Below are 57,671 nucleotides of genomic sequence, written 5' to 3' on the forward strand. Positions count from 1 at the left end.
CGGCACTAATGGAGATACGTTCATTAATACAACTACTGGTGAAACCTATGTTTATAATGGTACTACTTGGGTGTCTAACGGCAATATCCGCGGTCCGCAGGGTGCTCAGGGCATTCAAGGTGTTCAGGGTGTAGCTGGTACTGCAGGAACTAATGGTACCAATGGTACCAACGGTGTTGATGGTAAATCGGTAACCAGTGGTACAACTTTGCCAGCTACCGGCACTAATGGAGATACGTTCATTAATACAACTACTGGTGAAACCTATGTTTATAATGGTACTACTTGGGTGTCTAACGGCAATATCCGCGGTCCACAAGGAGCAGCAGGTACCAACGGAACCAATGGCACGAACGGTACCAACGGTACTTCCGTAACTAGCGGTACAACTTTGCCAGCTACTGGCACTAATGGAGATACGTTCATTAATACAACTACAGGTGAGACTTATATTTATAATGGTACTACTTGGGTATCTAACGGCAATATTCGCGGTCCACAAGGAACAGCAGGTACCAACGGTACGAATGGTACTTCTGTAACCAGCGGTGCTGGTGCTCCAACAGGTACGGGTGGCAATGGCGATACCTATATCGATACAACCACAGGTGATGTATATACTTATAATGGAACCAGTTGGATGGTTGCAGGTAATATCCGTGGCCCTCAGGGTACTCAAGGTGTTCAGGGTGTAGCTGGTCCTGCAGGAACTAATGGTACCAACGGTACCAATGGGGTTGATGGTAAATCGGTAACCAGCGGTACAACTTTGCCAGCTACCGGCACTAATGGAGATACGTTCATTAATACGACTACAGGTGAGACTTATGTTTATAATGGTACCACTTGGGTATCTAACGGCAATATCCGTGGTCCACAAGGAGCAGCAGGAACTAATGGTACCAATGGGGCTGATGGTAAATCGGTAACCAGCGGTACAACTTTGCCAGCTACGGGTACTAATGGAGATACGTTCATTAATACAACTACAGGTGAGACTTATGTTTATAATGGCACTACTTGGGTGTCTAGCGGCAATATCCGCGGTCCGCAAGGAGCAGCAGGCACGAATGGTACCAACGGTGTTGATGGAAAATCGGTAAGCAGCGGTACAACTTTGCCAGCTACTGGCACTAATGGAGATACGTTCATTAATACAACTACAGGTGAGATTTATGTTTATAATGGTACTACTTGGGTATCTAACGGCAATATCCGTGGTCCGCAAGGAGCAGCAGGTACCAACGGTATCAATGGAACAAATGGTAAATCGATGCTAAGTGGAACGACAGTTCCTGGAGCTGGGACAGGTGTTGATGGCGATACGTATGTAGATACGACAACCGGTTTAACCTATACCAAAACAGGTGGTACCTGGGCTTTAGACGGTGGAACATTAAAAGGTCCAGCAGGAGCTACTGGTCCTCAGGGTCCTGCTGGAACTACAGCAACCGTAACTGCGGATAATGGTTTAACTAAAACTGCAGATAATATCCAGTTAGGTGGAGGCTTAATTAAAGCAACTGATATAGTAACAGATGCTACTAATACTTTAGCTGTTAAAGGCCTACAAACTGGTTCAAATAGCGATAATCTTGTTGTTACAGATCCAGTTACAGGTGTATTAAGATCAATTTCTCCATCATCTTTTGTCAATATATACAATGCAAATGGTTCGCTAACAAATAGCAGAGTAGTAAATTTAGCGGGAAATAGCCTTAGGTTTACTGCACCAGAAAGAGATATTTTTTTTGACAATAATGGTCGTATTGGCATTGTAGCAAAAGATACTAATGAAGCAGATATGTATTTGAGTTCAGGCTCAGGACCTACTTATAATCGTTTTGATATCCAGTCTTTTCCAATTGGTCAGATTAATTTAACAGCTGCCGGGGCGGGAGTTCAGCAACTGTTGATAACTACCCACTTGACAACAGATCCAGCACCGATAGTATTTTCAACAAGTGCAGGTGGCAATACTTCGGGAGCCGAAAGAATGCGTATTACAGGTGAGGGTTTAGTGGGTATAGCTACCGCCTTCGATGCTCCTTCAGAACAATTTGATGTTGGATCTGGAAATGTTCGAATTAGAGATATTAACGGCCTGGCAGGAAATACCGCAACAGACAAGGTAGTGGTAGCTGATGCAGACGGCGTTTTAAAAACAGTTAGCCCAAGCTATAGCCAAGTATTAGTGGGAGGAGACGGCATAGATGCCATTACAACAACTCCAGTTACAATTTCCACCAATGGTGCTGGTACTACATCAACGGTTATGGCAACAAAAACATTCACCATCACCAGAAAATCTGCTGTCACCTTTTCTTATAACCTTGGTGTTGGTTCTATTTCTAGTAGCAATGGAAATCCAATAACTGATGGATTGCCTAAAAATATTCGTGCTCAATTAGTATGGCAAGCACTTCCAAGTGGAACCCCTTTTACAGTGGGCGGCCTAATTCAATCAAACTCATTCCCCTTTACGGCCACTGCTTCAGGCGGAGCAAATGGGTATTATACTAATGGCAGCTCTAGAACAATAGTTTTAAATCCAGGTACTTATGGGGTTAATTTGGTGGCACAGCTTTTTGCTAATGATGCAAATGGTGTTAGTGCTACTTTCGGAGGATATGTAGCTGATCAATTCGATATTGTTGCTATTCCTGTTGAGTAACTAAGTTTGTAGAAAAATAATAAATAGTGCTTATATCACTGAAAACGAACGGAGCTAGAAAATGAAAAACTATAGATACCAAATTATCCTTTTTTTTAGCCTGCTATTTGGCATACAATTTCAGGTAGCTGCTCAAAACGGATCTGGAAGTATGACTGTTGATAATTCAATTGTTACAGTTTCTGCCGGAACAGCGGAACAGCGTTTTAGTGAGGGTACTTATTTTGGTCCTAACGCAGTTTGGCAAATTGATGGTACATTAGAAATTTACAGTAAGTATATCTGGATTGCACCGGGGGCTACTTTTAAGGGCTCCGGTAAAATTGTGATTTACAATCCAGGCGACAATCCATTTTATACTTCAATGGCGTCGGGCCCAAGTCATATTGATGGAAACAATGCTGACTTTATTAATCTTTTGCTTGAACATCGTAATCCTGATAATATCATGCTGAATGATGTTAGTGACCCAGGTTTTGGAACTGCTAATCCGGGTGGGCCTCTTTCGGCTGCCTTAAATATCGGGGCAACTTTGGATCTTACGGTAAATGGTGCCGATGTAATTTTAAATGGTCAGAATTTAGCTTTCAACAATAGCGGGAAGATTACCGGTTACAGTAAGGATCGTATGGTGGTAACCGGCAATAGTATTGTTGGCCACATGATTAAAGAATATGATGGTAAAGATCCTTTTGTTTTTCCAGTAGGTATTTCCGAAGGCGATTATACACCAGCAACATTGACCCCTCAAAAAGCAAGTAAGCTATATGTAAGTGTGCAGGATTATGCGCATGCAGGTAAAGCAATTAAAAATCTGTCAACAGGTATGGATCGCGTATGGCACATTTACGGTTTACCTGCAACAACAGTAGCTATGACCTTGCAACACAATAGTATTACCAATGGCAATCTTTTTAAGGACCAAAATGCAGCGATTTCCCGCTATGTTACCGGAGAGAAATGGGAACTTTTAAAGGGTTTAAATCCCTCTCAGGGGCTGCATACCCGAAATGATATAGAGATTTCTACTGATGTTGCAGCTAATGGAAGTTTCTTTACCAAGCTGTCTGCTTCAGGCGGATCATTATTTGTTCCAAACCTTTTCACACCTAATGGCGATGGGAACAACGATACTTTTGAAATACGGGGGTTAGAACTGTTTACCCAGAACGATCTGATTATTGTAAATCGTTGGGGCAACCAGGTTTATAAATCTGATAATTATCGAAATGATTGGATCGGAGAAGGATTGAACGAGGGTACCTACTATTACGTCCTTCGTGTGAAAGAAGGTACCGGAAGTGACTGGCAGACATTTAAAGGGTATATCACCTTAATCAGGGCGTTTAAAAATTAGTTTCAAGCGGGTGAAAAACATGAAAAGAATACTACAGATAATTACCGGGCTACTTTTATTCTCCAATTTGGTTAAAGGGCAGCAGGACGCGCAGTTCAGCCAGTATATGTTCAATGGAATTTATATTAACCCAGCTTATGCCGGATACAGAGAGCAATTAAATGTTCATGCATTTTATCGAAATCAATGGACGGGTATTACAGGTGCTCCTAAAACCATGTCGTTAGCGGTTGATGCTATTGCTAATGATGGAAATGTCGGACTAGCACTACAGATTTCAAGCGACCATTTAGGTGCTCAGCGCAATGAATCTGTGTTTGGCAATTACGCCTATAGAATACGCATGAATGATGATGGCTCTGCAAGATTAGCGTTCGGTCTTGGTTTCGGCGCTATTCAACTGGGGATTGATGGAGCCAGGTTAAATCCCAACGATCCTGAAGTGTATCAGCCAGTAGGGGTTCAAAGTACAATTCTGCCCGACGCAAGAGCAGGTGTTTATTTTTCGAATGATCGTTTTTATGCGGGTCTTTCAGCAGATAATCTGATCTCTCAATATATTGATATTGATCGTTATGCATTTATCCCACAGCCAAAGCCACATTATTATTTAACTGCGGGTGTACTGTTGCCCTTAAACGAGGGTGTACTGTTAAAACCATCCTTTCTGCTTAAGGATGACAGGGGAGGCCCAACCAGTTTGGATTTAAATGCATTTGTGATTTTAGAAAGTAAGTTTTGGCTCGGAGGTTCCTATCGTACCGGCGTGAAGTTGTACAATAAAGATTACCTGCAAAAGAGCTTGAGTCAGCTGAATTCAGTAGTCGCAGCGGTACAATTTTTACCAACGGAAAACTTTAGAATAGGTTATGCATATGATTTTTCTATTGGTCCACTTCAAGGTTATAGTGCAGGTACTCATGAAATCTCTATAAGCTATTTCTTCAATAAAAGATATACAAGAATGCGTACGCCGAGATATTTTTAGTTTCTGCTTAGCGCTAAATGTAATTTAAATCCCTGAGGAGGAAAAAATATGAAAAAAAATATTTACAGATTAATTCTTGTTATTACCGTATTGTTCGCTTATCAAACTACGGTACTAGCTCAATATGCAAGGCTTGAGGCTGATAAACAGTATGAGCTTTTTAATTTCAATAAAGCGATTGATTTGTATGAGCTGGCTTATAAAAAGAAACCGACCTTACACGCAGCCGAACGTCTGGCTCAGGCTTATAGCTATCAGAACAATTACAGACAAGCTGAAAGCTGGTATGTAATCGCTGCGGGAATGTCGAACACCAATCCGGAAAATGTTCTCCATTACGCCAAAGCGTTACAACAAAATTCGAAATATGCTGAAGCAAAAGTGCAATATCAGAAGTATGCTGAATTAAACAAGGATGTTGATCCAAAAGAACAAAATCTTTGGCTGTTGAGCTGCGATTCGGCTGGGTTTTGGATGAAAAACCCTACAGCAATGGCCATCACCAATGAAAAGGCACTCAATACGTCTCAGTCAGACTGGGGGGCTACAGTGTATGGCAATAGTATTGTTTTTTCTTCAGATCGTGGAAATACATCAGCTGATAACTTATCGGGGAATAGACCGTTCTTAAAGTTCGATGGAGCTAAAAGGCCCGACCGAACTGTTTATGGGTGGACAGGAAATCATTATTTAAAGCTGTATAGAAAAGATGAAAATCAGGACGACATTTTTAGTTTCAATTTAAATGCAAATACAGATTATCATGTTGGACCGGCAAGTTTCAATAAAGATGGGAATGAGGTTTTTTTTACCGTAAGTAAGGTGCCTAAAAAGCCGGTTTATGTTAAAGGGAAATTGGCTACCGTTAATTTAGAGATTTATTCGAGTACAAAAAATGCAGATGGAAAATGGACAAATCCTCTTCCTTTTAAATATAATAAGGTAGATGATTACTCGGTTGGGGATCCATTTATTACTTCAGATGGAAATCGTCTTTATTTCGTATCCAACATGCCAAACGGACTTGGGGGAACAGATATTTACATGTGTCAGCGCACTGATGCCGGGGACTGGGGATTGCCTGTAAATTTAAGGGAAATTAACACCAAAGGCAATGAACGCACGCCCATATTGGATAATGAGAATAACCTATATTTTAGCACTGATGGTCGGATAGGAATGGGAGGACTGGATGTATTTAAGGCTAAGTTATTAACTGGAAGAATTGCCGGGCCGAAAAACCTGGGTTATCCAACAAATTCTCCACAAGATGATTTTTCGTATTTAAAAACTTCGCCCTTAACTGGATATTTTACCTCAAATAGAACAGGTGGGGTTGGCAGCGATGATATTTATAGTTTTACGGAGCATCAAAACTTTGCCCTCAAATTGATCGGTAGCGTGTTTGACAGGGCGAATAACCAGCCATTAGTAAATGCTATAGTTACCCTTTATAAAATCAATGGTCAAACGCTGAAAGTACAAACTGATCAAACCGGTAATTTTAGTTTTAATCTGGATAAGGAATCTAATTACAATTTGATTGGAGAAAAAAGCAATTATAGGGCTGATGTTGCATCACTTACAACAATAAATTTAACGGCTTCTGCTGAGATTAAGAAAGATCTTTATTTAGAGAAAATTGAATTGGAAAAAGCAATTAAGATAGAGAATATTTACTATGATTTTGATAAATCGAATATTCGGCCAGATGCAGCGGTTGAACTGGATAAACTTGTAAAGATTATGAAAGACAATCCAACAATCTGGATTGAACTTGGATCGCATACTGACAGTAGGGGGAATGATCAATATAATCATTGGCTGTCTCAGCGGAGGGCAAACTCAGCAGTTCAATACATCATTGATCGTGGAATTGAGAAAAACAGAATCACTGCAAAAGGCTATGGCGAAAGCGAGCTGTTGAATAACTGCTCTAATGGAGTGAAATGTTCGGAGTCTGCTCATCAGTTGAATAGAAGGACAGCGTTTAAAATAGTTAAACAATAGAAAAACAATAGGATGGCATTTTAGACAGGTTTCATCACAATGCTATGTTTTAACTGGAAGGTTAAAGTAAGTTCAAGTAATCATTTTTGTAATTTTTTAACAACGGACTTTCGGCGGGTAATTCAGTAATGAGATAATTAATATGATTCGGATCGCAGATCCTAATTCGCTGTGCAGTATTCAATTTTTCCGAAATGCTTAGTACAGCGGTTCTTTTTGAAGCTCTGATAATCGCTTTTTTCACCTGTACAATATCCCAATCCATATCTGTAAGTCCTTCTTCCGCCGAAAATGCATTTGCGCCTAATAAACACAGGTCTACCTTAATATCTACCAGCTGGTTAATTACACTTGCTCCGATATGCAGGTTTGCGTTTTTGTTGAGTTTGCCGCCAATAGTAATCACCTCCAGGTTGTGATGGTCGGATAAAGTGATGGCTACTTGTGGACTTATCGTAAAAAAAGTTACCTTCAAACTTTCAGGAATCATTTTAGCAAATTCAAGTATCGTGGTGCCGCCCTCGGTAAGAATGACCATATCATTCTTTATAATTTTTAATGTTTTTTCTGCAATTGCCCTTTTTTCATTTATTGCATACACTTCATTTAACGTATTGAAGGGAGCTACAAAGGATTTACTTGCGGCACCTCCATGAACTTTCAATAATTTTCCACCCTCTGCAAGTTCTTTCAGGTCCCGTCTAACCGTATCATCTGAGATATTCAATAATGCGCTCAGATCTGTTGACAAAACCTTATTGTGAAGGTTAATCTCTCGCATGATTAGTTTGTGCCTTTCGTCTTTACGCATCTTTATGTAAGGGTTTTAGATTTAAGGTAAAGTTAATATATTTTTTGATTATCCATTTTCCACTGCAACACCTTTCATTTTTTTTGCGTTTTTGCGGTTTTAACGTGTTGTGATGAGGCTAAGGCGGAATAATGGTTTCATATATGGTATATGATGCTATACTACAGGTTTTAAAGATTAATATTTTTTTTAAAAAAATGTTGTATGCTAACTTTTTGCGGTTATATTTGTGATGTAAACGCATAAAATTAGCAAAAAAAAGCAATTCGATATAGAATAGACTCAATTGTATCGCTTTTCAATGCCGATTTGCGTTTTTGATGGAAACCAACTAACCAAGCTATATGTATAGAATTTTACAAATTATGTTTTTGCTATTGATGATTACTGAGGCAAAAGCAGAAGACTTCTTTTACCAGGAAGCACGCGCTAAGCTAATAACAGGTAAAGTAATCGACGAGAATAAACTGCCACTAATTGGTGTATCCGTTAAAATTAAAGGCGGAACTGGTGGAGCCATCACAAATGCAGAAGGGGATTTTACCCTGAGCGTTAAAAGTGAAAAGGATTCCATACAGTTCTCTTATATCGGCTACAAAACCCAGACGATCAGTGCTGGCGTTACCGGATTTGTCACCATCCAAATGATTCCAAGGTCTAAAGAAAACCTGGACGAAGTTGCCATTGTTGGTTACGGAACGCAGAAAAAGGTTTCTGTAACAGGCGCGATCAGTACCATTTCCGTATCTGAAATGCAGAAAGTATCCACTCCCTCCTTATCTAATGCGATAGCAGGTAAGCTCCCGGGTATTATTACCAGGCAGGCTACCGGAGAGCCTGGATATGATGCGGCTGCCATCTACATCCGCGGCCTTTCTACGTTTGGTCAAAATGCGCCATTGGTGTTGATAGACGGTGTAGAACGTGATATGAACCAGATCAATGCGCAAGAGATTGAAAGCTTCACTATCCTCAAAGATGCCTCTGCAACTGCAGTTTACGGCGTAAGGGGAGCTAACGGCGTAATTTTGTTGACTACCAAACGTGGTTCAGTGGGTAAGCCGGCTGTCACCTTCAGGTCAGAGGCGGCAGCACTTCATGCCATGCGTTTACCGGAATACATCGATGCCGGGCAATATGCTTCGTTAATGAATGAGGCGCGCATCAACTCCGGAAATTCACCAACCTGGAGTGATGAGGAAATACGGAAATTCAAAGATGGATCAGATCCTTACCTGTATCCGAATTCCAACTGGACCGATGCCGTATTAAAAAAAGATACCTGGCAAACCATTCAAAACCTCAGCGTAACAGGAGGTAGTGATGTCATTAAATACTATACCAACGTAGGTTTTACCTTGCAGGACGGAATCTATAAACAAGACAATAACAATCCCTACAATACCAACGCCAACATAAAACGGTATAATTTTCGTAGTAACGTGGACATCAACCTCTCAAAAAGTTTGTACATGCAATTGGGAATTGGTGGTATCATCCACAAAGGTAATTATCCGGGATGGTCTGCGCCAGATATTTTCAATGCACTAAAAGTCATTTCGCCCATCGCTTATCCGGTAACCAACCCAGACGGCACGCCTGGCGGCGCAGCAACTTATTTAGGATGGAATCCTTGGGCCAGGGCAACCCAGTCAGGCTATACAACTCAGGACCGCCTCAACCTGCAAGGTACTTTCGCCATGAAATGGGACTTGTCCTCTTTTACAACGAAAGGACTTTCACTCAGGGCATTGTTTGCCTATGATCGTTACACGCAAACGGATAATCCCAGAAGAAAAGCTTTTCTTGTGAAACGTTATCTCGGTAAAGATCCGATAAGCGGTAAAGACCTTTACAGCACGCCATTTCAGGAAGAACAACCGCTTGGTTATGGTGTGGGGGGATACAGCAACCGCGCCATATATACCGAAGCGCAGATCAATTACGAGCGATCGTTCGGTAAACATAGCGTAACTTCCATGCTCCTGCTAAATGAGCGTGATTACGTCGATCTGTCTGCCGGTACTTCTGTTGCAAACCTGCCCTATCGCAGAAGAGGCCTTTCCGGTAGAACCACCTATAATTATGACAATCGTTATTTGGTAGAATTCAATTTTGGTTATAACGGTTCAGAAAACTTCCCTGACGGTAAGAAATATGGATTTTTTCCTGCTGCTTCTGCAGGCTGGGTAGTCTCCAACGAAAAGTTCTGGAAAGTGAATTTTGTAAGTAACCTGAAAATAAGAGCTTCAAGAGGTTTAGTAGGAAATGACAATATTTCCCAACGTTTCTTATTCCTGAGCACAATCCGGACCAACGGACAGTCTTATCTTTTCGGAGCCGATCAGCAATTGTTTAACGGAATGGAAGAAGAGGCGATCGGAAATCCGAATGTAACCTGGGAAAGGGCCACCAAAAACAACATTGGTATAGATCTGGGTTTATTTAAAGACAGAATTACCCTGCAAGTTGATGCTTTTAATGAAGATAGAAAAGACATCTTACTTAGAAGAGGTACAGTACCTGATTTTGCAGGTTTCTTCCCCTGGTCTATTCCTTATGGCAACCTCGGCCGGATCAAAAATAAGGGTATTGATGGTTTATTGGAAATCAAAAATACAACCAGCAAAGGCCTTTTTTATTCTCTCAGAACAAACTTTACCTGGGCCAGAAATACCATCGTCGAAAACGATGAACCCAGCCGGAAATATGCTTACTTATCTGGCAAAGGCCTCCCGTTACTACAGCCCCTGGGTTTTGTAGCAGAAGGCTTCTTCTCCAGTCTGGACGAAATTGAAACCAGCCCAAGGCAAACATTTTCCAGGCCAAGGGTAGGAGATGTTAAATATAAAGACATTGATGGTGATGGACTAATTGATGCAAACGATCGGATCCCAATCGGCTATGCGCGGTTGCCGCAAATGACCTTTGGCTTTGGTGGTACTGTGGCTTACAAAGGCTTCGATGCCAGTGTATATTTTACAGGCGCAGCACAAACAAGTCTGATGTTGAGCGGAACTTCCATGTGGCCATTCTTTGATGGCGCAGGGGTAAACAATGTGCTGACCGAGTATTACGACAATCGTTGGACTCCAGAAAACAGGAACAACGCACTATATCCTGCAATTGATGAGGGTAACAACCCAAACAATTTTGTCAATTCAACCTTGTACATGCGCAATGGCGATTACCTGAGGTTACGTAATGCGGAGATCGGTTACTCCTTACCAAAACGCTTCAACAATAAAATTGGCGTATCAAATATGAGGTTATTCATAAACGCGGTCAATTTATATACCTGGGACCACATTAAGATCATCGATCCGGAATCAAACGATGGTACTGGTGGCTATCCTTTGCAGCGATCTTTCAACGCCGGACTACAAATTGACTTCAAATAATTTATCACCATTAAAGCAATTAGCATGAACTACAAATATATATTCAGCACGCTATTGATGCTGTCAATTTTAACGGTAACCTCCTGCCGCAAAGATTTTCTGGAAAAAACACCGGAAGAAGACATTACCATTGAGGAAGCCTTTCAAAAACGAAACTATGCAGAATCATTTTTGACAGATATCTATGCTGGCTTGCCCAACGAAATTTATTTCACTGACATGGCAGACATCAACCCTTTTGTCGTAGCCTCGGATGAGCTCAATATCCCCTGGCCGGAAAAGTTTGGAAAATTAATGAACAAAGGATCCTGGAACAGCTTTAATGTGGCCGGGCAGATCTGGAAAAATATGTACGAAGGTATTAGAAAGGCAAATGTATTTCTGAAATACATTGAACTAACGCCGGTGGATGCTGATTTTACACAGCAACAAAAAAACATCTGGATAGCTGAGGCCATATACCTTCGGGCATTTTATCATTTCCAGTTAATGCGGATCTATGGGGCAGTTCCCATTTTGGATAAGGCGTTGAGTGTAGATGAAGACTTCAATTCAATCCGACGCAAACCCTTGCAAGAATGCATAGAGTTTGTGGTAAGTCAATGTGATGCTGCAGCTGCAGTGTTGCCCATGACCCGATCAGATTTACGTGAACTTGGTCGCCCAACTGGTGCCGCTGCCCTGGCAATGAAGTCCAGAGTATTGCTTTATAACGCCAGTCCGCTTTGGAACGGAAACCCGGACTATGCCAACTTTAAAGACAATGCCGGCACACAACTTTTTCCCCTGCAGTATGAGGATGCCAAATGGGAGCGGGCAGCAGTTGCAGCAAAAGAATGCATAGACAAATGTGAAGAAGCCGGTTATAAGCTCTTTCGCGCTTATCCAACTGATCCGGTAAAGAATTATCAGCAGCTATTTATCGAAAATAACAACTCCGAAGTACTGTTTGCACGCAATTCAGGTAGAGATGGCTGGATGGAAAAATGCTCCTTTCCCGGAAGCTTAGGGGGATGGAATGGATGGAACCCAACCCAGGGCCAGGTAGATGCTTATGAAATGGCCAACGGCGAAACCCCGATTACCGGTTACAATGCCAACGGTGCACCAATCATCAATAGCACATCAGGCTATGTAGAAACAGGGTTCAGCACAACATCAAGTCCGAACAGATGGGCTGCCGGTGTAAGAAATATGTACATCAACCGCGATCCGAGGTTTTACGCTACCGTTAATTTCAATGGTTCAGTATTTGTCAACAGACAGTTGCAGTTCTGGACATCGGGTGCAGATGGCAAAAATACAGCAGGCCGTGACTACAATACAACCGGTTATCTGTTGAAAAAATTTGCAGACCCATCTGTAATTATATCTCAAGGGAAATTTTCATTGAAAACGTGGATCTATTACCGTCTGGGTGAAATTTATCTCAACTATGCCGAAGCCCTTAACGAATCTAAAGGGCCTGTCGCCGATGTGTACACCTATATGAACGCCATACGAAACCGCGCCGGGATGCCATCACTGCCAGCAGGCCTGTTAAAAGATGACATGCGCGCCAGGATCCGTCATGAACGGAGGATTGAACTGGCCTATGAAACACACCGGTATTTCGATACACACCGTTGGAAAATCGCAGCAACTACAGACAGCAAACCGGTATATGGGATGAACATAACCGCCGGAAGTTCTCTGACAGATGAAAGTTATTACATCAGGACACTGGTCGAAACAAGGGTTTTCCAGGGTCCAAAACATTACCTGTTCCCATTGCCACAGGGTGAAGTGGATAAGGCACCAAATATTATACAAAATCCAGGATGGTAGCTACTCATAAAACCAACAACATGAAAAAAATTAAATTAGCTGCGTCGATAGGCATTTTAATGATGCTGGCAGCATGTAGTAAAGACGTCAAAGTTGATCTGGATCTTCCTCAGGCAGAGCAGTTGAAAAAGGTATATATGCCGCAAGCTGCCAACCCGGTTGAAGTCCGTTCTGTAAGTATTGTCGATAAGGACACCTCCTTTGTATATAGTGCATTTCTTGGGGGCCCCAAACCAGCAACCGGTAACATTACAGTAGGTTTTACTGTCATGCCGGAAAAAGTTACGGCTTACAATCAGCAAAACAGTACCAATTATCAGCTTATGCCTCAGGGTAGTTATGTGCTCGAGGCCCTTACTTCCGTTATTCCGGCTGGTGGGCAGTCAACAGGCAGGTTAAACCTGTCGATCAAAACAAAAGGCTTTTTAAATCCTTTTGAAACTTATCTCTTGCCTGTTACCGTGACTAAGCAAACCGGAGAAGGAACGCTGAACGAAAGTCTGGCCACCACTTATTACCTGATTGCGGGTTCTTATGCACCGGGCGAGGTGCCGCGTGAAAAAACGCTTGCCTTGGGTACTGCAGGCGTTGGAAACATCATGCTTGATTTTGATGGAAAGCTGATCATAAAAAATGCTGATGGCAACTTATTGCTTTATCCGGTAAATGTAAACGGCACCTTTGGTACACCAGCACAAATTGGTGTGGGATGGAACATCTTCAATATGATCTTTTATTTCGGTGGCGACCGGCTGATTGCCAGATGGGCAAGCGGCGGACAGGACATCAGCCAATATGCCATAAGCAAATCGGGAGCTTTCGGCGGCAGTAAATCGATCGGTCAGGGCTGGGGGATATTTACTAAAATCATTCCGTTCAAAGGGCTTTTACTTGGCGTAGACGGCGCTGGCGATATGACCATGTATCCCCTGGATGTTGCCGGCAACTTTGATTTTGGCAGAATTAAAAAAATCGGTACCAAATGGAACGATTACAAACAGGTTTTCGCTTACCAAAATTCCCTGATCGCGATTGAGCCAGGTGGAGATATGTACCAGATCCCTTTATCAGATAGCGGTGTATTTGGCTCCAGAAGAAAAGTGGGTAATGGCTGGGATATGTATGTAAATGTATTCGCATCTGGTGACGACCTGTTAGCGCTGGATAGCAACGGCGACTTATGGCGCTACCGCTTCAACCCAATCGGTTTCTGGCCCTTAAAGAAATAGCAAAGATGAAAACCATACCGTTTTTCCTGGCTTTGATCTGGCTTTTAATGGTAACCTGCGGCAAAAAAAATGTGCCGCAGGAACCGCAACCAACTGGAACTGATCCCAGCGCCAACCCAGTACAATACAGAAACCCTGTATTTGAACCAATACTTGCAGATCCAAGCATCATAAAAGGTACAGATGGCTGGTATTATGGTTATGGAACAGAAGATGATTGGGGCGATGGAAAAGGAAACAGGCTTGTACCGGTTGTACGTTCACTCGATCTGGTGAGATGGTCCCTGGTTGGAAATGCTTTCACGGCAAAACCTGCATGGAAAGCCGAAGGCGGTTTATGGGCAGTAGATGTGGTGCGGGTAAACAACCTGTACCATATGTACTATTCTTTCTCGCTTTGGGCAGACCGCAATCCTGCCATTGGGCTGGCTGTGGCCAATTCACCTGCAGGGCCATTTGTAGACAAAGGAAAACTTTTTTTTAGTGAGGAGATAGGGGTGCCTGTCTCGATTGATCCGCATTACTACGAAGAAAATGGCAAAAAGTATCTGTTTTTCGGTAGTTATAGCTCACAAACCGTTCAGGGAACGTATGCAGTAGAGCTAACTGCAGATGGCTACGCCGTAAAAGACATCAATCAAAAAACAAATATTGCTGCCGGGGATTTTGAAGCCGTAATGATTCACAAAAGAGGCAACTACTATTATTTTTTTGGCTCAAAAGGCAGCTGCTGCGATGGGGCTGCCAGCACTTATAACGTCAGGGTCGCACGATCAGAAAATCTGCTTGGCCCTTACTTGGATCAAGCAGGTAAAAACATTGTGCAGCGTGGAAATGGTACGCTGATCTTGCAGGGCAATTCCAAGTTTGCAGGTCCGGGACACAATGCTAAAATCATTACCGACAAAAACGGGACTGACTGGCTCTTCTACCATGCTATAGATAAAATGAACCCTAAGGTATCCAGCGGTGCAAGCAGAAGAATGCTGATGCTCGATAAGCTCAGTTGGGTAGAGGGATGGCCTGTAATCGCCAATGGGGTTCCGAGCGGCGACATCCAGGCTGGCCCTGAATTATAAAAATACACACACACAAATGAAATATGAGACGACTAAAGTATTATTTACTAGCCTTGATGCTGATAGGGACAGGAATCAGCCTCACTGCGCAAACCACTCAAAATGTATTAAATAAAGAAGCAGCCTATGAACTGATCAAAAGAATCCTTCCTGCCTACGCCCATAAATTTGAAGTGGCCTACGTTACTAAAGAAAACGACAGCGATGTGTTTGAGTTGGAAAGCAAAGCTGGTAAAATCGTCCTTCGTGGAAACAATGGCGTTGCTGTTGCCAGTGCGCTCAACTATTGGCTCAAGAATTATGCGCATTGCGAAATCACCTGGAATGGCACCAACCTCAATATTCCAAAACCTTTTCCAATGGTCAGCAAAAAAATAAGAAAGGTGACGCCCTATGAATACCGTCATTATTTTAACTATTGCACATTTAACTATACAGCGACCTGGTGGGACTGGGAACGTTGGCAATGGGAAATTGATTTCATGGCTTTAAATGGTGTGAATATGCCATTAGCGCTGACCGGTCAAAATTCAATTTGGGATAAAGTATATCGTAGCATGGGCTTCAACGATAAAGATATGGATGCTTTTTTTAGCGGACCCGCCTATACCAACTGGTTTTGGATGGGCAATCTGGATGCCTGGGGAGGCCCGATGTCTAAAAACTTTATGGATAAGCAGGAAGCTCTCCAGAAGAAGATTCTGGCCAGGGAGCGTGCGCTGGGAATGACACCCATACTGCCTTCTTTTACCGGGCATGTGCCTCCTTCTTTTAAAGATAAATTTCCGGATATAAAAGTGAACACCCAGCAATGGGGCATTAACGTGGCGCCAGCTTATGTACTCAACCCAGAAACACCGATGTTTAAAGAAATCGGCAGAAAATTCCTCACAGCGTTAATCAACACTTTCGGAACGGATCATTTGTATTCCGCAGATACCTTTAATGAAATGACCCCGGTAAGTAACGATTCTACTTACCTCAACGGAATGGCCAAAAAGATTTATGAATCTATGGCCGCTGTAGACACCCAGGCGGTATGGATCATGCAAGGCTGGATGTTTTTAGATCGACCCAACTTCTGGCAGCCTACTCAAATGAAAGCCTTGTTTAGTGCCGTACCACAGGATAAATTGATTGTACTGGATTTGAATAGTGAATTAAATCCGGTATGGAGCAGAACAGATGCTTTTTACGGCGAAAAGTGGATCTGGTGCATGCTGCACAATTTCGGCGGGCGCCTCAGCATGTTCGGCGATATGTCCAGAATCGGGAATGATCCGGCAGCTGCATTAAAAAACGACCAAAGAGGTAAAATGTCCGGGATTGGGTTGACCATGGAGGGCATTGAACAAAACCCAGCTATCTATTCGTTAATGCTGGAGCACGTATGGAACGATAAACCAATTGATTTAGACAATTGGTTAAAGGGTTATGCGCAACGCCGTTATGGGAAGAAGAACAGCAATGCTGAGAAAGCCTGGGAAGTATTAAAAAATACGGTTTACAGTCACCAGCCGTGGTGGGGTACCAATACCATCATTACGGGCAGACCAACCTTCGACGCAGCAACAGTCTGGACCTATACAGCTATTCCATATTCCAGTAAGGAACTGATGAAGGCCTGGTCGTATCTGCTGACTGCATCAGACGAATTAAAATCAAGCGATGGATTTCAGTATGACCTGGTAGATGTTACACGACAGGTCCTTGCCAATTATGCCAACGTACTGCAACAGGATTTTGCCAGCTCGTATAAACAAAAGGATATGGCCGCCTTCAACAAAAAGAGCGCTCAATTCTTGGAATTGATCGACGATATCGATCAGTTGCTGGGTACCAGATCAGACTTTCTGTTGGGTAAATGGATCAACAACGCCAAAGCGTTGGGCGATAATCCGGCAGAGAAAAAATTATTCGAACGCAATGCCCGCGACCTGATCACTTTGTGGTTAGACAAAGATTGTAATATTCATGAATACGCCTGTAAAGAATGGGCCGGTATGATGAAAGGCTTTTATAAACCACGCTGGCAGCAATTTTTTGACGAAGTACGGCTGCAGGCCAGTGCTGGAAAAGAAATTGATCAGATTAAGTTTGAAAATACCATAAAAGACTGGGAATGGAAATGGGTAAATGCAAATGAAGCTTATACCGATAAACCTACAGGAAACCCGGTTACAGTGGCTAAAGCGTTATACGCCAAGTATAATCAAAAAATGAACAATGCATTTCCAACTGCCTACACTAACACTAAATAATTACACATGAAGCGACCAAATTTTAAGCAGCTAATTTTATCCATCTTTATTCTGCTCTCCCTTACCTTTACTCATACACTGGCGCATGCTAGTACTGACAATAAATTAAATGAAAAAGCAAGTTACGACCTGATCAAACGGATTCTTCCTAACCATGCAGACCGGTTTGTTATAGAATATTTACCAGCAGCCAATGGCAAAGACATTTTTGAGCTGGAAAGCCGGGGAAATCAAATTGTATTGAGAGGAAACACCGGTATTTCTGTAGCCAGTGCCTTAAACTACTGGCTGAAAAACTATGCGCACTGCGACATCAGCTGGAATGGCACCAACTTAAACATACCCAAACCATTTCCAATGGTGCCGGGTAAAGTGCGTAAAGTTACCCCGCACGAATACAGACACTATTTCAATTATTGTACATTCAACTATACCTCTTCCTGGTGGGATTGGCAACGTTGGGAGTGGGAAATCGACTTCATGGCCCTTAACGGGGTAAACATGCCGCTGGCCATGACAGGACAGAATGCGCTATGGGACCGCGTATACCGGGGCATGGGCTTTGGCGATCGTGATATGGATGCTTTCTTTACCGGTCCGGCTTATTTCATGTGGTTCTGGGCCGGTAACATCGATGGATTGAACGGCCCATTGCCTAAAAGCTGGATGGAAAGCCATGAACAATTGCAAAAGAAAATCCTGGCCAGAGAGCGCGAACTGGGGATGAAACCTATTTTGCCTGCCTTCAGTGGACATGTTCCACCTACATTTAAAGCACGTTTTCCGAATGCCAGGGTAGATAGGCTGAACTGGGAAGGTAGGTTTGCAGACACTTATGTACTTCACCCTGACGATCCCTTGTTTCAACAAATAGCCGATAAGTTTATGGCAGAGCAAGACAAAGCCTTTGGCAATACAGATCATTTATACGGTGCGGATACCTTTAACGAAATGTACCTGCCTTATACAGACACGGCATATGTCAGAAAAATAGGCACTGCCGTGTATAAAGGGATGGCTAAAGCGGATCCGGAGGCCATCTGGGTAATGCAGGGCTGGATGTTCTGGGATAAGCGTGACTTCTGGAAACCGGAAGTAGTTAAAAACTACTTGAGTGGTGTACCTGATGACAACCTGATCATGCTGGATCTATTTGCGGATGAACAACCCATCTGGACAAAAACAGAGGCTTTCTGGGGCAAGAAATGGATTTGGTGTATGCTGCATAATTTTGGTGGTAGGAATCCGCTCTATGGCGACCTTAACTATATAGGCAGAGAACCTGCAGAAATGGTGCATGACCCGAACAGGGGTCGCTTGTCGGGCATTGGATTGGTGCCCGAGGGTATCGAACAAAATCCAGTAGTTTACTCGCTGATGCTGGAGCATGTATGGAACGATCAGGTTATCGACGTCAAATCATGGTTGGTCAACTATGCGCAACGCCGGTATGGCCAGCGTGACCCGCAAACAGAAAAAGCCTGGCAGATCCTACACCAGACGGTATATGCAAAAGAAGGAAGCTATGAAACCATCATCTCGGCCAGACCTACACATGAGAAACATGCGGACTGGACTGGTACAGACTTGCCTTACGATGGGGATAAACTGGTTCCAGCCTGGACGCATTTGCTGAATGCATCAAGCCGCTTTAAAAACAACGACTGTTATCAATTTGACCTCGTTACTGTAGGTCGCCAGGTACTCGCAAATTACGCGACAGTGCTTCAGCGCCTGTTCGCCAGGGATTTCAGGAATAAGAACCTGACTGCCTACAGGGCACATACCGCAGAGTTTTTAACGTTGATAGCAGACATGGACAAGCTAATGGGTACCCGTAAAGATTTCCTGTTGGGCAAATGGTTAAATGATGCCAAAAAATGGGCAACCAATGAATCAGAAAGTCGTTTATATGAAAAAAATGCCCGCGACCTGATCACCCTTTGGGGTGGTAAAGATGCATCGCTGCACGAATATGCCAACAAGCAATGGGCAGGGTTGTTCAATGGTTTTTACGGCAAAAGATGGCAAACATTTATCGCCGAGACCAGCACAGCACTGGAGCAAGGGAAACCATTTGATCAGGAAGCGTTTGAAACACGGATGAAAGATTGGGAATGGAACTGGGTAAATGGACGTGAACAATATACAGACAAGCCACAGGGCAACCCGGTAACGGTCTCTATGCAACTTCATAAAAAATACATTGATAAAATTAAAAACGCTTATACCGCAAATCCTGATTTAAAAAAGTAAAACCAATAATAAAATGCAAATGACTAGAATTACAGAACAAGCATCGTTATATGATCACCTGGAAACCAAATCAGTTGAGGAGCTTACGCAATACATCAACCAGGAAGATGCGAAGGTAGCGGCCGCAATAAAGGTTGCCTTACCTCAAATTAATGTGTTGATTGAGCAGATCATCGCAAAGCTAGCCGCTGGTGGCAGGATGTTTTATATCGGTGCTGGAAGCGGGGGCAGATTATCTGTCTTGGATGTGATTGAACTGCCTACAACTTACGGCATAGAAAAAGGAAGGGTCAATGTGATTTTGGCCGGCGGAATAGCTCAGCTGGCAGAAGCGCTTGAAGAGTGCGAAGACGACGTCAACGAGGCTTGGACAAAACTGAGCGAAGCACAGGTGTCGCCTATGGATATCGTGATCGGCATTTCAGCAAGCGGCAGTACTCCTTTTGTATTGGAAGGCTTAAAGAAATGCAGAGCAAACCAAATCACTACAGGCTGTATCGTCAGTAACCCGGATTCTGGAATTGCCGCGCAGGCGGATTTTCCGGTAGAAGTGATCACCGGTCCTGAATTTATTACGGGGAGTACACGCATGAAATGCGGTACCGCGCAGAAGATGATCTTCGACATGATTTCCACCACCACCATGATCCGTCTTGGACGTGTAGAGGGCAACAGCATGGTCAACGTAAAGTTGATCAACGATAAGATCCTGGACCGTGCTGTTTTGATGCTGATGGACAAAATTGGCCTTACCGACTATGAAGAAGCTAAACAGGGCTTGTTAAAATATGGTTCGGTAAAAGAGGCTATGGAAAATTTGTCTAGTAAATCTATTTAAAGCAAAAACTGATCATGTTGAGGTATTTCCTTTTTTTAATCCTATCGGTTCCGCTGTCGGTCTGTTCGCAAAGTCAGACCGGCTTGTTAAAAGTAATTCCGGCACCTGCAGCAGTTAAGCTTAGTGGCGGCAGTTTCAGGCTTTCTCCACAAACAAAGCTGGGCTATACAGACCAAGCTGGTAAAAAGACTGCGACCCTCTTACAAGATTACCTGAAAAAGAATTATGGGCTGCAGCTTTCCTTTAAACCAGGCGTGACGAAGCTCAGCAACGCAGTGATTTCCTTTGTTAAAACACAGGAAATGGCAGCAGAGGCGTATACCTTATTGTCAAATACTCGGGGGGTTGAGATCAGGGGTGATGAAGCTGGGTTATTCTATGGACTGCAAACGCTCCTGCAAATGATAGAAAATACCGGGAACGGACTAATGGTCACAGGTGCCGAGATTAAGGACCAGCCCAGGTATGCTTTCCGGGGAATCATGCAGGATGTGGGGTACCACATTTATCCTGTCTCCTTTATCAAAAGCCAGATTGATATGCTGGCAAAATATAAAATGAATGTCTACCATTGGCACCTGACCGAAGACCATGGCTGGCGGATAGAGATTAAAAAATATCCAAAGTTGACTACTGTGGGTGCTTTTCGGGAAAGTACGCAGATCAGTCATTATGCAGATTCACTCAATGGCCAGGATCACCTGCCTTATGGGGGTTTTTACACCCAGCAGGAGATCAAAGAAATTGTAGCTTATGCCCGCGAAAGGCAAGTTACAGTAATCCCCGAGATTGAGCTGCCAGGGCATTCTCTGGCGGCCCTGGCTGCTTACCCCGAACTTGCCTGTGGTGATCAACCCGGTCCTTTTAAAGTGGCACAAAGTTGGGGGATATTTGAAGATGTTTATTGCGCAGGCAAAGAGCAGACTTTCCAGGTGCTGGAAGATGTGCTTACCGAAGTGATGGCATTATTCCCTTCCAGGTATATCCACATCGGCGGCGATGAATGTCCGAAAAAACGCTGGGAAAAATGCCGGTATTGCCAGAAACGGATCAAAGATGAAAAATTAAAGAACGAATTTGAGTTGCAAAGTTATTTTGTAAAACGCATCGAGCGTTTCGTAAACAGCAAGGGCAGACAAATTATAGGTTGGGATGAGATCCGTGAAGGTGGATTGGCGCCAAATGCTACAGTGATGGCCTGGCGCAGCATAGAAGAAGGCATCAAAGCAGCGCAGGAAAACCACGATGTAGTGATGGCACCAATGTCACATGTATACTTCGATTTTTTACAAGGGCCAAGGCCATTAGAACCCTTGGCGATCGGATGGGGATTTAACCCTGCTGAGCGCATATATGCTTACGATCCTACACCTTCATCCCTTACCGCTGCGCAAAAGAAACACATCATCGGTGTAGAAGCGCCCATCTGGACGGAACATATGGATACTTACCGTAAGGTAGAATACATGCTTTATCCGCGATTAATAGCCTTGGCAGAAATCGCCTGGACACCGCTGGAACGTAAAAATGCCATAGATTTTTTTGAAAGCAGGCTGCCCAGACATCTGGCTGTACTCGACCGCTCAAAGATCCTGTACCGGGTTCCCGGACCAATTGGGATAACCGACACCACCTTGAACGGTCGTAATTTTAAGGTTACGTTGAAACCTTCTGTTGAAGGGGGAAAAATTTATTATAATTTTGAGGGCCAGGATGCCCGGGAAACAGATTACCTGTACGAAAAGCCAATTGACATTATCTTGCACAAAGGCGAGAAACGCCAGATGAAATCAGTTGTTGTGGCGCCTTCTGGCAAAAGGAGTATCAGCACAACCACATTATTCAGTTATCAATAAACCTATTTTCATGAAGAAAGTGCGCATTTTATCCTTTCTGCTGCTAAGCGGCACGCTATTGGGCTCCTCCATATCCGTACAATCCCAAACCGTCTATCAGGCAGGTACCGCCGCAGCGAGCCTGGAACCCAAAAGTTCACCATTTTCGCTCGCACTGGCAGGATATGGGCTGCCCAGGGGAGGGCGGTTTAACATTAAATGGCAGGAATCTGCTTTATCACTTTCACATTTTAAAGCTAAAAAGCTGGGCAACAAGTGGAAAAGCCTGGTTGATGCCAATCGCTTTCCTCCGGGAACCCTTAGTGTGATCAGCTATAAAGAGCGGTTGATGGCGCTGACCGCCGAAGATGAACTGTATCGCCTGGATGCTTCAGACCCGACTGCAGAATGGATCCGCTTTGCAAATTTTAATAATGTGTTTTACCGGGTTCATTTAAAAGCGATCACGGTACATAAAAACCAGCTCTATGGTCTGGGTAAAGACAATAAAATATATCGCGCGGTACAGCAAACTGAGGGCGACTTAACCGTTAAGGCGGTAGCCATTGGTGAAGGAGGTCAATCGGTGGTCATGGTCGGCACTGACCTTTGCGGCTTTAATACCAGTTTTATTACGTCAATCAAACAAGAGGTTTACAAAAAGCACAACATCCGGCCGGAGGCAGTACTCATCAATGCCTCCCATACCCATTTTGCACCTTCCACCCAGGATTGGACCACATGGGGCAGCCATCAATTGCCGGATACTTTGTACCTGAACGGTGTGGTCAGACCAGCAGTCTTAAAAGCAATAAGTCAGGCCCTCAAAAACAGGAGGTCATCTTTGCTTTCTTTCGGCAGGGGAAGTACAGCAATAGGCCATAACCGGACCCTGAAAGGACCAGATGTACCTTATGACAATGCCCTAGACGTGCTTCAGATAGAAAATACTGCCGACCATACCAAATCGATAGTATTCCTCACCGGCTGTCACCCTGTATTCAGCAATGTGGGCGAAGAAGGTTTTACCCTCAGTGCCAATTATCCGGGTGAAGCCAGAAAAGTATTGGAAAAGGAGGCAGGTATTAAAGAAGCCATCTTTATCCAGGGATGCGGTGGCGATATTAATCCAGTACAAGCAAACCACAACAAAACGGGAAGCGACCTCGCAGCAGATGTTAAATCCATTCTCCAACAGCCGATGCAACAGTTGAGCGGGAAGATCGACTTTCACCTGGATTCAGTTAATTTTCCGGTCAACAGATGGAGCAGGGAACAAATCGTAGCTTTTGGAAAGGAAAATGGCAACTCACCGAATGATGTATATGCAGAAAAGAATGTGCGATGGGCCAATTTGATGGCTAAGCTGGACAGCCAAGGTAAAATGCCGCAAACCATGCCGGTCTACATGCAGACTTTCAATATTGGCAACTGGAAACTGGTAGGTATTTCAAGGGAAACGGTAACCGACTACAGTATCGGGATCAAAAAATTGTGGCCCGGAAAGCTGGTCAGCGTGGCCGGTTATTGCAATGATGTTTCCAGTTACCTTCCCACCTCCAAACACATCAATGCAGGAGTATACGAAGGTAAAGACTCTTTTTTCTGGTATGGACAGCCCGCTGTGTTCCCTTTAAACCTGTACGAAACAATTATAGACCGCATTAAATCCAAAAATTATTAACATGGCAAATAAAGCCGGATTAAACCCACTCGTCATCATTGGCATACTCTTTTTCATATTTGGTTTTGTTACCTGGTTAAGTTCTGTATTGATCCCATATTTACAGCTGGCCTGCGAATTGAATAACTTTCAATCCTATCTGGTTGCATTTGCCTTCTACATTTCCTATTTTCTAATGGGTATCCCCTCCGGATGGCTATTAAAAATTACAGGCTTTAAAAACAGTCTATCCATTGGTTTGCTACTCGTAGCCATAGGTTCATTGCTGTTTATGCCTGCTGCCATGAACCGCTTCTATCCATTATTCTTACTGGGTTTGTTTGTTCAGGGTGCCGGGTTGACTATTTTGCAGACGGCTTCCAATCCTTACGTAGCCATACTTGGTCCTAAAGAAAGTGCGGCAAGGCGCATCAGTTTCATGGGAATCTGTAATGGCATCGCAGGTGCCCTTGCACCCATAATTTTGGGTGCGGTGATCTTAAATGATGCAGATGCGCTAAAAGAAAAGTTGAACCACTTAAACCCCGTGCAAAAGAACCTGGAGCTCAATGCGCTTGCCGATAAAGTCATCATACCTTACCTGATCATTACAGGTCTATTGGTGATAATGGCCATTCTTATCAGGTTTTCGGCCCTGCCTGAAATTGATGAGGACGAATTAGAGGCTGATCTGGATGGAGATGGCCGCACGGCTAAAACCTCAATTCTGCAATTTCCTCACCTTATACTGGGTGTATTCATCCTGTTTTTATATACCGGAGTAGAAGTAATTGCCGGAAACAGTATTATAGGCTATGGCACCTTCCATGGTATTCCACTCAGCGCTTCAAAGTTTTTCAGTTCTTTTACACTCATCAGTATGCTCGTCGGTTACCTCATCGGTATCGTCTGCATACCCCGTTATTTTAGCCAGGAAACAGCACTTAAAACCTCTGCTGTGCTAGGGATTGTGTTTGCCCTGGCAGCTATTTTCACCGCAGGCATAACTTCCGTGGTGTTTATCGCCCTGCTCGGTCTGGCCAATTCGCTCATGTGGCCTTCCATCTGGCCACTAGCCATTGCAGGACTGGGTAAATTTACTAAAACAGGCTCTTCCCTGTTGGTGATGGCCATTTCCGGAGCAGCATTGCTTCCGCTGTTGTACGGATACCTCACCGACCATTTCAACCCACAACAGGCCTATTGGATGGTTATTCCCTGTTATATAGCCATTGGCTATTATGCAGTGTCCGGACATCAGATAGGAAAACTAAAAATTTAACTGATCAACACATGATTTTAATTGCCGACAGCGGGTCGACCAAGACAGACTGGTGCTTAATAGACCCCGAAGGAGAAGAACGTTATTTTATGACTGAAGGATACAATCCTTTTTTTTCCGAGCCCGCATCCATTCTGAATTCCATCCGAAACAATTTACCGGCGTACCTGCAACACACAGACATCAAAGCGCTGCATTTTTATGGAGCTGGTTGTCAAGACGAACAGACAGCCGTTATAGAAAGCATCCTGCGCGAGGCTTTTCCACAATGTGAAACCATCGAAGCCGAAATGGACCTACTTGCCGCGGCAAGAGGCTTGCTTAACCACAATGCCGGATTTGCTGCCATATTGGGCACCGGTACCAATACCTGTATTTACGATGGCAAAAATATCACCCACAACATAGATTCACTCGGATTCATTCTGGGAGACGAGGGGAGTGGCGCAGCTATAGGAAAGAAAATCCTCGTTGATTATTTACGCGATAAAATGCCACAATCGGTTAAACGTGTATTTGAGGCGCAATATGGCCTCAATGCTGCAGCAATCATCAACAGGATTTATACCAGCCCCCAGGCCAACAGGTTTTGTGCAGGTTTCACCAGGTTCCTAAAATCTGATGAAGTAGATGCCGCCTATAGCAATAATTTGCTGCGTACCGCATTTACCGAATTTTTTTCACAACTCGTTTCCTGTTATCCCGACTACCGTCAATATCAATTTAATTGCATCGGTTCAGTAGCCTATCATTTTCAAACCCAATTGCGGGAAGTACTGGATGACTTTAAAATGAAACCGGGATGTATTTTATCTTCACTGATCCGCGAACTAGCCAACTATCACAAATGAACCCAACCATAACAACCAGCAGTTTTTCTTTTCTTGTATTGTTCTGTTTAATTTTAGGGCACACAGCAACGCAGGCCCAGGAAAAAAACGAAGCGCGGACCTTCGTAAATCCAGTAGGGCAGGGCGCAGATCCCTGGGTGATCAGACACAAAAACCATTATTACGTTTGTCAGAGCACCGGAGGGATCGCTGGTAGAGGTATTTCCGTAAGTAAATCGGATAAACTGAGCAAGCTGGGCAAGGCAGTTATCGTGTGGAATGCACCTCGAAAAGGCTGGAACAGCAATCAAATCTGGGCGCCAGAGCTCCACTATTTCAACAACAAATGGTACATTTATTATGCGGCAGGCCAATCTGGCCCTCCGTATATCTATCAGCGTTCAGGCGTACTCGAATCAGTAACAGATGACCCACAGGGAAAATATATAGATAAAGGCCTGTTAAGCACCGGTGCAGACCCAAAAGATAAAACCGGAAATATCTGGGCCATAGATGTTAATGTAGCAGAAATCAGAGGGAAACTCTATGCTGTATGGTCTGGTTGGGAAAAGAATGCGGCTACCGATAAAACAGTTCAACACCTGTATCTGGCCAGGATGAGCAACCCCTGGACAATCAGTTCAGAAAGGGTGAAAATTTCCAGTCCTGACCAGCAATGGGAAACAGGCGGTCCACTGAACTTGAACGAGGGCCCTCAGTTTCTGCTGCGTAAAGGACAGGTTTTTATTGTGTATTCCACACGCGAATCCTGGACACCAGAGTACCGCCTTGGCTTGTTGAGACTTAAAAAAGAGGCCAAAGTATTGCTTGATGCGAAGAGCTGGGAAAAAACGGGACCTGTGTTTCAGGGAACAGAACAAGTCTTTGGTCCTGGACATGCTAGTTTCACGCAATCTCCGGATAGCAAAGAATGGTGGATCTTTTATCATGCCAAGAAAACTACAGAACCAGGTTGGTCGCGGGACATGCGCTTACAAAAGTTTAGCTGGAACCCGGATGGGAGCCCAAATTTCGGTACACCTATCCCGGCAGGTGTGGCCATTCAGGTGCCATCCGGAGAGTAACCTTTTTAGAAGTACCAGTGTCCGTTTGCACTTTCTATACCTGAGGATTTCTTTCCCTGCTCAATACTTTATAAGTGATAAAGATACTGATCAGCATGCAAACACCCCCAATTAAGAAATGGATACCTGGAAAGTAAAACGGTGCTTTGCTGCTTGTAAAATAAGCAAATGAATTGTTCATGATCAGCGGGCCAATGATGGCTGTAAGGCTCATCAAACTGGTTAATGCACCCTGTAGCTCTCCCTGCTGGTTAGCGGGCGCATGTCCTGAAATGGCAGATTGCAGTGAGGGGCCACATATGCCACCTAAACAATAAGGTACCAGGAAGGCAAACATCATCCAGCCCTGGGTAGCAAAAGCGAAAAGGACCAGTCCTAAGGTGTAAAGCGATAGACCCAGGTAAATGCTCTTTTCATTCCCGATCTTAGGAACAACAATCCTGGTAAGTCCCCCCTGAACGGCACCAACCATCACGCCTACAACTGCAAGTGAAATGCCTACCATTTTTTCGCTCCAGTTGAATCGGTAAATGGTGAAAAAATTCCAGTTGCTCTGTACGGCCTGGCTGCCCAGGTAGATCAGGAAAAAGCCCAGGGCCAGGCTACCGATTTTTGGATTATTGGTTAAAAATTTTAAAGAACCAAAAGGGTTGGCGCGTTTCCAGTCAAATTCCCTGCGGTGTTCTTTACTTAAGGATTCGGGCAGGAAAAAATAACCATAGATACAGTTGAGCAAACAAAGTGCCGCGGCTGCATAAAAAGGAGCCCTGATACCCCAGGTAGCTAAAAAAGCACCAAGGGCCGGGCCAAGTACAAAACCCAGACCAAAGGCAGCACCTATCAGCCCGAAATTCTTGGCCTTAGAAGTTTCATCTGTACTGACATCGGCAATGTAAGCTGTAGCCGTGGTAAAGCTGGCACCGGTAATCCCGGCTATAATGCGACCTAAAAATAGCCATCCATAAGTGGGGGCCAGGGCCAGGATAATGTAATCGATCCCGAAGCCTAGTAAAGAAAATAACAAAACCGGACGGCGGCCATACCTATCGCTCAGGTTGCCCATTACAGGCGAGAAAAGGAATTGTGTAACGGCGAAAACAGAAAGCAACAGGGCACCATAAGTACTGGCCTGATTAATTGAAATGCCTTTTAGCTGGGCAATAAGATCTGCCATTACAGGGATAATCAATCCCCATCCCATTACGTCAATCAGTAATGTAATGAATATAAAGCTGATGGCGGCTTTTTTGGATGTATGCATGGTTGTGATATTGGCAGGCTAAAATAGTAAATTATCTGTTACATTTTGCAAGCATTAATTGTCTTCCTGGTTCAGTTTAGAATGTTCCTTGGTATCTTTCATAAAAACATAAACCATTAAGGAAATAAAAATACAACAGGTAATGTACCAGTAGTAATACGATTCATATTGCCGTTCTTTTAACCAGAGTGCAATGTACTCGGCCGAGCCACCAAATATAGCCACAGTTAAAGCATAGGGAAGCCCAACGCCAAGTGCCCTTACTTCTGCGGGGAACAGCTCTGCTTTTACTACGGCATTGATACTGGTATAACCGCTTACAATAATCAAGGCAGCCATTAAAAGAAAAAAGGCCTGCCACTGTGATGTGGTATGGCTTAACGTACTGAGTAAGGGAACGGTACAGATGGTACCCAGTATACCAAAACCGATGAGGAGTGGGCGATGGCCAATTCTGTCAGATAAAGCACCAAAAAGGGGCTGTAAACAGGCGAAAATGAATAAGGTAAAAAAGGACATGAGGGTTGATTGTTCTTTGCTCATCTGCACTGTATTGACCAGGAATTTTTGCATATACGTGGTATAGGTATAGAAGGCCAGTGTACCTCCTAAAGTAAGTCCAATTACTGTAATTACTGCTTTAGGGTGTTTTAGCAGTTCTTTTATGGTCCCCTTTTTACCCGATTGATTTTCTTTTTGGTTTTCAAAAGCTTTGGTCTCGTCCAGGTTTTTCCTGAGATAAAGGGCTACGATAGAAAGTATGGCCCCAAAAACAAAAGGGATGCGCCAGCCCCATTCGTGCAATTGTGTATCTGAAAGCAGCAATTTTTGCAATACCAGCTGGATGGCCAGGGCAAGGAGCTGGCCACCTATTAAAGTTACATATTGAAAGCTGGAATAAAAGCCCCTATGGTTTTTAGTCGCCATTTCACTCAGATAGGTAGCCGATACTCCATATTCGCCGCCAACACTTAAACCTTGTAGCAGCCTGGCAGTCAGTAACAGTACTGGTGCCATTACACCAATAGTCTGGTAGGTAGGGGTTAGGGCAATTAGTAAAGAGCCCAGCGACATCAGCAGTACAGAAAGGGTCATGGATTGCTTACGGCCAATACGGTCGGCAATGCGGCCAAAGATATAACCACCCAGGGGGCGCATCAAAAAACCCAGTGCAAATATGCCGGCCGTATTCAATAACTGTACGGTTGGATTTCCCTCCGGAAAAAACGAAGCTGAAAAATAAATGGCAAATGCCGAATAGGCATACCAGTCGTACCATTCTACCAGGTTACCTATCGAACCTCCAAAGATGGCTTTTAGCCTTCTGCCTGAGCTCAGCTCTTTCATTGAATTAAAGATAATTGATCTTTTTAAGACATCAGGAATATTCCGGAAATAATTTTACTGAAAGATGCTTAACTTCATCAAAACATTTATCACTATGAAATCTATTGCCTCTTTATTGGTCTGCCTGTTTGCCTGTATTTCATTGTCTGCTGTCTGCACAGCAAAAAGATTCAACTGGTAAAACAGTTGCTGTTAAGGATACCGGAGGCAGTTTTGTGCGCAGGATGCAGGCCTTCGCCAAAGTATCGGCAAAAAGTAGTGCAGATGATTTTGCTGCCGACAAGGCGGCTATAGCACAAAACAGGATTATCGATGAGATCAAAAAGGCCATGCATATAGCCAAGGTCTACCTAAGTACGGGGATTGATATACTGGGTACACTTTCCTGATAAGAATGACGAAACCGGCAGGGCACTTTAGCGTTGCCAGCTATTTATTGTCTTACAATAATCCGTTTGCCTTCTACTTTAAAGTGCATGTTAGAGGCTAGTGATAGGGTTGCCAGTACATCGGCTAATTTATCGGACCGCTGGATTGAGCCACCTAAAAGTACAGATCCAATTGTTTGTTGCTGATAAACAACATCCACATCATACCAGACAGCCACTACATTCATGATGTCCTCAAGCGGCATGTTCCTGAACGTGAAATCCCTCTTCGTCCAGGCAATGGCCAGTTGTCCGTCAACCGGTTTAACGGTGATGTGTTGATCTGTTAAAATGGCCTGCTGATTGGGTTGCAGGATTACAGCCCGGTTTAAATTTAAATTACCAGCCTCATTGCGGGTACCCATCACCTGGAGGGGATCTGTTACAGCGGGATCGGCATTTGCCAGTGGCTTACCGTATAACAATGGCATCACCTGTACCCTGCCTTCCAGCAGAGTGGTTTTTATATCCAGATTGTTCGGGTAGGCATTAACGTTAAAGTGGGTACCCAAAACTTTTATTTCTTGTTTATCAGTTGTCACAATGAAGGGTAAATGTTTTGGTGTTTCACTTTTTGCAACTTCGAAGTAAGCTTCCCCGGTTAACTGAACTGCGCGCTGGTCACTTCCTTTAAAAGTTGAAGGAAAACTGAGCTGGCTTGAACTGTTGAGCCAAACTTTCGTGCCATCAGGAAGACTTACCTGGTACATGCCACTTTTAGGTGTGTTGAGCACCATGATCCCTTTGGCCAAAACGTCTGGGCTTATCTCTTCCTGTAATAACGCAGATCCATCATTATAATATAATTGGGATGCATGAATCACCACACCATCTTTCTCACTGTTCAGTGCGATTTTTTCACCATTCGTAAAGGTCAGGGTAATATGGTTGGAATCGGGAGTCAATACTTCTTCCTGATCTGTAAAAGGCATATTGATGGGTTCAAAAAGCAACCAGGCAAAGCCGAACAGGACAACTGCGATTACTGCTGCCGAACTTAAGCGCGTAGTCCATTTTCTGACTTTAAGCTGTTTTTGTTCTTTTTTGTATTGTGCTGTTTGCATTGCCCTGATTGCCGGCAAGACAGTTCTCAGATCAAAATGAAGCTTGGCTGCGGATATACTTCCCGGTTTTTCATCATGATTTGCAAAAATCCTCAGCTCTGCATACGTGATTTTTCCAATGATTGCATCATCATCGTACACAGGTAGGCAATCCTGACCTTCATTGTTCAGGATGGTCAGTGCTTCGGCAACGGATTGATGAGCGTATAACTTCAAAATGTTACGGTTTTATACAGTTAATAATTAAATCATTCTCCAGCTTACACACCAAAAGTATACAATTTTAGTTTTATAAGCGTAACATGGATAACCAATTGTAATTTAAATAGTTTTTTACAGTTCGGAGTATTTTTTTTTAAAATCGATGTTCAGGCATTAAAACGGCTGCGAGGTGAATGGTTGAACGGGTGGCCAAGGATACAGCCTATATCGCAGAAATTTTATATATTCCGCAATGAGCAATTCACAATGAAAAAATATAAACTTCTGATAATAGCCTTACTGACCGTCAAAACCACTCTTTTTGCACAAAATCAAAAACCAATCCGCCCGAACATCATTGTTTTTATGGTTGATGATATGGGCTGGATGGATACTTCAGTGCCTTTTTATGACAGCATTATGCCCCTGAACAAGCGTTACCATACACCCAATATGGAGCGGCTGGCACAGGCAGGAATGAAATTTACAGATGCTTATGCGCAACCGGTCTGCACCCCTTCCAGAGTGAGTTTTATGACAGGGATGAATGCCTCCAGGAGCCATGTGACCAATTGGACATCACCCTTTAAAAATAATGATGCTGATGAAAAGGATGAGCAGTTTGAGCCCTTGGAATGGAACATGAACGGTTTAAGCAATAATGCAGCAACGGAGCGCACAGTTTTTGCAACGCCCTTTCCACAATTGTTAAAAGATGCCGGTTACTTTACCATTCATATTGGTAAGGCACATTGGGCTGCAATGGGTACTCCAGGTGCAAGCCCTTACAACTTAGGGTTTATGGTTAACATTGCCGGGCATTCGGGCGGACATCCGCAAAGCTATTTATCGGAGCAAAATTATGGCAATATGCCTGGTAAGACACAGGTACAGGCGGTACCCGATTTAGAGGCGTATTTTAAAACAGGTACTTTTCTTTCAGAAGCCCTTACACAGGAAGCCCTGAAAACAATGGAAACACCAATAGCCAGAAAGGAGCCTTTTTATCTGAATATGGCCCATTATGCTGTTCATACCCCTATAATGGCCGATCCGCGCTTTGTACAAAAGTATTATGATGCGGGGCTTGACAGTACCGAGGCCAGATATGCGAGTCTGGTTGAAGGTATGGACAAAAGCCTTGGTGATATTATGGATTATTTAAAAAGGAAAGGTGTGGACAAAAATACCATCATTATTTTTATGAGCGATAACGGAGGGCTAGACCATCACCAAAGGGGAGGTGCCCTAAATACACACAACTACCCCCTCAGGTCGGGCAAAGGCTCGGTATATGAAGGTGGGATAAGGGAACCCATGATTGTAAGATGGCCAGGTGTAACCAGCGCAGGTTCAGTTTATAAAAATCCGGTGATCATTGAAGATTTTTTCCCTTCCATATTGGAAATGGCAGGGGTTAAGCCAGCTAAGATACTCCAAAAAACGGATGGGCAAAGTTTTGTGAAATACCTCAAAAACCCTCATTTAAAAGCGCCGGACCGTCCTTTGGTATTTCATTATCCCAACAAATGGATTAACCTGACCGCGAATGAAAAACTGGGTATCAACTATTTTACTGCGCTTCGTTTAGGGAACTGGAAGCTGTTATACAATATGCGGAACCGGGAGTTTGAACTGTATGATCTGGCCCAGGATATCCGGGAGGCAAATAACCTGTCTGGTAAATATCCGGGAATGGTAAAAAAACTGGCCCTGGTATTGGGCAAAACACTTAAAGAACGGAATGCACAGCTTCCACGTGAAAAAGCAAGTGGAAAAATGATTCCGTTCCCTGATGAAGTACAATAGTTTATATATGTACTTTAGTTTTGTACAAATTCTGTATTTGCGTTTAAGGTTACCTCGTCGCTAAGCATAGCATTACCGAATTTGGCACCAAATCCAAAATCGCTTCTTTTAATTGTTCCGCTAACTTTAAATCCTGCAGTAGGTTTTTTAGACATTGGATTGGTGGTTACCCCTCTTAAAACCGCATCTAAAGTAATCGGTTTGGTTACCCCGTGAAATGTCAGGTTCCCGTTTACTTTATATTTGTTTCCGGCAACTTTTTTTACGGATGTGCTTTTGAAGGTCAGCTTAGGAAATTTAGCTGCATCAAAAAAATCGGCACTTCTCAAATGCTCATCTCTTTTGTCGTTATCGGTATTTACCGAATTTACATCCGCACTCAATTCAATTACTGCATCAGAAAAGTCGGGTTTTGAAGAAGTGATGGTTGATTCGAAGTTTTTAAAAGATCCCTCTACATCAGTAATCAGTAGGTGGGTAATCACAAAGCCTAATTTAGAATGGGCCGGATCAGCCGTCCAGGTTGATGGTGCAACAGCTTTGAAAGCAAAAAGGGCAGTACTCAATACTGCAAGCAAAACGAATATTTTTTTCATAACTTTTTTTATGCAAATAGACGTGCTTATCGCTGTTAAATTATTGATCTATGATAAGAAATGAAAATAAACGCTTTGTTAATCAAAAGCGATAGTTTCAGGGCCTGAAATTTTTTGGATGTGGCAGGCACATTTTCCACCTGAAACTTTTAAGATGGCCGATTTGGTTTGTCCCGTTGCTTCATAAGTAGCTGTAACCTTGATGTCATCGCCTTCAGCAGACAGTTGTTTTAAAGAAGAATCGTCAATAACAATAAAGGTACCCGTGCTTAAATCGATAGTTGCACCACCGGTTGTTTTAATGACCTCGCCCGTACGCTGGTTTATGGCACTGTAATTTTTAACGGGAACACCTCTCCCATCTTTGTCGGTAAAATTAAAAAGGATCATCCGGAATTCCTGGGTACAGATCAATCTCCCACAATCTGATGGCTCTTTTTTATCGCAGGCCACAAGCATTGCAGCGCAAAACAGGATTAAAACATATTTATACATGCTGATTTGGTTTTTAATCTTAAAACGTGTAACAATTACAAAACGCTACAGCTTAATTGTTGTTTTTAGCATAATAATTGAGGAACCTGAAGCTGTCCAGTATTTTACTTAAAGCAAATTTGATGAATAAAAAAATACCATTGCCTTTATGGACAATTATAGCACCGGTAATCGCCTGGCTGGCTTATTTTGGGGTGTCGCTGAACCTGGGTATCGGTTATACTTTTTTTCTGGCAGCAGTGCTGATCGCTGCGGTGCTGGCTGCGGTACACCATGCAGAAGTGGTAGCACACCGGGTAGGGGAGCCGTTTGGTACGCTTTTGCTGGCATTGGCCATTACCATTATAGAGGTGGCACTGATTGTTTCTTTGATGCTGACGGGTGGGCCCGATACGGCTGCCCTTGCAAGGGATACGGTGCTGGCTGCGGTAATGATCATTTTAACCGGTATTATTGGGCTTTGCCTGCTGGTAGGTGGGGCCAGGTTTAAAGAGCAGGTGTTTAGCCTGCCTGGTGTAAGTGCAGCATTGGTTACCCTTACGGCCATCCTGGTACTTACACTCATTCTGCCCAATTATACCACCAGTAAAGCAGGCCCTGAATATACTTCTACCCAGCTCGTTTTTGTGGCCATAGTATGTCTGGTGCTGTATGGTGCCTTTGTAATGGTACAGACCATCAGGCACCGCGATTTCTTTTTACCACCTGATGCAGACGGAAATGAAGAAACACATGCCGAACCACCTACCACAAAAGTTGCTTTAGTGAGTACGTTTTTATTGTTGCTTTGTCTGGGTATTGTGGTGTTGCTGGCCAAAGCTTTAGCGCCCGACATAGAAAATGCAGTTGTCAATTTTGGTGCGCCCAAGTCGCTGGTCGGTGTAATCATTGCTGCGGTGGTGTTATTGCCCGAAGGGCTTGCCGCTTACCGGGCGGCTAAAAAGAACCGTTTACAGACTAGTCTTAACCTGGCCCTGGGCTCTGCCCTGGCCAGTATCGGCTTAACCATACCTGCAGTAGCCATGGTATCTATTGTTACAGGCATGACCATCACCCTGGGGATTGACATGAAGGCTACCGTATTGTTGTTGCTGGCACAGTTTACCATTATGCTCTCGCTGGCAACGGGCCGTACCAATATTTTACAGGGGGTAGTGCTGCTGGTGATATTTATGGTGTACCTCTTTACCATCATCGCCCCATAATCTGTTGATAAAAAAAGGCTAAGGATAACTTAGCCTTTTTTATGTTTGGTGTACAGCGCTTACTTCATTAACTTATCAATGGCGGCAAGCATACCTTTAAACTCCTGTTCATCATATAAACGGGTCAGGTAAACAATCTTACCCTGCTGGTCTATCACCACATTACGGGTTACCCCACTCTTTTTATCTGCAAAGCGGCCAAAAATAGCTGCGCCCGGGTCCAGTGCCAGGGGGTAGCTGATTTTCATGTCTTTCGCAAATTTCTGTACCACTTTCAGCGGTTCATCACGGTCAACACCAATCAGCATCAGCCCTTTATTTTTATAGGCCTGCCATACCTGCTGCTCCAGGTGGGGCATTTCTTCCCGGCATACCACGCACCAGCTGGCGGTAAATTGCAGTACAACCACCTTGCCCTTTAATTTGGAAAGGCTAGTGGTTTCGCCGGTATGCAATACCAGCTTAAAATCGTCGGGCGCCTTGTCGCCCACCTTTACAATATAGCCACGTTCATCGGGTTTACTTTGCTGAGCGGTTGCCAGTAAGGGCAACAGGCAAAAAAGGGAAATTACTATTTTTTTCATAGCTGTATTTATTTGTTCCACCAAAGTGCAGTAGTGATCACATCATCGCCCTGCGAAGCCAGTGCCTGCTGGTAATTGGTTTTATTTACACTTTGTTCTTTTACAGGATAATAAAGGCGTTTAGGGATCCCGTTGCCAAAAATAGGCTTAAATGTATATACTGAAGTGCCTGCAGGCGTTACCCTGGTCCACACCACATCGTTTGGTTTTACCAGGAACAAAGGAAAACCAGTACGGCGGATTTCCGACCAGGCTTCAAGCCCCTGGGTATAGAGTGCAAAGTATTTTTGGGTAAGCACCCTTTCTTTAGTGGCAGCAGGCAGGTTATTGGCATAGGTTTGTGCTGCCGGTTCGGCTATACCCCAGCGTGTCAACGAAGCCACAACACCCTTTTTGTACTCGCTGTCGCTCCAGTTCTGGTATTCCGAAATTAAAAAAGCTACTTCAGCATATTCCTGAAGCACTTCGCTAAAATCGGCTGCATTTACCAAAGCACCGGGCAAGCTGATGTCTGTTGGCTCGTTGATACCCGCCGCTTCAAGTGGCAGGCCATAAGGCTGGCCAATATACTGGTTGTTCTTATTGGGCAGTGCATAGACCGGTAAACGCGGATCGACAGTTGTAAAAGGCCCCAGTTCTCCTTTTAAAGAATTGATGAGGATATGTGATACGGCAAAATCCTTGCGGTTGGCCGTAACTGTAGCCCTGAAAAGCGGGGCCTCATTTGGCGCGGCAATGCTGTATTTAAAGGCAGCAGTGTGCAGGTTTGAAGTAAATACGCCCTGCGCCAGCGCATCTGTAAAATGCTGCTGTGAAAGCGCCGGTAATTTGGTCCTGATCCTTGTTGCCAAACGCAGACGCAAAGAGTTGGCAAACCTTGCCCAATGTTCATTGTTCCCTTTATAGATCACATCCGAAACACCAAAAGTATTGGCTGTCGAATATTTCCATAAAGTATCGGCAGCCTGGTCCAGTTCCTGGAGCAGATCGGTATAGATCTTTTCCTGGCTGGCATATTTAGGGGTATAATTATCAGGGTTCTGTTGCAAAGCTTCAAAAGAAGGATCCTTGCCGGCGTAAGACTGATAAGGGATGTCGCCAAACACATCGCTTAGCGAATGAAATGTAAAAGCTTTTAATACCCTGCATACCGCAATCTGGTTGGCATTGGTACCGGCAACCGTTCCGGCCGAGGCAAAGCCTTTGGTAGCCGGATTGGTATTCAGCTTGATGATCTCGTTGAGGTTGTTCAGGGCCTTAAATCCATCAGCCCAGTAACGGTCAGAATAATTCCGCGGTACATCGTAACGGCTCTGGTCTGTGTAAATGTTCTGACTGTAATACTGTGCGAACAGCATGGCACCGTTCAGAGAAAAATCAAGGTTCCTGATGTTGTCCATGATCTGTTTCTCGGCCGATAAGATCAGTGTTGGAGTAGGCACATTGGCTGGCCTGTTCGGATCTATGTTGATGTCTGCCAGCTTATCGTCACTGCAGGAAAGAAAGGCAGTAAGCGAGAACAGTGCAATGGCAGTTATTTTGTTAAAAAAATTCATCTGAATAAAATTTTGGATTAAAACTTAACACTTACATTTAAACCATAAGTAACCGGAACCGGGATGTTACCACCTTCGATACCCTGTACATTACCGCTGCTGTTTGTAAATTCCGGATCAATGTATTTGCTTTTGGTGTAAATGTTCCAAAGGTTTCTTCCATATAGCGTAAGCCCTACAGAACGAATGGCCCCGGTCTTTTTAAGGTCGAAATTATAGCCCAGGGTAACTTCCCTTAATTTGATATAGGAGGCATCGAACACACTAAAAGTAGTTGGGCCATTGTACTCATTTCTTGCCCAGTTTAAAGCCGAAATACGGGTTTCATTTTTGCTGGTATTGCTTACAGTATAAGTCCCGTCCGGATGGAAGACCACATTGGCCTTAACTCCGTCTACAACAGTGCCGGTTTCCCTGATGCCATTTGCAGCAGTACGGTCTAAAACTCCCGAATACATCCCTACTTTATAGGTTTGGGAGAAGAAGCTGCCACCCATCCGGCCATCGATCAGGAAGCCCATGCGCAATTTTTTATAGCGGAAGGTATTTTGAAAACCAAACAGGTAATCGGGCAGTACACTGCCCAATGGTACCAGCTGCGAGGTTTTAAGATAAGTGCCATCTGCCTGTACCACACGCTGTCCGTCGGGGGCATATACAAAATCGTAACCCATGATCTGTCCGTAAGGCTTGCCTTCCTGGGCCACAAGGGTTACCAGCAGATTGCTCAGTTCCAGGGTATTTACACCCCTGTCCAGCGAAACTACCTTATTTCTGTTTCGCGACCAGTTGATGGTACTGTTCCACTCAAAATTGGTGCTTTTAACGGGTGTACCATTTAAGGTAACTTCAAGTCCTTTGTTATTTATTTTACCTGCATTGAGTACTTTTTTATCGTAACCAAAGGCTGCAGATACCGGAACCGGCAGGATCTGGTTGCGGCTGTTGTTGTTGTAATAGGTGATATCAAAACCCAGGCGGTTTTTAAACAGCTGTACATTTAATCCGGCTTCTACAGAAGAGGTGATCTCCGGTTTCAGGTCAGGGTTATTTAAGGTGCCGGGAAGGCGGTAAGAAGGATTGGAATTGAATGATTGCTGTGCTTCAAAAACCGGATAAAGCTGATAAGGATCGGTATCATTACCAACCTGTGCCCAGCCCAGGCGCACTTTTGCAAAATCAAGCCATTCCTGTTTTTTAATACCTGCCAGTTCGCTGATCACAAAACTTCCGGTCACAGAAGGGTAAATGAAAGAATTGTTGTTCACCGGAAGGGTAGAAGACCAGTCGTTGCGCAAAGTTCCGTCCAGGTACAGCATGCCTTTCCATCCGGCCGAGAAGCTGCCATACAACGAATAAACCTGTCTGTGGTAAAAATTATTGTTGTTCAAAACGTTAGGTGCATTTTTAAGATTATAGAACAGCGGTACAATGAGTCCGCCCTGGGTCAATCCGTCAATTACCCTGCGTTTCTGGTCCCTGATGTTTCCGCCAACATTTCCCGACAATGAGAAATCATCCCAGTTTTTTTTGGCTGTAGCCAAAAACTCATAGTTAAATTCATTAAAGTGGTTATTGTATTCCTGATACTGCGATTGCGAACGTGAATATACCGCTATGCGGTCCTGGTACTCAACAGTATAGATGTCGGCATGTACTTTACCGGTTAGTTTAAGCCAGTTATTGGCATCTACTGTAAAGCCGATGTTTCCGTAAAGCCTGTCGCGATTCTCTTCCAGATAGCTTTCATAGGCCGACCAGTATGGATTATCGATAAAGCGGGTAGCCTTGCCTGCAGGTGTATTCAGGTAACTGCTCCTGTTCCAGGCGCGGGGTGTGCCATCTGATGGCCTTTTGTATTCACTTAGTTTTTTATAATCTACCTGCACACCACCCCATTGGAAGGCCTCGAGCATAATGTTCCGGTTAGAAGCGCCGGTCCATGGCCTGCCCAGCGAAGTATTTTTAATGTAATTCAGGTTGCTGAACACATTTACGATGCCCAGTTGGGTTGAACCCGAAAAGTTGACGGCATTACGGCCTAAACTGGAATTTGGCACGGTGCCCCGTACATTTTTATTGGTGTAGGATAAGCGATAGGTAGTCTTGTCGCTGGCCCCGCTAATGGCAATGTTATTGGTATTGGCTATTCCGGTACGGAAAAAGTAGTTCACATCATGTTCCGGGTATACCCATGGCTGCGGGTTCAGGTAATCGGCGGGATATTCAGGATCCAGGTTATACCAGTGCAATACCGGCGTGCCGTCCAGTTTTGGACCCCAGCTTTCATCCGAAGCATAATCTACAATGTTATATTCTTTACCTGCAATTGTGGCCTTGGCAAAGGTTGTGGCATAACCCTGACCATACAGGTGCTGTCTGGCAGGTAAGCGTACAACATTTTCCAAATCCACACCTGTATTCAGGGTAATGTCGAATTTTTCTTTTTTGCTCCCTTTTTTAGTGGTTACCAGGATTACACCATTTGCGGCCCTGGATCCGTATATGGCAGCAGCAGATGGGCCTTTCAATACAGAAATATTTTCTATATCATCCGGGTTCAGGTCCTGGATCAGGTTTCCTACATCCTTACCGGCGCTTCCATCTATGGTAGAGGTGGTATTGATGTCTGAATTGTCAATTGGTGTTCCGTCAATTACATACAGGGGCTGGTTATTGCCCATAATGGAATTGATACCACGCAGCAATACACGGGTGGAACCGCCCATATTTCCACCAGAGGAGATGACCTGTAAACCGGCAACTTTTCCGGAAATGGCACTCAGTGCATTGGTCGGACGGGTAGTTAGTTCTTCAGATTTTACATCCTGCACAGCATATCCCAATGCCTTCTTTTCTCTGGAAATGCCCATGGCTGTTACAACGATCTCGTTTAATCCCGACTGTGAAGCACGTAATACAATGTTGCCCATATTAAGAGAAGCTTTGATTTCGCGGCTTACAAAACCCAGGTAAGAAATTTCCAGCAAGGCATTATCGGGAATGTCTTTTAAAACAAACACCCCTTTAGCATCAGTAAGGGTAACCCTGCTGCTGCCTTTAACCCTGATGGTGGCACCAGGAAGTGGCATGCCCAGGCTGTCTACCACTTTTCCGGTAACACTTTGCTGAACGGCAGGTGCAGCTTCATGGTTTTCTTTTTCCATGATCACCACCATTTTGTCAGTGATCCGGTAAGTAAGGGACTGGTTGGCAAAGCATTTCTGCAGGGCTTCATCCAGTGATACATTTTTGACATGGATAGAAACCGGTCTGGCTTTTACAATAACGGCATTATTATAAAAGAAATCGTATCCGCTTTGCGAACGGATATCTTTTATCAACTGGTTTAAACTGCTGTTGGTTCTGTCCAGCGTAATTTTTTGTGCGAAAACCTCTCTGGCAGATACCTGTATCATGGCCAGTAAGATGAAAAATATGGATAAGTTGATCCGCATGATGAGTTTTCGTTTAATACTGTGGTTTCCACCACGTTTAACGTTTAGGTAAAAAATCATACATTTGATTGTTTGGGTGTTGATAATGGTAAATTCAATACTTAATTCCGCTTTGGAGCGGATATATAGAGCCCTTACATCTGCCGGGGATGGGTCCAATCATTCCCGGCTTCTTTTTAAGGCTCATCTTTATGGTAAAAATCAGGGCATAACGATGATCCTCCTTTCTTCTATTTTAAAATGCACATTACCGGTCAGCTCCATAACTTTCAGGAGTACCGAAACATTTCTTGATTTGGAAACCTCACCCGAAAAGGTCTGGCTAAGATCTACACCCGGGCGGTAAACCACCTCAATATTATACCAGCGGGCAATTTTATTCATGATATTCTTAATGTCTTCATTAAACTTGAAATAGCCGTTTTTCCAGGAAACCACCTCTTCCAGATCCGGGTTGTTGTTCACGCTGATCTGTTGTGTTGTTAAAAGTGATTGCTGGCCAGGCAGGAGCGTCACAATTTTGGTTTTTAGCGGGCCTAACCCGGCTACCCGTACAGCACCCCTCAATAGGGTGGTCTTAACCATATCCTCATTATCGTAGGCCATAATGTTAAAAGCCGTACCCAATACTTCTACCTGCTGTCCTTTGCTACGCACTTTAAAAGGTCTTTTCTCATCATGTGTTACATCGAAATATGCTTCCCCGCTGATCTCTACATTACGTTCTTTGCTGTTAAAACGGCTGGGGTAACGAAGGGATGAAGCTGCATTTAGCCAAACTTTTGTACCGTCCTGCAAAATAACCTGGTACTGTCCGCCTACAGGAGTAGCAATGGTATTGAGCTGTGCGGGTTCTTCTGAAGCGTTTGAACCATTGGTCTTAATTTCAGTTCCATCGCTATAAGCCAGCTGGCCGGCCTGGATAACAATGCCGTTTTTGTCACTGCTCAGGTCAATTACCTCGCCATTGGCCAGGGTAAGCACCGCTTTGTTGCCACCTGGGGCAATATCATTTTTATTTACGGCCCGGGCATTGGAATTTATGGTTGTTTGCTGTGAGGTATAGAACCACAAACCGAAAATAACAGCAGCAAGGGCAGCGGCAGCGGTCAGTTTAAGCCAGTACAGGTGATGCTTTTTAGGATGATGCGTTTTTTCGAGCATAGCAAAAAGTTGCTGCTTATCCTGCAGGCGCTCTTCTGTACCCAGATCAGGAAAATCATTTAGCTCCCATTGCAGGTACCAGGATTCCAGCAATGCTTTTTCGGCTTCTGTACAATCACCGGCCAGGTATTTTCTTAACAGTGTCTGTGCCTTTTTCTCTTCCATATCATTCGGGCATTTTAACCCTTATATATAGAGATACAGCTGAAAAGTACAGAGGGGGTAAATAAATTGAAAAAAAATCAGAAGGCAGTTAAAACAGTCATAAGAAGATAAAAGCCCAGTTTGAAACGCAGGATCTTCAAGGCGTGCTGCACATGTTTGCGAACGGTGAGTTCCGAAATATCCAGTTGTTCCGCAATTTCTTTATGGCTTAAATTCTCTTTCCGGCTCAGTTCAAATACCTCGCGCATTTTGGCCGGCATACCGGAAATTTCATTTTCAATGAGTGCGGTAAGTTGTTTCTCCCTGATCAGGTGATCGGTGATGCAGATCCCTTCATTGATGAAATCATCAAGCGAGCTGAGATATTTTGATTCTATACGTTTATGTGCCAGTAAATTAAAAATGCGGTTCCTTACAGCGGCCGAAAGGTAACTGAGCAGACCATGCTCAAAAGATAAGGTTTCTCGTTTTTCCCAAAGCGTTAAAAAGAGTTCGTGGATAATGTCCCTGGTTTCTTCACGGTTCCGCATCCATTTGTAAGCATGCGCGTGAAGCTGCCAGAAATACCTGTCATATATTTCAGTAAAAGCATCGCGGTTGCCCCTTTTTAGCAGGGCAATTAGTTCGTGATCACTTATACTGTTGTATCCTGACATATTGTATATATTATCTATGGCGAAGGTAGATATTATTTGAGGGATTTTGCAAAAAAATAAATATAGTAAATTAATAATTATATATTTGCAAGCTCAAAACTAGCCTCCATTTTTTCTTTTTCAGTAGGTTAATGAATTGAAAATGCGAGTGTTATAATGGCCTGTCTTCTTGCATGTAGCGGAAGACTTTTTAACTTTAAAGACAACCCAAATGCTGAATTTTGTTCTCTTTGGCCCACCGGGTGCAGGCAAAGGCACCCAATCTGAAAAATTGATTGAAAAATATCAATTGATCCACATTTCTACAGGCGACCTTTTCAGGGCACACATTAAAAACCAGAGTCCGCTTGGACAAAGGGTAAGTGCTTTGATTGCTGAAGGACAACTGGTTCCTGATGAAATTACCATCGCTATGCTGGAAGAAGAAGTGGACAAAAATCCTGGAGCCAAGGGATTTATATTTGATGGTTTCCCGCGCACGGTGCCACAGGCACAGGCCCTGGATGAATTTCTGGAAAGCAAAGGCAGTTCAATTGCCGGTGTAATTGCATTGGATGTAGACCAGGAAGAACTGACCAAACGCATCGCACAACGTCAGCTGGAAACGGGTCGTGTAGATGACCAGGCCGATAAACTGCAAAAACGTATAGAAGAATATTTTAGCAAAACCATCCATGTTTTGCCCTACTATGAAGCACAGCAGAAACTGAGCAAGGTAAACGGCATCGGCAAGATCGATGATATCTTTGCTGATTTAAGTGCGGTAATAGATAAATACTAGTACAAAAAACATTACCGATAGCGGGACAGAACTTAATGCTGCCCGCTATTGTTATTTTATAAAAAAACAGAGAAGATTATGTCGCAGGGTTCAAATTTTGTAGATTATGTTAAAATATGCTGCCGTTCCGGTAAAGGGGGGGCAGGTTCTGCACATTTGCACCGTGATATACGTACGGCAACCGGTGGCCCGGACGGGGGAGATGGCGGTCGTGGCGGGCACATTATCTTGCGGGGCAACTCGCAGTTCTGGACGCTGCTGCATTTAAAATACCGCAAACACATCATCGCACCCGATGGTTTGCCAGGATCAAGTGGTACTTCTACCGGTAAATCGGGTAAAGATGAGATCCTGGATGTACCCTTGGGTACCATCGCTAAAGATGCCGAGACCGGCCATACGATATTTGAAATTACCGAAGATGGGGAAACAAAGATCCTTACCCCTGGTGGGCGTGGCGGCCTGGGCAACTGGCATTTCAAAACACCTACCTTGCAAACTCCCCGTTTTGCCCAGCCAGGCGAAGCGGGTAAGGAAGAGTGGATTGTGCTGGAGCTTAAAGTACTGGCAGATGTAGGACTGGTAGGCTTCCCGAATGCTGGTAAATCTACTTTGTTGTCTGTACTTTCTGCAGCTAAGCCCGAAATTGCTGATTATCCTTTTACCACATTGGTGCCAAACCTGGGCATAGTATCTTACCGCGACAGCAAATCTTTTGTAATGGCCGATATTCCGGGTATTATAGAAGGTGCTTCCAAAGGGAAGGGCTTAGGATATCGTTTTTTACGACACATAGAACGGAATTCGGTATTGCTGTTCATGGTACCTGCCGATACGCACAGAAGCATTGCCGAAGAATACGAGATCTTAAAGTCAGAGCTTAAAGACTACAATGCTGAACTGATGCAGAAACCACACCTGCTGGCCATCACCAAATCTGATATGCTGGATGAGGAGCTGATGGAAGAAATGAAAAAGGAGCTGCCAAAAAATATCCCTTCCATATTTATATCTTCTGTTGCACAAAAGGGACTTGTTCAATTGAAAGACATGCTTTGGGAAAGTATCAACTCAGAATACGCGTTACAATGAGTTTTTAATTCCTGATTTATCCCCAATTATAAGGCTTGGTCTTGTTGCGGTGTGAATAATGGTTTAAATGTCCGTTAGGACAGTAGGGTTAATTCCATTAATTTTGAACAATGAATTGGATTACCAGAGAAAGACCAAAAATAGACCGCATTGCATGCCCCTGGCTAATCAAAAATTTTATTGATGAAGATGCTCATTTCTTTTACGTTCCGTTTGATCAGGTAATTGAAAAAGCTGCAGCATTGAATGCTATTCCCTTTGATGTTCCCGGTGTTGAATTTACACATCAAAAAGATCAATGTACTTTTGATGTACTGATTAAAAAGTACAAAATAAATGATCCGGCAATAGCTATAATGGCTCCAATTGTACGAGGTGCAGACACTGACCAGCATCACTTATCCGGCCAGTGTGCCGGGTTATGGGCAATTGCTGCCGGCATGGCTTACAACATCAAAGATGATGTAGAGTTACTACAGGCTGGAACAGTTATTTACGATGCCTTATATACCTGGGCCAGACACCTACAAAATGTAAAACATACAGAGAGTCCGGTTGAACAAATATTAGTTGATGTTTACCAAAAGTTCCTCAAAAAAGGAAGTACAGGTAAAATACCTGCCTGGGCAACGGAGTTAAAAACCATCATTCAAGATCAGATTGATACTAACCTTGCCCTAAGCCTTACAGATATCTCTAATGAACTAAATGTCAACCCAGCCTACGTGTCAAGAGAATTCTCTAAATATTTTGATAATCTTTCCTTTGGCGAGTACATTCGAAAACTACGGATAAATAAAGCAAAAACCTATATGGAAACCAGTGCATACAGTTTATCAGAAATAGCCTATCTGACAGGCTTTTCAGACCAAAGCCATTTCGCACGTATTTTTAAGTTGGAAACTGGAAAAACACCTTCTGTTTACAAAAAGAATATTTCAAAAGGTAAAATACGTCCTAATAGTTAAAATCATTCTATTTAATCCTCCATAAGGTCCGTAGTCTTGTGTTATGCAAACTATAATTTATAAAACCAGCTTCGTTCTCCTATGGAAAAAGAACTAACCGTAAAGCCCGCATATTCCAGAACGGAGCTTACCACATATTTTTTAAAATTAGGCACCTGGGGATTTGGTGGTCCCGTTGCATTAGTGGGTTATATGTACCGTGATTTGGTAGAGAATAAAAAATGGATTACAGAAGAAGAGTATAAGGAGGGCGTGGCCTTGGCACAGCTGGCACCTGGCCCACTGGCAGCGCAGCTAGGCATATATATTGGTTTTGTCCATTACGGACTGATTGGCGCTACTCTTGCTGGACTTGCTTTTGTTATCCCTTCCTTTATCATGGTTGTACTTCTTGGAATGGCTTATAAACTTTACAGCGGCTTACCGGGTATGCAAGCGGTATTTTATGGAGTTAGTGCCGCAGTTATTGGGATTATTGCCATCAGCGCCTATAAATTAACCCTGAAATCTGTGAGCAGCTTAAAACCGGATGCCATAAAATCCAATTGGTTATTATGGTTGTTTTATCTGGCGGGTATAGTGGTTACAGTGATTACCCAACAGGAAAGCATTTTGTTATTTGTTGCCTGTGGATTGATTTATATGATGGTTAAGGCTCCGCCTAAATGGATAAAAAAACCTTCCACAGTTCCTTCAGTACTATTAATGGGTATAGGTTTTTGGGAGTATAAGGGCAAAACAGTAGAGGAAATCTGGTGGTTCTTTCTTAAGGCAGGTACTTTTGTATTTGGCAGCGGGTTGGCGATTGTTCCTTTCCTTCACGGCGGTGTAGTTAATGAGTTTGGCTGGCTCAACGAAAAACAGTTCGTGGACGCTGTAGCGGTGGCCATGGTTTCTCCAGGCCCGGTGGTCATTACTGTTGCTTTTATTGGTTATCTGGTTGCCGGTTTTCCGGGTGCTTGTATTGCTGCACTGGCCACATTTCTTCCTTGCTATATCTTTACTGTTTCATTTGCGCCATCTTTTAAAAAGATTGCTAAAAACCAAAGCATCAAAGCCTTTGTTGATGGCATTACAGCGGTAGTAATCGGCGCATTGGTTGGTGCAGTAATCATTATTGCCCTGCGCGCTATAGTGGATCTTCCTACATTGATGATAGCAATTTTGTCTATGCTGGCCCTGATTTATATCAAAAAGATAAAAGAGCCTCAGCTAATTCTGCTGGCTGCAATTATTGGTATACTGATCAAGGGTTTCTAAAATGATACCAATGTTATTTTCCAAAAATTACCTGCATACGCTATTGTAAATATAAAATGAAAAACAATATCTTTGGTATATGAGAATGACCGTAATGTTATAATATAAGTTTTAAGTCATATAGTTAATGTCCCGAAGGGGGTATTGGTTATGATATTGTCTGAACTTTATATTAAATATTATGCACAACATCTTAAATTCACAACAAATACAATCATTTATTACAGAGGGCTTTGTTCGCGTTGACAATGCTTTTTCTATTGATCTTGCCAGCGAAGCAAGACATATCCTATGGAAAGACATTCCAGCTGATCCAAACGATAGCAGTACATGGACGCATCCGGTCATTTGGCTGGGTATGTATACCCAACAACCCTTCGTTAAGGCTGCCAATACTGATGTACTTCATAGCGCATTCGATCAACTGGTTGGTAAAGGCAAATGGATTCCCTGCATGAGCATGGGTGCTTTTCCGGTTCGTTTCCCATCAGTAATTGATTCAGGAGACACAGGCTGGCATGTTGATGCTGGTTTTGCCGGGGCCGATCCAAACGACTATTTTGCAGCACGCATTAATGTACAGTCGAAAGGCCGGGGCTTGCTGATGCTGTTTCTATTTTCGGACGTCGGTGAGCGGGATGCCCCGACCAGACTGCTAAAAGGTTCACATCTGGATGTTGCCGGATTGCTGGAGCCCGAGGGTGAGGAGGGCTTATCTTTTATGGAATTGGCAAGCAGAACATCAGAGTTGCCCAACAGAGAAGAAGCTCTGGCCACGGGAAGGGCCGGAACAGTATATCTCTGTCACCCATTTCTGGTTCATGCCGCACAGCGGCATCGTGGTATAGAACCTAAGTTTATGGCGCAGCCGCCGCTGTTGCTCAGAAGCGATTTTAATATTGAAGGCTTAGGACCGTTCAGCCCTGTTGAGGAAGCCATCAGGGTAGCACTAGGTTATTAGCTTTTGCAATTTCTTCGCTTTCCTGCCGATGATTCTTATATTCGTGCAAATTTACTGCGATGACAACAAATTTTTTGCGCTTTACTCTGATTCTCATTGTTTATACGTTGAATTCCTGTACCAAAAGTGATAAAGTAGGCTGCTGGAAATGTACTGTTAAAAAAACAGGATCTGAAAAAACAAGAACTGTATGCGACAAAACACTTCAGGAAGCACACGACTTAGTGTTTAGTGAAGAAGTTGGTTCCTGGCCTACCAGTGTTGAGAAAATAAATTGTAAAGAGGATTAAGATAATATCTATTAACCATACTGATGCTGCAGGTAGCAAGGACTCCGATGGAAGCTGGGCGGCCGGTATTTGCCACGCCCCTGGGGTAAATACAGGGATACCGCCTACCAAAAGTTCTATAAAAAGTCGTAATCAACCCATTAATTGTCGTTTCTACCCCTGTGTCGGGAGGTAAAAAACAGGATATTTGTTTTCAGCAACATTAAACAAATTACGATGAGCAACAAAAAGAAAGTAGACGAGTTCCTGGAAAAACTGGATCACCCGTTAAAAAAAGAAATGGCTGCACTGCGCGATGTGATTATGAAAGCAAGTCCTGAAATTACAGAAGACGTAAAATGGGGCGGTCCGAGTTTCTATTACAAAGGAGATATGGCCACTTTTGGCCCACGCGTTAAAGATGCTGCAGTGTTGGTGTTCCATAAAGCGGAGGGGCTGGGAGCCGGAGAGGTACTTGAACCCGCCTCAAAAGGCAAAGCCTATGCTAAATTTAGAAGTATGGCAGAAGTAGAAGCAAAAAGTGATGACCTGCAAACAATAGTTAGGCAGTGGATGCAACTGATGGATAAAAGTTAAAATTGCTAAGATAAATTAGATTTAAGGCCAACACTACCGGACCCCTATTTTTGAAGGCTGGATAGAAACCATTCAAAAATAGGGGTAGAAATTAGAATAGAGGCTATAGCGACTTAACTTTTTCCAGTTCGGCTGCCAGTGTTTTTACCAATTCCGGATTTTCATCTGCAAGGTTCCTGGTTTCAGCGAGATCGTTTTTAAGGTTATATAATTGAGCACCAGCAGATTTTCCGAGTTCTTTGTGTCTTGATGCTGCTGCATTTCCTTTCGCGGGTTCAATATATTTCCAGTCACCTTTTGTAATAGACAGTGTACCTGCATGTGCGATAAGCCATGACCTCCCTGATTTGGATTTTCCGGTTAAGGCATCAATGATGTTCTGACTATCTGGGGCATCTCCGGCACCTGGTTTTTGGCCGGTTAATGCGGCCAGTGAGGCAAAGAAATCGACCTGACTAATCAGGGCATCAGAGCTGCTACCTGCGGCGATCGCTGCAGGCCATTTCACAATCAGTGGCACACGGGTTCCACCATCAAACAAACTGTATTTACCCCCTCTAAGTGGCCCTGCAGGTTTATGCGTGCCGAGTTTTTCTATGGCCTCATCTACGTAACCATCATCCAGAACCGGCCCGTTATCGCTGCTAAATATCACAAGGGTATTTTTGCTTAAACCAAGGCTATCCAATGTTTTTGTAACCTGTCCTACGGTCCAGTCCAACTGGAGTATCGCATCGCCACGCACACCAAGTCCACTTTTACCAAGGAACTTTGAGTTTGGTACCCTTGGTACATGGATGTCATGAGTGGCCAGGTATAGGAAAAAAGGCTGATTTTTATTGTTTTCAATAAATTTGCTTGCTTTTAAAGCCAATACAGCGGCAATGTCCTCGTCTGTCCATAATGCTGATTTTCCTCCGGTCATGTAGCCAATGCGGCCAATTCCATTTACTATGGCCTGATTGTGTCCATGCGAAGATTGAACACGTAATAGTTCCGGATTATTGAGTCCGGTTGGTTCATTTGCTATAGGAGCCAGATAAGAAACGTGAATGGGGTCTTTGGGATCAAGGTTAACAATTCTATGGTTCTCTACATAAACGCATGGAACACGATCGCCTGTTGCCGGTAAAATATAGGAATAGTTGAAACCCAGCTCCAGAGGCCCTGGTTTGATGTCACCATTCCAATCTGCCCCCTCTTTTGGGCCAAGGCCTAAATGCCATTTACCAACCACAGCACTTTTATAACCGGCTTTACCCAATACATCTGCTATGGTATTTTTTTCGGGATCTAGAATAAGCGGAGCATTGCCAGGTGCAACGCCGGTGCCCTGTTTTCTCCAGGCATATTTACCGGTAAGCAGGGAATAGCGCGAAGGTGTGCAGGTTGCTGATGTGGAATGCCCATTCGTAAAGCTCAGGCCCTGGCTAGCCAGCCGGTCTATGTTAGGTGTTTTCACGTTGCCACCATAGGCACTGATATCGCCATATCCCAAATCGTCTGCATAGATGATCACAATATTTGGTTTACTGGTCTTTGTTGTTTGGGCGTTTGATGAAAATGCCAGTGTTATTGCAATGAGCAGCATCATGCTGCCGGGTACTTTGTTGATATTTGTTTTCATGTCCTGGTATTTAATTTTCAGTTGATTCCTTTTTTGATTTAAAAATATCCCATTCGGGACGTAATGGCGGGGTATGTTCTTTTTTTACAATAGCATCAAATGCATGGGGCAACTCCGGATGACTGGATGCAATATCATTGGACTCTCCGGGGTCTTTTGAAAGGTCGTATATTTGCCAGGCAGCAGCCTTATTTTTCTGGATATTGGTTTTTACACCCTTAAGGTTTCCTATTCTGATGGCCAGCTGTCCACCTTTTGAAGGGTATTCCCAATATAAAAATCCACGCTTAGCAACAGGTAGGCTGCCCTTAAACAAATCAAGTACTGAAATTCCATCGTTTTTAGGTGCTTTTACCTGGAGCAGATCGGCAAAAGTTGCCATCAGGTCATAGGTAACAACAGGGTAATCGCTGGTTTTTCCCTGGGCTATTTTACCCGGCCATTTGATGATAAACGGTTCTCTTATGCCCCCTTCATAAACATCTTGTTTAACGCCCCTTAAACCTCCTGTACTATTGAAAAAGTCACGGTCAACGTTTGCGGCTGTCCCGTTGTCACTGGTAAAAATAACAATGGTATTCTGATCCAGCCGAAGCTTTTTTAACACATTCTGGATTACACCAACCTGCTGGTCCATATAGGAGACCATAGCCGCATATGAGGCTTTAGGGTATGGTGTGATCGGGTCTTTGCCTGAAGGCTTTTCATTAAATAGTTTTACATAAGCATCAATTCCACTTGTTGGCTCCTGCAAAACACCGTGTGGCAGGGTAATAGGGAAATAAAGAAAGAAAGGCCGGTCTTTATTGGATTGAATGAAACGAACTGCTTTTTCCGTCATTTTATCAATGGCGTAGTCTTTGCCACGATAGGCCCCGGACTCCGAAACTGTTTTATCTTTTGGATGAACTTCCATGGGATGGTTTCTCAAAGTATCCCATTTGCCATTTTCCCAGAGGTGGGTAGGATAATAGTTATGTGCCTGCCGCTGGTCATAGTAACCATAAAAGTAATCAAATCCTAACTTCTGCGGGTCTCCAGAGTTGTCATGATTCCCTAGTCCCCACTTTCCAATTGCAGCTGTAGCATATCCTGCTGTTTTAAATAGAGAACCTAAAGTAGCTGTGCCTGCTTTTAGCGGAAAGGAGCCCGGTTCATTTACGTTTTCCTGGTAGGGAAGGAGCCCGTAATTGTCTCTGATCTGCGCATGACCAGCATGGAGGCCTGTCATCAGGTTGGCCCTGGATGGAGCGCATACAGGTGTACCCGTATAAAATTGGGTTAGCCGTAATCCCTGAGCCGCCAGTTGGTCAAGGTGCGGGGTTTTGATCTTTTTTTGCCCATAGCTTCCAAGTTCAGCGTAGCCCAGGTCATCTGCATAGATCAGAATTACGTTTTGTGCAGCAAGCCGTTGACTTAATAATAAGAATACTGAAATCAGCAATAATCTGTTCATGTTTTGAGTTTTTAATTGGCCAGTCCGGGATTTATATTTACTTCGCTTTGCGGTATAGGCCAAACGTGGTCGGTTACCCTGAATGCTTTTGAAGTGACATACCACCTGCTGTATGGATCTGTAATATTTCCTTTTTTTCTCGTCTTAACTGCTCCCGGAAATGGCGCTCCATAAAAGTCGCCGTTTAAAACAGTGTTTCCGATCTTCCACCTGATCAGGTCCCAATACCTGATGCCCTCAAATGCCAGCTCTACACGACGTTCTCTACGTAATTTTGTACGCAGATCGGTAGTATTTGTAACTGTAACCGGGGGCAGGTTTACAGTGGCTCTTGACCTTACTTTATTAATGGTGGCATCAAGCAGGATTTGGTCAATAGGGTCTCCGGCTTCAAGCTTTGCTTCCAGGTAACTTAACAATACTTCTGCATAGCGGATTATGGGCAAATTACCGCCATAATTGGTCAGGCTTCCAGAGAAACTTTCATCGCAGAACTTTTTGAGGCCATAACCGGTTTGCGTGGTTTGTTTACCTGCACCTAACTGATCTGGAGAAGTGGCAGAATCGGGATGGGTAACATATTTCAGATTTTTAAAGGTATTGAGGTTATACAATACACTATATTTTAAACGCGGATCCCTGTCTTTTCCAATATCGGCTGCATTATATCTCGGATCTGTGTAAGAAAAGGGCGTACCATCCTTAAATTCGTAGGTTTCAACAATGCTCCCCAAAGGGCAGAAGATGTGCCAGCCTGCGGCAACTGCTGGAAAGAAATGCTGGTTCATCGCATTAGCGCTAAGATTTTCTATGAATTGGGTACTGAAAATGATCTCATTACTATTTTCGTTGGAGGTTTGGAATAGCCCTGCATAATCAGGGTCGATAATGTTATCCCCATAATCTATGATTTCTTTATATGCAGCAGCTGCATCGCTGTATTTTTGTTCAGCAAGGTATAAACGGCCTAAAAATGCCAGCGCAGCCTGTCTGCTCGCCCTTCCAAGTTCAGCCTTGGGGATATCCTTATGCCGTGGCAGGTCAGCTATAGCAGCTTTTAGCTCATCAATAACGAATTTAACAATTTCTGCTTTGCTGGCCTTTGTAACGGTATTGGCCTCTTGTGCCGTCAAAGTTTTGGTAACAAGTGGTGCTGCACCCCAGTACTGAGCTGTGTAAAAATACTGACAGGCCCTGATAAACCGGACTTCGGCAATGTAGCGTTTTTTTCGGGTTGGATCTATCGGTGCTTTATCTACGTTTTCCAGAAAATAGTTGGCTCTGGCCACTTTGGCGTAACTACTGGACCAATAACTTTTAAAGACATCCAGATTTGCAGTTAGTGTACCATTTGACAATTTATTATAGGAGGAATTATCGCCCCTTCTGTCGTAGGCATTGTCTGTAGAAAATTCGGTAAATAATAGCCCTGCATAAGACCACCAGTCGCTGGCCAGCACTTCAGTGCCATTGATTTTAATGTTTCCACGGTAAACACCTGTTAAGGCCAGTTGGGTATTGGATTCACTTGTCCAGAAGTTGGCACTGTCAAATTTATCCAGCGGAGATTTTTCCAGGGCTTTCTTGCATCCTTGTGCAAGTGAAAGTATTGCAACGAGCAATGTAAAACTGTGTTTGATATTGTAATTGAGGTTCTTCATTTTGGTAGTTTAAAAAGTTACATTCAGACCAACAGTATAGGTTGCCAGGATTGGATAATAGCTTCCGCCCGTATTAATTTCCGGATCCCAGCCTTTTCTATAATTGTTCCAGTTCAGGAAGTTCTCTCCACCGAGGTATATTCTGGCTTTTGACAACCCTGCTTTTGCAGATACCGGGCCTGGTAAGGTATAGCCAAGCTGCGCACTTTTAATTTTGATGTAAGAAGTGTTAATGATCCAGAAAGAAGAGGTAAGGGTATTCGGTGTTCCAGAATTGGAAATGATTTCCAGTCGTGGATATCCTGCATCTCTCCTGGGGTTGTCGGCCATCCAGCGTTCATCTTTTTGCCAGGTTTGCACGTTGCCGAAGTTATTGAAGGCATAGCCGGCGTAAGAATCCAGTGTTCCTTTAACACCTGCTATTCCTTGAAACAACACATTAAAATCAAATCCTTTATAGGCAGCACCGAGGTTTATCCCATAGGAATATTTCGGGATCCTGCTGCCCAATACAGCCCGGTCATAAGTGGCATCAACCTTCCCGTCCGGTACACCATCCGGACCACTGATATCCTTATACCGGATATCACCCGGTTTGGCCGATGGATTTATTGCTGTCATGTTTGGCCAGGTACCTACATCGGCCGCATCAACAAAAAGCCCGTCGGCGATATACCCGTAATATAGTTCTAAAGGGTGGCCGATAAACAAAGAACTCCCATTGCCGGTTAAACCATTTGGCTGACGAATGTTTCCAACCCCCAGATCTTTAACTTTGTTATTGATAATGGTAAGATTGGCATTGATGTTATAGGTAAATGCCCCAACAGTGTTGATGTGGTCAAGCGTAAATTCAAGTCCTTTATTCACAAGCTTTCCTGTGTTTTGCTGAGAAAGATCGAAGCCCAGGATGGTAGATACGCTGGATGCCGGGCTATAAAGGATGTCATAAGTATTGCGGTCAAAATAAGTAGCACCCGCATTTAGTTTTCCTTTAAACAAACTTACATCAATGCCTATATCAGCCGTTCTGGTCGATTCCCAATGCAAGTTTGGGTCCGTTAATTGCGTTAAGGCTACACCAGAGGAAATTACGCCACCAAATGAATAGTTAACCCCTGTATTCAGCGTATTCTGGTAAGGATAGTTGGCAATGTTCTGGTTACCAAGTATTCCATAAGAAGCACGAAGTTTAAGGTCGTTAAGCCAGGAGATCTTATCCTTGATAAATTTTTCCTGTGAAATACGCCAGCCTATCGCTGCAGATGGAAAAAAAGCGTATTTGCTGGTGGTTGGGAATCTTGATGAACCATCATACCTGATTGTTCCTTCAAAAAGGTAGCGCTGGTCAAAATTATATTTCAGACGACCAAATACCGATTGTATTGCCCATTCGGAAGCTGTCCCTGCATTTTTTTGATTGTCCTGTGCCCCAACATTAATTTCGGTTAAATCATTTCCCGGAAGTTTATCTCTGGAAGCATCGAGAGATTCGGTATGGTTATCCTCATAAGATGCGCCTGCTAACAGACCAAATGCATGTTTATTGATGGTTTTTGTATAGTCTGCCAGCAATTGAAGGGTTTTATACTGGGTGTTTCCAGTAGAAATGCTGAGCTGATTGGGCCCCAGTGTAAGTGTTGGATTAAGCACCTGGGATGCAGAAAAATCCTTCTGGTTGTTTGTAAGTTGGTTATAAGCACCCAAAATGGACAGCTTTAGTTCAGGAACAGCCTGATAATCCAACCTGAGGTTTGCACTTAGGTTTTGATTTTTGGTTTTTGTAAACGATTCAGTTTCAAGGAATGAAATTGGCGTGCCCTTTTGTACAACGCCCAGTCCATAAGTTCCGTCAGATAGTTTTCCGGCATAAATGGCAGGGTACCTTACAGTTGAACTGATGATGCCCAATACTCCATTGGCATCTAAGGTTGCCGGTGTACCGGGCTCATTGGCATCCGAATTGATGGCAGATATGCGTGTTGTAAGCGTAAGTTTAGGGCTCAATTCGTTAACCAGGTTTAAGCGTAGGTTGTATTTATTGTAGTAATTTTTAACCACCAGTCCATCCTGGAATAAATAGCCGCCCGATATATTGAACTGGTTTTTTTCGGTTCCACCGCTTGCAGTAATATTATGGGCGGTTTGAATGCCATTTTTACTAAGTACGGCGTCAATAAAATTGGTATTTGGAAACAGATCCGGATTACTGCCATCTCTGTACTTCTGAATGTCTGCAGGTGTGTAGGACTGCGAACCTGAAGCCTCATTATAGAGTTCGGCGAATTCCCAGGAATTGACAAATTCCGGATAAGCTGTTGCCTTTTGGAAACCTGCATATGCATTGTAGCTTATCCGGGTTTTACCGGCTTTCCCATTTTTTGTAGTGATGAGCACTACACCGTTTGCTGCACGGGCACCATATATTGCTGCAGAGGATGCATCTTTTAATACAGAAACTGAGGCTACATCATTAGGGTCAATTTCATTGAAATTACTTGCAGGTATTCCATCTACAATAATCAGCGGTGTAGTTGCTGCACCAAAGGAACCTACACCACGGATATTAATATCGCCGCTACCGGCACCAGGCTTGCCTGACCTTTGAATTACTGTTACGCCGGATAGCTGCCCTGTTAATGCATTCGAAAGCTGTGGGGTTTGCCGGTTATTGATTTTGTTTGCCGAAATTTGTGAAATAGAGCCAATTACATCTTGTTTTTTCTGGGTGCCATATCCAACCACTACAACTTCACCAAGCTGGTTTTGTGTAGCGGTTAACCGTATTTCTACAGGGCTCCCATCAACAAACAGTTTTACCTGGTCATAGCCAACATAGTTTACAATCAGGGTATATGGAAATTTCTGACCTGTAACGAAACGGAATTTTCCGGCATGGTCTGCCGTTACCTGATGAGAGGTCCCTTCTATCCTGATCAGTGCTCCGGGTAGTGTTTCGCCCGTTTTTGCATCTTTGACGGTACCATCGAGTGTAGAATTGATGAGTGGTTGTGTAGTAACTTGTGCTGATGTGTTTAAAGAGAAAGAGAGCAGAAAAAATACATACAGCGGTACAAACCTGGCAGTTAGGAACTGCCTTGGTTTAATAAAATTTTGCATACTTTTATAATGGTTTAATTAGTGATTTTTACGGGCAGCAACGCCAATTGAAAGCCCGTTTGAATTATTTGCCTGAGGTTGTTCTTTTTGAGCAACCTCTTTTCGTATAGTTTATTAAATAAATCCTCCTTTCTGAAGAATGTTGATGATTAAATGTGATAGCGGGAATTACTAAATTTGTTTATTGTATTGTGCAAATATATAAACTAAATAGTTATTGTCAATTAAATCTATGGAATTTATAGATTTAATTTCAGAATGAGTTCATGGTATTCTTGTAACTGCTCCTGACGGGGCTGGAGGACAAATAGAATGGGTTAAAAGGGATTTACAAGCAGGACAATGTTTTTAAAAGATAAACTATAGGGTTGAAAGCAGGATAAGGGCAGATTACGAGCAGGTTGCTTCGGAGATTGGGTACCTTTTTCCGAAACAACCTGCTTGCGTTGTGCAGCAAGTGTACT

At 43.6% G+C, this 57,671-nt stretch carries 40 protein-coding genes; 25 read left to right on the forward strand and 15 right to left on the reverse strand.

Translation table 11 applies throughout. The annotated features are described in order from the left end of the window. The 4 genes from HDC92_RS19590 to HDC92_RS19605 form a co-directional block, all read left to right on the forward strand. A partial coding sequence (locus HDC92_RS19590) for a beta strand repeat-containing protein (protein WP_183876761.1) occupies positions 1 to 2,674 on the forward strand: 2,674 nt, incomplete at its 5' end. Between the two features lie 61 nt (positions 2,675 to 2,735). Then, complete coding sequence (locus tag HDC92_RS19595) at positions 2,736 to 4,031, forward strand: gliding motility-associated C-terminal domain-containing protein (RefSeq protein ID WP_183876762.1); 1,296 nt, start codon at positions 2,736 to 2,738, stop codon at positions 4,029 to 4,031. A gap of 19 nt (positions 4,032 to 4,050) precedes the next feature. Next, complete coding sequence (locus HDC92_RS19600; protein ID WP_183876763.1) at positions 4,051 to 5,019, forward strand: type IX secretion system membrane protein PorP/SprF; 969 nt, start codon at positions 4,051 to 4,053, stop codon at positions 5,017 to 5,019. 48 nt (positions 5,020 to 5,067) lie between these two features. Continuing rightward, positions 5,068 to 7,029: an OmpA family protein gene (locus tag HDC92_RS19605; protein WP_183876764.1), complete on the forward strand. Its 1,962-nt coding sequence runs from the start codon at positions 5,068 to 5,070 to the stop codon at positions 7,027 to 7,029. 61 nt (positions 7,030 to 7,090) lie between these two features. On the opposite strand, the gene HDC92_RS19610 is transcribed toward HDC92_RS19605, so the two are convergent. Beyond that, a complete protein-coding gene (locus HDC92_RS19610; RefSeq protein ID WP_015809210.1) occupies positions 7,091 to 7,840 on the reverse strand; it encodes a DeoR/GlpR family DNA-binding transcription regulator in 750 nt (249 codons plus the stop codon). Positions 7,841 to 8,184: 344 nt separating this feature from the next. Here HDC92_RS19610 and HDC92_RS19615 point away from each other — a divergent pair, with 344 nt between their 5' ends. From HDC92_RS19615 to HDC92_RS19670, 12 genes are read left to right on the forward strand one after another with little or no spacing between them, the layout of a single operon-like run. Beyond that, positions 8,185 to 11,241 (forward strand): SusC/RagA family TonB-linked outer membrane protein, encoded by a 3,057-nt coding sequence (locus tag HDC92_RS19615; RefSeq protein WP_255484602.1) that lies wholly within the window; start codon positions 8,185 to 8,187, stop codon positions 11,239 to 11,241. Positions 11,242 to 11,265: 24 nt separating this feature from the next. Then, the gene (locus HDC92_RS19620) at positions 11,266 to 13,068 is read left to right on the forward strand and encodes a RagB/SusD family nutrient uptake outer membrane protein (RefSeq protein ID WP_015809208.1); all 1,803 of its coding nucleotides are present in this window, start codon (positions 11,266 to 11,268) and stop codon (positions 13,066 to 13,068) included. 20 nt (positions 13,069 to 13,088) lie between these two features. Beyond that, positions 13,089 to 14,297 carry a BT_3987 domain-containing protein gene (locus tag HDC92_RS19625; protein WP_183876765.1) on the forward strand — a complete coding sequence of 403 codons (1,209 nt, stop codon included), beginning with the start codon at positions 13,089 to 13,091 and terminating at the stop codon, positions 14,295 to 14,297. Positions 14,298 to 14,302: 5 nt separating this feature from the next. After that, on the forward strand, positions 14,303 to 15,376 hold the full coding sequence (locus HDC92_RS19630) for a family 43 glycosylhydrolase (RefSeq protein ID WP_183876766.1): 1,074 nt from the start codon (positions 14,303 to 14,305) through the stop codon (positions 15,374 to 15,376). A 23-nt stretch (positions 15,377 to 15,399) separates the two neighbouring features. Beyond that, complete coding sequence (locus tag HDC92_RS19635) at positions 15,400 to 17,637, forward strand: alpha-N-acetylglucosaminidase (RefSeq protein WP_255484603.1); 2,238 nt, start codon at positions 15,400 to 15,402, stop codon at positions 17,635 to 17,637. 6 nt (positions 17,638 to 17,643) lie between these two features. Then, positions 17,644 to 19,893, forward strand: coding sequence for an alpha-N-acetylglucosaminidase (locus tag HDC92_RS19640; protein WP_183876767.1), 2,250 nt, complete (start codon positions 17,644 to 17,646; stop codon positions 19,891 to 19,893). Between the two features lie 19 nt (positions 19,894 to 19,912). After that, the gene (locus HDC92_RS19645) at positions 19,913 to 20,731 is read left to right on the forward strand and encodes an N-acetylmuramic acid 6-phosphate etherase (protein WP_183876768.1); all 819 of its coding nucleotides are present in this window, start codon (positions 19,913 to 19,915) and stop codon (positions 20,729 to 20,731) included. Positions 20,732 to 20,745: 14 nt separating this feature from the next. After that, positions 20,746 to 22,587: a beta-N-acetylhexosaminidase gene (locus HDC92_RS19650; protein WP_183876769.1), complete on the forward strand. Its 1,842-nt coding sequence runs from the start codon at positions 20,746 to 20,748 to the stop codon at positions 22,585 to 22,587. A 10-nt stretch (positions 22,588 to 22,597) separates the two neighbouring features. Next, positions 22,598 to 24,250 carry a hypothetical protein gene (locus HDC92_RS19655; protein ID WP_183876770.1) on the forward strand — a complete coding sequence of 551 codons (1,653 nt, stop codon included), beginning with the start codon at positions 22,598 to 22,600 and terminating at the stop codon, positions 24,248 to 24,250. Between the two features lies 1 nt (position 24,251). Then, positions 24,252 to 25,511 carry a sugar MFS transporter gene (locus HDC92_RS19660; RefSeq protein ID WP_015809200.1) on the forward strand — a complete coding sequence of 420 codons (1,260 nt, stop codon included), beginning with the start codon at positions 24,252 to 24,254 and terminating at the stop codon, positions 25,509 to 25,511. An 11-nt stretch (positions 25,512 to 25,522) separates the two neighbouring features. Beyond that, the gene (locus tag HDC92_RS19665; protein WP_015809199.1) at positions 25,523 to 26,362 is read left to right on the forward strand and encodes an N-acetylglucosamine kinase; all 840 of its coding nucleotides are present in this window, start codon (positions 25,523 to 25,525) and stop codon (positions 26,360 to 26,362) included. Further along, complete coding sequence (locus tag HDC92_RS19670; RefSeq protein WP_183876771.1) at positions 26,359 to 27,426, forward strand: family 43 glycosylhydrolase; 1,068 nt, start codon at positions 26,359 to 26,361, stop codon at positions 27,424 to 27,426. The genes HDC92_RS19665 and HDC92_RS19670 overlap by 4 nt, the downstream gene beginning before the upstream one ends. A 34-nt stretch (positions 27,427 to 27,460) precedes the next feature. Here the strand turns inward: HDC92_RS19670 and HDC92_RS19675 are convergent, their stop codons facing one another. Next, positions 27,461 to 28,687, reverse strand: a complete 1,227-nt coding sequence (locus tag HDC92_RS19675) for a TCR/Tet family MFS transporter (protein WP_183876772.1) — start codon at positions 28,685 to 28,687, stop codon at positions 27,461 to 27,463. A gap of 54 nt (positions 28,688 to 28,741) precedes the next feature. Next, on the reverse strand, positions 28,742 to 30,034 hold the full coding sequence (locus HDC92_RS19680) for an MFS transporter (protein WP_183876773.1): 1,293 nt from the start codon (positions 30,032 to 30,034) through the stop codon (positions 28,742 to 28,744). 128 nt (positions 30,035 to 30,162) lie between these two features. On the opposite strand from HDC92_RS19680, the gene HDC92_RS19685 reads away from it, so the two are divergent. Next, positions 30,163 to 30,423 (forward strand): hypothetical protein, encoded by a 261-nt coding sequence (locus HDC92_RS19685; RefSeq protein WP_183876774.1) that lies wholly within the window; start codon positions 30,163 to 30,165, stop codon positions 30,421 to 30,423. A gap of 44 nt (positions 30,424 to 30,467) precedes the next feature. On the opposite strand, the gene HDC92_RS19690 is transcribed toward HDC92_RS19685, so the two are convergent. Further along, on the reverse strand, positions 30,468 to 31,742 hold the full coding sequence (locus HDC92_RS19690) for a FecR family protein (RefSeq protein WP_183876775.1): 1,275 nt from the start codon (positions 31,740 to 31,742) through the stop codon (positions 30,468 to 30,470). Between the two features lie 252 nt (positions 31,743 to 31,994). On the opposite strand from HDC92_RS19690, the gene HDC92_RS19695 reads away from it, so the two are divergent. Then, positions 31,995 to 33,536, forward strand: coding sequence for a sulfatase (locus HDC92_RS19695; RefSeq protein WP_183876776.1), 1,542 nt, complete (start codon positions 31,995 to 31,997; stop codon positions 33,534 to 33,536). Positions 33,537 to 33,550: 14 nt separating this feature from the next. Here HDC92_RS19695 and HDC92_RS19700 read toward each other — a convergent pair whose 3' ends face one another. Beyond that, the gene (locus HDC92_RS19700) at positions 33,551 to 34,132 is read right to left on the reverse strand and encodes a YceI family protein (RefSeq protein WP_015809192.1); all 582 of its coding nucleotides are present in this window, start codon (positions 34,130 to 34,132) and stop codon (positions 33,551 to 33,553) included. 78 nt (positions 34,133 to 34,210) lie between these two features. Further along, positions 34,211 to 34,627 (reverse strand): hypothetical protein, encoded by a 417-nt coding sequence (locus tag HDC92_RS19705; RefSeq protein WP_015809191.1) that lies wholly within the window; start codon positions 34,625 to 34,627, stop codon positions 34,211 to 34,213. 122 nt (positions 34,628 to 34,749) lie between these two features. On the opposite strand from HDC92_RS19705, the gene HDC92_RS19710 reads away from it, so the two are divergent. Then, a complete protein-coding gene (locus HDC92_RS19710; protein WP_183876777.1) occupies positions 34,750 to 35,832 on the forward strand; it encodes a calcium:proton antiporter in 1,083 nt (360 codons plus the stop codon). A 59-nt stretch (positions 35,833 to 35,891) separates the two neighbouring features. Here HDC92_RS19710 and HDC92_RS19715 read toward each other — a convergent pair whose 3' ends face one another. The 5 genes from HDC92_RS19715 to HDC92_RS19735 form a co-directional block, all read right to left on the reverse strand. Further along, positions 35,892 to 36,416: a TlpA disulfide reductase family protein gene (locus tag HDC92_RS19715; RefSeq protein WP_015809189.1), complete on the reverse strand. Its 525-nt coding sequence runs from the start codon at positions 36,414 to 36,416 to the stop codon at positions 35,892 to 35,894. Positions 36,417 to 36,424: 8 nt separating this feature from the next. After that, the gene (locus HDC92_RS19720; protein ID WP_015809188.1) at positions 36,425 to 37,972 is read right to left on the reverse strand and encodes a SusD/RagB family nutrient-binding outer membrane lipoprotein; all 1,548 of its coding nucleotides are present in this window, start codon (positions 37,970 to 37,972) and stop codon (positions 36,425 to 36,427) included. 17 nt (positions 37,973 to 37,989) lie between these two features. Further along, on the reverse strand, positions 37,990 to 41,490 hold the full coding sequence (locus HDC92_RS19725; RefSeq protein ID WP_183876778.1) for a SusC/RagA family TonB-linked outer membrane protein: 3,501 nt from the start codon (positions 41,488 to 41,490) through the stop codon (positions 37,990 to 37,992). A gap of 141 nt (positions 41,491 to 41,631) precedes the next feature. Continuing rightward, positions 41,632 to 42,759, reverse strand: coding sequence for a FecR family protein (locus HDC92_RS19730; RefSeq protein WP_183876779.1), 1,128 nt, complete (start codon positions 42,757 to 42,759; stop codon positions 41,632 to 41,634). Between the two features lie 77 nt (positions 42,760 to 42,836). Further along, the gene (locus HDC92_RS19735; RefSeq protein WP_183876780.1) at positions 42,837 to 43,415 is read right to left on the reverse strand and encodes an RNA polymerase sigma factor; all 579 of its coding nucleotides are present in this window, start codon (positions 43,413 to 43,415) and stop codon (positions 42,837 to 42,839) included. Positions 43,416 to 43,626: 211 nt separating this feature from the next. On the opposite strand from HDC92_RS19735, the gene HDC92_RS19740 reads away from it, so the two are divergent. From HDC92_RS19740 to HDC92_RS19765, 6 genes are all read left to right on the forward strand, one after another. Continuing rightward, positions 43,627 to 44,196, forward strand: coding sequence for an adenylate kinase (locus tag HDC92_RS19740; protein WP_015809184.1), 570 nt, complete (start codon positions 43,627 to 43,629; stop codon positions 44,194 to 44,196). 78 nt (positions 44,197 to 44,274) lie between these two features. Next, the gene (gene obgE / locus HDC92_RS19745) at positions 44,275 to 45,288 is read left to right on the forward strand and encodes a GTPase ObgE (protein WP_015809183.1); all 1,014 of its coding nucleotides are present in this window, start codon (positions 44,275 to 44,277) and stop codon (positions 45,286 to 45,288) included. Between the two features lie 110 nt (positions 45,289 to 45,398). Next, positions 45,399 to 46,256: a chromate resistance protein ChrB domain-containing protein gene (locus tag HDC92_RS19750; protein WP_015809182.1), complete on the forward strand. Its 858-nt coding sequence runs from the start codon at positions 45,399 to 45,401 to the stop codon at positions 46,254 to 46,256. Positions 46,257 to 46,337: 81 nt separating this feature from the next. Further along, a complete protein-coding gene (locus tag HDC92_RS19755; RefSeq protein WP_015809181.1) occupies positions 46,338 to 47,516 on the forward strand; it encodes a chromate transporter in 1,179 nt (392 codons plus the stop codon). Between the two features lie 181 nt (positions 47,517 to 47,697). Beyond that, positions 47,698 to 48,477, forward strand: coding sequence for a phytanoyl-CoA dioxygenase family protein (locus HDC92_RS19760; RefSeq protein ID WP_015809180.1), 780 nt, complete (start codon positions 47,698 to 47,700; stop codon positions 48,475 to 48,477). Between the two features lie 506 nt (positions 48,478 to 48,983). Beyond that, positions 48,984 to 49,343, forward strand: coding sequence for a DUF1801 domain-containing protein (locus HDC92_RS19765; RefSeq protein ID WP_015809178.1), 360 nt, complete (start codon positions 48,984 to 48,986; stop codon positions 49,341 to 49,343). A 103-nt stretch (positions 49,344 to 49,446) separates the two neighbouring features. Here the strand turns inward: HDC92_RS19765 and HDC92_RS19770 are convergent, their stop codons facing one another. Genes HDC92_RS19770 through HDC92_RS19785 form a run of 4 tightly spaced genes read right to left on the reverse strand, consistent with a single transcriptional unit; the run spans position 49,447 to position 57,207 of the window. Further along, a complete protein-coding gene (locus HDC92_RS19770) occupies positions 49,447 to 50,970 on the reverse strand; it encodes a sulfatase family protein (RefSeq protein WP_183876781.1) in 1,524 nt (507 codons plus the stop codon). 10 nt (positions 50,971 to 50,980) lie between these two features. Beyond that, a complete protein-coding gene (locus tag HDC92_RS19775) occupies positions 50,981 to 52,426 on the reverse strand; it encodes an arylsulfatase (RefSeq protein ID WP_183876782.1) in 1,446 nt (481 codons plus the stop codon). A gap of 11 nt (positions 52,427 to 52,437) precedes the next feature. Further along, on the reverse strand, positions 52,438 to 54,087 hold the full coding sequence (locus HDC92_RS19780) for a RagB/SusD family nutrient uptake outer membrane protein (protein WP_183876783.1): 1,650 nt from the start codon (positions 54,085 to 54,087) through the stop codon (positions 52,438 to 52,440). Between the two features lie 9 nt (positions 54,088 to 54,096). Next, a complete protein-coding gene (locus tag HDC92_RS19785) occupies positions 54,097 to 57,207 on the reverse strand; it encodes a SusC/RagA family TonB-linked outer membrane protein (RefSeq protein ID WP_183876784.1) in 3,111 nt (1,036 codons plus the stop codon). Positions 57,208 to 57,671: the final 464 nt, after the last annotated feature.

This window comes from Pedobacter sp. AK017 (assembly GCF_014200825.1).
GTDB classification, from domain to species: domain Bacteria; phylum Bacteroidota; class Bacteroidia; order Sphingobacteriales; family Sphingobacteriaceae; genus Pedobacter; species Pedobacter heparinus.

What these genes read in the sequence shown, in the direction of transcription:
- HDC92_RS19595 (WP_183876762.1), top strand. Translation starts at nt 2,736, where the DNA reads ATGAAAAACTATAGATACCAAATTATCCTTTTTTTTAGCCTGCTATTT.
- HDC92_RS19600 (WP_183876763.1), top strand. Translation starts at nt 4,051, where the DNA reads ATGAAAAGAATACTACAGATAATTACCGGGCTACTTTTATTCTCCAAT.
- HDC92_RS19605 (WP_183876764.1), top strand. Translation starts at nt 5,068, where the DNA reads ATGAAAAAAAATATTTACAGATTAATTCTTGTTATTACCGTATTGTTC.
- HDC92_RS19610 (WP_015809210.1), bottom strand. Translation starts at nt 7,840, where the DNA reads ATGCGTAAAGACGAAAGGCACAAACTAATCATGCGAGAGATTAACCTT.
- HDC92_RS19615 (WP_255484602.1), top strand. Translation starts at nt 8,185, where the DNA reads ATGTATAGAATTTTACAAATTATGTTTTTGCTATTGATGATTACTGAG.
- HDC92_RS19620 (WP_015809208.1), top strand. Translation starts at nt 11,266, where the DNA reads ATGAACTACAAATATATATTCAGCACGCTATTGATGCTGTCAATTTTA.
- HDC92_RS19625 (WP_183876765.1), top strand. Translation starts at nt 13,089, where the DNA reads ATGAAAAAAATTAAATTAGCTGCGTCGATAGGCATTTTAATGATGCTG.
- HDC92_RS19630 (WP_183876766.1), top strand. Translation starts at nt 14,303, where the DNA reads ATGAAAACCATACCGTTTTTCCTGGCTTTGATCTGGCTTTTAATGGTA.
- HDC92_RS19635 (WP_255484603.1), top strand. Translation starts at nt 15,400, where the DNA reads ATGAGACGACTAAAGTATTATTTACTAGCCTTGATGCTGATAGGGACA.
- HDC92_RS19640 (WP_183876767.1), top strand. Translation starts at nt 17,644, where the DNA reads ATGAAGCGACCAAATTTTAAGCAGCTAATTTTATCCATCTTTATTCTG.
- HDC92_RS19645 (WP_183876768.1), top strand. Translation starts at nt 19,913, where the DNA reads ATGACTAGAATTACAGAACAAGCATCGTTATATGATCACCTGGAAACC.
- HDC92_RS19650 (WP_183876769.1), top strand. Translation starts at nt 20,746, where the DNA reads ATGTTGAGGTATTTCCTTTTTTTAATCCTATCGGTTCCGCTGTCGGTC.
- HDC92_RS19655 (WP_183876770.1), top strand. Translation starts at nt 22,598, where the DNA reads ATGAAGAAAGTGCGCATTTTATCCTTTCTGCTGCTAAGCGGCACGCTA.
- HDC92_RS19660 (WP_015809200.1), top strand. Translation starts at nt 24,252, where the DNA reads ATGGCAAATAAAGCCGGATTAAACCCACTCGTCATCATTGGCATACTC.
- HDC92_RS19665 (WP_015809199.1), top strand. Translation starts at nt 25,523, where the DNA reads ATGATTTTAATTGCCGACAGCGGGTCGACCAAGACAGACTGGTGCTTA.
- HDC92_RS19670 (WP_183876771.1), top strand. Translation starts at nt 26,359, where the DNA reads ATGAACCCAACCATAACAACCAGCAGTTTTTCTTTTCTTGTATTGTTC.
- HDC92_RS19675 (WP_183876772.1), bottom strand. Translation starts at nt 28,687, where the DNA reads ATGCATACATCCAAAAAAGCCGCCATCAGCTTTATATTCATTACATTA.
- HDC92_RS19680 (WP_183876773.1), bottom strand. Translation starts at nt 30,034, where the DNA reads ATGAAAGAGCTGAGCTCAGGCAGAAGGCTAAAAGCCATCTTTGGAGGT.
- HDC92_RS19695 (WP_183876776.1), top strand. Translation starts at nt 31,995, where the DNA reads ATGAAAAAATATAAACTTCTGATAATAGCCTTACTGACCGTCAAAACC.
- HDC92_RS19700 (WP_015809192.1), bottom strand. Translation starts at nt 34,132, where the DNA reads ATGAAAAAAATATTCGTTTTGCTTGCAGTATTGAGTACTGCCCTTTTT.
- HDC92_RS19705 (WP_015809191.1), bottom strand. Translation starts at nt 34,627, where the DNA reads ATGTATAAATATGTTTTAATCCTGTTTTGCGCTGCAATGCTTGTGGCC.
- HDC92_RS19710 (WP_183876777.1), top strand. Translation starts at nt 34,750, where the DNA reads ATGAATAAAAAAATACCATTGCCTTTATGGACAATTATAGCACCGGTA.
- HDC92_RS19715 (WP_015809189.1), bottom strand. Translation starts at nt 36,416, where the DNA reads ATGAAAAAAATAGTAATTTCCCTTTTTTGCCTGTTGCCCTTACTGGCA.
- HDC92_RS19720 (WP_015809188.1), bottom strand. Translation starts at nt 37,972, where the DNA reads ATGAATTTTTTTAACAAAATAACTGCCATTGCACTGTTCTCGCTTACT.
- HDC92_RS19725 (WP_183876778.1), bottom strand. Translation starts at nt 41,490, where the DNA reads ATGATTTTTTACCTAAACGTTAAACGTGGTGGAAACCACAGTATTAAA.
- HDC92_RS19730 (WP_183876779.1), bottom strand. Translation starts at nt 42,759, where the DNA reads ATGGAAGAGAAAAAGGCACAGACACTGTTAAGAAAATACCTGGCCGGT.
- HDC92_RS19735 (WP_183876780.1), bottom strand. Translation starts at nt 43,415, where the DNA reads ATGTCAGGATACAACAGTATAAGTGATCACGAACTAATTGCCCTGCTA.
- HDC92_RS19740 (WP_015809184.1), top strand. Translation starts at nt 43,627, where the DNA reads ATGCTGAATTTTGTTCTCTTTGGCCCACCGGGTGCAGGCAAAGGCACC.
- obgE (WP_015809183.1), top strand. Translation starts at nt 44,275, where the DNA reads ATGTCGCAGGGTTCAAATTTTGTAGATTATGTTAAAATATGCTGCCGT.
- HDC92_RS19750 (WP_015809182.1), top strand. Translation starts at nt 45,399, where the DNA reads ATGAATTGGATTACCAGAGAAAGACCAAAAATAGACCGCATTGCATGC.
- HDC92_RS19755 (WP_015809181.1), top strand. Translation starts at nt 46,338, where the DNA reads ATGGAAAAAGAACTAACCGTAAAGCCCGCATATTCCAGAACGGAGCTT.
- HDC92_RS19760 (WP_015809180.1), top strand. Translation starts at nt 47,698, where the DNA reads ATGCACAACATCTTAAATTCACAACAAATACAATCATTTATTACAGAG.
- HDC92_RS19765 (WP_015809178.1), top strand. Translation starts at nt 48,984, where the DNA reads ATGAGCAACAAAAAGAAAGTAGACGAGTTCCTGGAAAAACTGGATCAC.
- HDC92_RS19770 (WP_183876781.1), bottom strand. Translation starts at nt 50,970, where the DNA reads ATGAAAACAAATATCAACAAAGTACCCGGCAGCATGATGCTGCTCATT.
- HDC92_RS19775 (WP_183876782.1), bottom strand. Translation starts at nt 52,426, where the DNA reads ATGAACAGATTATTGCTGATTTCAGTATTCTTATTATTAAGTCAACGG.
- HDC92_RS19780 (WP_183876783.1), bottom strand. Translation starts at nt 54,087, where the DNA reads ATGAAGAACCTCAATTACAATATCAAACACAGTTTTACATTGCTCGTT.
- HDC92_RS19785 (WP_183876784.1), bottom strand. Translation starts at nt 57,207, where the DNA reads ATGCAAAATTTTATTAAACCAAGGCAGTTCCTAACTGCCAGGTTTGTA.